This window comes from Dysosmobacter sp., from assembly GCF_052306735.1.
Classification (GTDB): Bacteria; Bacillota; Clostridia; order Oscillospirales; family Oscillospiraceae; genus Oscillibacter.
The window spans coordinates 1-56,308 of the sequence record NZ_DAWBAJ010000004.1 but is presented as its reverse complement, the minus strand read 5'-3'; the positions used below and the strand labels follow the sequence as shown (position 1 = coordinate 56,308).

Annotated in this window: 54 protein-coding genes (1 of these 54 cut by a window edge); 30 read left to right on the top strand and 24 right to left on the bottom strand. The window is 59.5% G+C overall.

The genetic code is table 11. The features are described from left to right. Positions 1-369: the start of an NAD(P)-dependent malic enzyme gene (locus ACT67G_RS02110; protein ID WP_443662814.1), read on the bottom strand. It extends 807 nt beyond the left edge of the window; 369 of the gene's 1,176 nt are visible here — the first part of the coding sequence; it begins with the start codon at positions 367-369; its stop codon lies beyond the left edge, outside the window. A gap of 158 nt (positions 370-527) precedes the next feature. On the opposite strand from ACT67G_RS02110, the gene ACT67G_RS02105 reads away from it, so the two are divergent. Next, positions 528-950, top strand: a complete 423-nt coding sequence (locus ACT67G_RS02105; protein ID WP_325246252.1) for an RrF2 family transcriptional regulator — start codon at positions 528-530, stop codon at positions 948-950. A gap of 235 nt (positions 951-1,185) precedes the next feature. Here ACT67G_RS02105 and ACT67G_RS02100 read toward each other — a convergent pair whose 3' ends face one another. Next, on the bottom strand, positions 1,186-1,380 hold the full coding sequence (locus ACT67G_RS02100; protein WP_325247137.1) for an alpha/beta-type small acid-soluble spore protein: 195 nt from the start codon (positions 1,378-1,380) through the stop codon (positions 1,186-1,188). 183 nt (positions 1,381-1,563) lie between these two features. After that, complete coding sequence (locus ACT67G_RS02095; RefSeq protein ID WP_443662813.1) at positions 1,564-2,589, bottom strand: threonine aldolase family protein; 1,026 nt, start codon at positions 2,587-2,589, stop codon at positions 1,564-1,566. Positions 2,590-2,802: 213 nt separating this feature from the next. Here ACT67G_RS02095 and ACT67G_RS02090 point away from each other — a divergent pair, with 213 nt between their 5' ends. The 3 genes from ACT67G_RS02090 to ACT67G_RS02080 all read left to right on the top strand — a co-directional run bounded on the left by ACT67G_RS02090 (position 2,803) and on the right by ACT67G_RS02080 (position 5,965). Continuing rightward, entirely contained in the window at positions 2,803-3,324 is a 522-nt protein-coding gene (locus ACT67G_RS02090; RefSeq protein WP_326215100.1) for a DUF4358 domain-containing protein, read from the top strand. A 111-nt stretch (positions 3,325-3,435) separates the two neighbouring features. Beyond that, positions 3,436-4,830, top strand: coding sequence for an MBOAT family O-acyltransferase (locus ACT67G_RS02085; RefSeq protein ID WP_325247134.1), 1,395 nt, complete (start codon positions 3,436-3,438; stop codon positions 4,828-4,830). A 13-nt stretch (positions 4,831-4,843) separates the two neighbouring features. Beyond that, the gene (locus ACT67G_RS02080) at positions 4,844-5,965 is read left to right on the top strand and encodes a DHHW family protein (RefSeq protein ID WP_443662812.1); all 1,122 of its coding nucleotides are present in this window, start codon (positions 4,844-4,846) and stop codon (positions 5,963-5,965) included. A gap of 47 nt (positions 5,966-6,012) precedes the next feature. Here the strand turns inward: ACT67G_RS02080 and ACT67G_RS02075 are convergent, their stop codons facing one another. The 4 genes from ACT67G_RS02075 to ACT67G_RS02060 all read right to left on the bottom strand — a co-directional run bounded on the left by ACT67G_RS02075 (position 6,013) and on the right by ACT67G_RS02060 (position 11,838). Then, positions 6,013-6,438 (bottom strand): rhodanese-like domain-containing protein, encoded by a 426-nt coding sequence (locus ACT67G_RS02075; protein WP_325247132.1) that lies wholly within the window; start codon positions 6,436-6,438, stop codon positions 6,013-6,015. 66 nt (positions 6,439-6,504) lie between these two features. Next, positions 6,505-10,458 carry a M56 family metallopeptidase gene (locus tag ACT67G_RS02070; RefSeq protein ID WP_443662811.1) on the bottom strand — a complete coding sequence of 1,318 codons (3,954 nt, stop codon included), beginning with the start codon at positions 10,456-10,458 and terminating at the stop codon, positions 6,505-6,507. Beyond that, the gene (locus ACT67G_RS02065) at positions 10,455-10,832 is read right to left on the bottom strand and encodes a BlaI/MecI/CopY family transcriptional regulator (protein WP_325247054.1); all 378 of its coding nucleotides are present in this window, start codon (positions 10,830-10,832) and stop codon (positions 10,455-10,457) included. The genes ACT67G_RS02070 and ACT67G_RS02065 overlap by 4 nt, the downstream gene beginning before the upstream one ends. Before the next feature lie 127 nt (positions 10,833-10,959). After that, entirely contained in the window at positions 10,960-11,838 is an 879-nt protein-coding gene (locus ACT67G_RS02060) for an MBL fold metallo-hydrolase (RefSeq protein WP_443662810.1), read from the bottom strand. Between the two features lie 129 nt (positions 11,839-11,967). Between ACT67G_RS02060 and ACT67G_RS02055 the strand changes: the two genes are divergently transcribed. Next, positions 11,968-14,493, top strand: coding sequence for an ATP-dependent helicase (locus tag ACT67G_RS02055; RefSeq protein ID WP_443662809.1), 2,526 nt, complete (start codon positions 11,968-11,970; stop codon positions 14,491-14,493). Positions 14,494-14,583: 90 nt separating this feature from the next. On the opposite strand, the gene ACT67G_RS02050 is transcribed toward ACT67G_RS02055, so the two are convergent. The 6 genes from ACT67G_RS02050 to ACT67G_RS02025 form a co-directional block, all read right to left on the bottom strand. Next, positions 14,584-15,477 (bottom strand): C40 family peptidase, encoded by an 894-nt coding sequence (locus ACT67G_RS02050; RefSeq protein ID WP_325247051.1) that lies wholly within the window; start codon positions 15,475-15,477, stop codon positions 14,584-14,586. 48 nt (positions 15,478-15,525) lie between these two features. Continuing rightward, complete coding sequence (locus ACT67G_RS02045; RefSeq protein ID WP_325247050.1) at positions 15,526-15,834, bottom strand: hypothetical protein; 309 nt, start codon at positions 15,832-15,834, stop codon at positions 15,526-15,528. Between the two features lie 197 nt (positions 15,835-16,031). Continuing rightward, positions 16,032-16,277, bottom strand: coding sequence for an IreB family regulatory phosphoprotein (locus tag ACT67G_RS02040; RefSeq protein WP_325247049.1), 246 nt, complete (start codon positions 16,275-16,277; stop codon positions 16,032-16,034). Positions 16,278-16,403: 126 nt separating this feature from the next. Beyond that, positions 16,404-19,100, bottom strand: a complete 2,697-nt coding sequence (pheT, locus tag ACT67G_RS02035; RefSeq protein ID WP_443662808.1) for a phenylalanine--tRNA ligase subunit beta — start codon at positions 19,098-19,100, stop codon at positions 16,404-16,406. Positions 19,101-19,368: 268 nt separating this feature from the next. Next, positions 19,369-20,394: a phenylalanine--tRNA ligase subunit alpha gene (pheS, locus tag ACT67G_RS02030; protein WP_325247047.1), complete on the bottom strand. Its 1,026-nt coding sequence runs from the start codon at positions 20,392-20,394 to the stop codon at positions 19,369-19,371. 369 nt (positions 20,395-20,763) lie between these two features. Continuing rightward, positions 20,764-21,657 carry a helix-turn-helix domain-containing protein gene (locus ACT67G_RS02025; RefSeq protein WP_443662807.1) on the bottom strand — a complete coding sequence of 298 codons (894 nt, stop codon included), beginning with the start codon at positions 21,655-21,657 and terminating at the stop codon, positions 20,764-20,766. Positions 21,658-21,866: 209 nt separating this feature from the next. On the opposite strand from ACT67G_RS02025, the gene ACT67G_RS02020 reads away from it, so the two are divergent. From ACT67G_RS02020 to nrdR, 7 genes are all read left to right on the top strand, one after another. Further along, positions 21,867-23,414 (top strand): NAD(P)H-hydrate dehydratase, encoded by a 1,548-nt coding sequence (locus ACT67G_RS02020; RefSeq protein ID WP_443662806.1) that lies wholly within the window; start codon positions 21,867-21,869, stop codon positions 23,412-23,414. A gap of 15 nt (positions 23,415-23,429) precedes the next feature. Then, entirely contained in the window at positions 23,430-24,041 is a 612-nt protein-coding gene (locus ACT67G_RS02015) for a hypothetical protein (protein WP_443662805.1), read from the top strand. Between the two features lie 38 nt (positions 24,042-24,079). After that, the gene (gene alr, locus ACT67G_RS02010) at positions 24,080-25,249 is read left to right on the top strand and encodes an alanine racemase (protein ID WP_443662804.1); all 1,170 of its coding nucleotides are present in this window, start codon (positions 24,080-24,082) and stop codon (positions 25,247-25,249) included. 182 nt (positions 25,250-25,431) lie between these two features. Continuing rightward, positions 25,432-25,800, top strand: a complete 369-nt coding sequence (locus tag ACT67G_RS02005) for a type II toxin-antitoxin system PemK/MazF family toxin (RefSeq protein WP_325244371.1) — start codon at positions 25,432-25,434, stop codon at positions 25,798-25,800. Positions 25,801-25,972: 172 nt separating this feature from the next. Next, complete coding sequence (locus ACT67G_RS02000; protein WP_325244373.1) at positions 25,973-26,482, top strand: hypothetical protein; 510 nt, start codon at positions 25,973-25,975, stop codon at positions 26,480-26,482. A gap of 87 nt (positions 26,483-26,569) precedes the next feature. Next, complete coding sequence (locus ACT67G_RS01995; protein ID WP_325244375.1) at positions 26,570-27,097, top strand: hypothetical protein; 528 nt, start codon at positions 26,570-26,572, stop codon at positions 27,095-27,097. Between the two features lie 207 nt (positions 27,098-27,304). After that, positions 27,305-27,763 carry a transcriptional regulator NrdR gene (gene nrdR / locus ACT67G_RS01990; RefSeq protein ID WP_325244378.1) on the top strand — a complete coding sequence of 153 codons (459 nt, stop codon included), beginning with the start codon at positions 27,305-27,307 and terminating at the stop codon, positions 27,761-27,763. A 105-nt stretch (positions 27,764-27,868) separates the two neighbouring features. On the opposite strand, the gene ACT67G_RS01985 is transcribed toward nrdR, so the two are convergent. Beyond that, a complete protein-coding gene (locus ACT67G_RS01985) occupies positions 27,869-28,249 on the bottom strand; it encodes a DUF4363 family protein (RefSeq protein ID WP_443662803.1) in 381 nt (126 codons plus the stop codon). Beyond that, positions 28,246-28,929 (bottom strand): DUF421 domain-containing protein, encoded by a 684-nt coding sequence (locus ACT67G_RS01980; RefSeq protein ID WP_443662802.1) that lies wholly within the window; start codon positions 28,927-28,929, stop codon positions 28,246-28,248. Before ACT67G_RS01980 ends, ACT67G_RS01985 begins: the two co-directional genes overlap by 4 nt. Before the next feature lie 389 nt (positions 28,930-29,318). On the opposite strand from ACT67G_RS01980, the gene glmS reads away from it, so the two are divergent. From glmS to ACT67G_RS01960, 4 genes are all read left to right on the top strand, one after another. Beyond that, positions 29,319-31,157 carry a glutamine--fructose-6-phosphate transaminase (isomerizing) gene (glmS, locus tag ACT67G_RS01975; protein ID WP_325244384.1) on the top strand — a complete coding sequence of 613 codons (1,839 nt, stop codon included), beginning with the start codon at positions 29,319-29,321 and terminating at the stop codon, positions 31,155-31,157. Between the two features lie 134 nt (positions 31,158-31,291). Continuing rightward, positions 31,292-31,639, top strand: a complete 348-nt coding sequence (locus tag ACT67G_RS01970; protein ID WP_443662801.1) for a PadR family transcriptional regulator — start codon at positions 31,292-31,294, stop codon at positions 31,637-31,639. Next, positions 31,626-32,966 carry a permease prefix domain 1-containing protein gene (locus ACT67G_RS01965; RefSeq protein ID WP_443662800.1) on the top strand — a complete coding sequence of 447 codons (1,341 nt, stop codon included), beginning with the start codon at positions 31,626-31,628 and terminating at the stop codon, positions 32,964-32,966. The genes ACT67G_RS01970 and ACT67G_RS01965 overlap by 14 nt, the downstream gene beginning before the upstream one ends. Before the next feature lie 159 nt (positions 32,967-33,125). Next, complete coding sequence (locus ACT67G_RS01960) at positions 33,126-34,778, top strand: GH25 family lysozyme (RefSeq protein WP_443662799.1); 1,653 nt, start codon at positions 33,126-33,128, stop codon at positions 34,776-34,778. A 70-nt stretch (positions 34,779-34,848) separates the two neighbouring features. Here the strand turns inward: ACT67G_RS01960 and ACT67G_RS01955 are convergent, their stop codons facing one another. From ACT67G_RS01955 to ACT67G_RS01940, 4 genes are all read right to left on the bottom strand, one after another. Continuing rightward, entirely contained in the window at positions 34,849-36,570 is a 1,722-nt protein-coding gene (locus ACT67G_RS01955) for a hypothetical protein (RefSeq protein WP_443662798.1), read from the bottom strand. Continuing rightward, positions 36,570-37,490 (bottom strand): MoxR family ATPase, encoded by a 921-nt coding sequence (locus ACT67G_RS01950; RefSeq protein WP_325244396.1) that lies wholly within the window; start codon positions 37,488-37,490, stop codon positions 36,570-36,572. The genes ACT67G_RS01955 and ACT67G_RS01950 overlap by 1 nt, the downstream gene beginning before the upstream one ends. Positions 37,491-37,595: 105 nt before the next feature. After that, positions 37,596-38,648: a hypothetical protein gene (locus tag ACT67G_RS01945; RefSeq protein ID WP_443662797.1), complete on the bottom strand. Its 1,053-nt coding sequence runs from the start codon at positions 38,646-38,648 to the stop codon at positions 37,596-37,598. Beyond that, a complete protein-coding gene (locus ACT67G_RS01940; protein ID WP_325244400.1) occupies positions 38,645-39,103 on the bottom strand; it encodes an RNA polymerase sigma factor in 459 nt (152 codons plus the stop codon). The genes ACT67G_RS01945 and ACT67G_RS01940 overlap by 4 nt, the downstream gene beginning before the upstream one ends. Before the next feature lie 173 nt (positions 39,104-39,276). Between ACT67G_RS01940 and ACT67G_RS01935 the strand changes: the two genes are divergently transcribed. Continuing rightward, positions 39,277-40,167: a helix-turn-helix domain-containing protein gene (locus tag ACT67G_RS01935; protein ID WP_443662796.1), complete on the top strand. Its 891-nt coding sequence runs from the start codon at positions 39,277-39,279 to the stop codon at positions 40,165-40,167. Positions 40,168-40,296: 129 nt separating this feature from the next. After that, positions 40,297-41,064 carry a helix-turn-helix domain-containing protein gene (locus ACT67G_RS01930; protein ID WP_443662795.1) on the top strand — a complete coding sequence of 256 codons (768 nt, stop codon included), beginning with the start codon at positions 40,297-40,299 and terminating at the stop codon, positions 41,062-41,064. A 39-nt stretch (positions 41,065-41,103) separates the two neighbouring features. Here the strand turns inward: ACT67G_RS01930 and ACT67G_RS01925 are convergent, their stop codons facing one another. Continuing rightward, complete coding sequence (locus tag ACT67G_RS01925) at positions 41,104-41,496, bottom strand: hypothetical protein (RefSeq protein WP_443662794.1); 393 nt, start codon at positions 41,494-41,496, stop codon at positions 41,104-41,106. Between the two features lie 6 nt (positions 41,497-41,502). Further along, positions 41,503-42,033: a DUF5662 family protein gene (locus tag ACT67G_RS01920; RefSeq protein ID WP_443662793.1), complete on the bottom strand. Its 531-nt coding sequence runs from the start codon at positions 42,031-42,033 to the stop codon at positions 41,503-41,505. A 115-nt stretch (positions 42,034-42,148) separates the two neighbouring features. Between ACT67G_RS01920 and ACT67G_RS01915 the strand changes: the two genes are divergently transcribed. The 6 genes from ACT67G_RS01915 (at position 42,149) to ACT67G_RS01890 (ending at position 47,352) form a co-directional block, all read left to right on the top strand. After that, a complete protein-coding gene (locus ACT67G_RS01915; protein WP_326216678.1) occupies positions 42,149-42,583 on the top strand; it encodes a hypothetical protein in 435 nt (144 codons plus the stop codon). Between the two features lie 25 nt (positions 42,584-42,608). Continuing rightward, on the top strand, positions 42,609-42,791 hold the full coding sequence (locus tag ACT67G_RS01910; RefSeq protein ID WP_325244411.1) for a hypothetical protein: 183 nt from the start codon (positions 42,609-42,611) through the stop codon (positions 42,789-42,791). A 335-nt stretch (positions 42,792-43,126) separates the two neighbouring features. Further along, entirely contained in the window at positions 43,127-45,766 is a 2,640-nt protein-coding gene (gene alaS / locus ACT67G_RS01905) for an alanine--tRNA ligase (RefSeq protein WP_443662792.1), read from the top strand. After that, positions 45,763-46,311 carry a hypothetical protein gene (locus ACT67G_RS01900; protein ID WP_326216676.1) on the top strand — a complete coding sequence of 183 codons (549 nt, stop codon included), beginning with the start codon at positions 45,763-45,765 and terminating at the stop codon, positions 46,309-46,311. The genes alaS and ACT67G_RS01900 overlap by 4 nt, the downstream gene beginning before the upstream one ends. A 149-nt stretch (positions 46,312-46,460) precedes the next feature. Beyond that, on the top strand, positions 46,461-46,799 hold the full coding sequence (locus ACT67G_RS01895; RefSeq protein ID WP_325246822.1) for a histidine triad nucleotide-binding protein: 339 nt from the start codon (positions 46,461-46,463) through the stop codon (positions 46,797-46,799). Between the two features lie 31 nt (positions 46,800-46,830). Beyond that, complete coding sequence (locus tag ACT67G_RS01890; RefSeq protein ID WP_325246820.1) at positions 46,831-47,352, top strand: hypothetical protein; 522 nt, start codon at positions 46,831-46,833, stop codon at positions 47,350-47,352. 86 nt (positions 47,353-47,438) lie between these two features. On the opposite strand, the gene ACT67G_RS01885 is transcribed toward ACT67G_RS01890, so the two are convergent. Next, positions 47,439-47,996, bottom strand: a complete 558-nt coding sequence (locus tag ACT67G_RS01885) for an O-acetyl-ADP-ribose deacetylase (protein WP_325246818.1) — start codon at positions 47,994-47,996, stop codon at positions 47,439-47,441. Positions 47,997-48,123: 127 nt separating this feature from the next. Between ACT67G_RS01885 and ACT67G_RS01880 the strand changes: the two genes are divergently transcribed. The 4 genes from ACT67G_RS01880 to sdaAA all read left to right on the top strand — a co-directional run bounded on the left by ACT67G_RS01880 (position 48,124) and on the right by sdaAA (position 50,887). Then, positions 48,124-48,789, top strand: coding sequence for a hydrolase (locus ACT67G_RS01880; protein WP_326216672.1), 666 nt, complete (start codon positions 48,124-48,126; stop codon positions 48,787-48,789). An 18-nt stretch (positions 48,790-48,807) separates the two neighbouring features. Beyond that, positions 48,808-49,257, top strand: a complete 450-nt coding sequence (locus ACT67G_RS01875; protein WP_443662791.1) for a low molecular weight protein-tyrosine-phosphatase — start codon at positions 48,808-48,810, stop codon at positions 49,255-49,257. 87 nt (positions 49,258-49,344) lie between these two features. Next, entirely contained in the window at positions 49,345-50,013 is a 669-nt protein-coding gene (gene sdaAB, locus ACT67G_RS01870; RefSeq protein WP_443662790.1) for an L-serine ammonia-lyase, iron-sulfur-dependent subunit beta, read from the top strand. A 1-nt stretch (position 50,014) separates the two neighbouring features. Continuing rightward, complete coding sequence (sdaAA, locus tag ACT67G_RS01865; protein ID WP_443662789.1) at positions 50,015-50,887, top strand: L-serine ammonia-lyase, iron-sulfur-dependent, subunit alpha; 873 nt, start codon at positions 50,015-50,017, stop codon at positions 50,885-50,887. 434 nt (positions 50,888-51,321) lie between these two features. Here sdaAA and ACT67G_RS01860 read toward each other — a convergent pair whose 3' ends face one another. Then, entirely contained in the window at positions 51,322-52,620 is a 1,299-nt protein-coding gene (locus ACT67G_RS01860; RefSeq protein WP_443662788.1) for a dicarboxylate/amino acid:cation symporter, read from the bottom strand. Positions 52,621-52,670: 50 nt separating this feature from the next. Continuing rightward, positions 52,671-53,519: a diaminopimelate epimerase gene (gene dapF / locus ACT67G_RS01855; RefSeq protein ID WP_443662787.1), complete on the bottom strand. Its 849-nt coding sequence runs from the start codon at positions 53,517-53,519 to the stop codon at positions 52,671-52,673. Between the two features lie 220 nt (positions 53,520-53,739). Here dapF and ACT67G_RS01850 point away from each other — a divergent pair, with 220 nt between their 5' ends. Together ACT67G_RS01850 and putP are read left to right on the top strand one after the other, a co-directional pair. Then, positions 53,740-54,336: a TetR/AcrR family transcriptional regulator gene (locus ACT67G_RS01850; RefSeq protein WP_325247213.1), complete on the top strand. Its 597-nt coding sequence runs from the start codon at positions 53,740-53,742 to the stop codon at positions 54,334-54,336. 175 nt (positions 54,337-54,511) lie between these two features. Then, positions 54,512-56,035: a sodium/proline symporter PutP gene (gene putP / locus ACT67G_RS01845; RefSeq protein WP_443662786.1), complete on the top strand. Its 1,524-nt coding sequence runs from the start codon at positions 54,512-54,514 to the stop codon at positions 56,033-56,035. Positions 56,036-56,308 lie beyond the last annotated feature (273 nt).

Genomic DNA, 56,308 nt, shown 5'->3' with positions numbered 1-56,308 from the left:
CAGCAGCGCCACGGTGTTGACAATGTCATCCACATCATGGCTGCGGACGCAAAGGGGAATGGCATCCACGCCTCCGAAAGCCTTGAAGAGGACGCACTTACCCTCCATCACCGGCATACCGGCCTCGGGGCCGATGTCTCCCAGGCCCAGCACGGCGCTGCCGTCGGTGACCACCGCCACGGTGTTCCACCGCCGGGTGAGCTCGTAGCTCTTGGCGATATCCTTTTGAATCTCCAGGCAGGGCTGGGCAACGCCCGGCGTATAGGCCAGGGACAGTGCCTCCTTGGAGTTCACCTCTGCCCGGGGGGTGACCTCCAGCTTGCCCTTCCATTCATAGTGCAGGCGCAGTGATTCCTTTGCGTAGTCCATACTTCCGGCTCCTTTCGTGTGTAGGCGTTCAAACCGTGTTTATTGTACGAAAAAACCGCCGAACTGTCAATTCCACAGGGGAGACAGCCGTCAAGTTTTACTTGAAATCCTACTAACTCCATGGCAAAATGGGGAAAAGGGAAGGAGGCTGCCGGTTCATGAAGATTTCCACCAAGGGGCGCTATGCCCTGCGACTGATGATCGATATTGCCGTGAATGGGGAGGATGGATTCGTCTCCCTCAAGGATGTGGCCCAGCGCCAGCAGATCTCCATGAAGTATCTGGAGCAGATCGCCGGGCTCTTGAGCAAGGCGGGGCTGCTGCGCAGCGGCCGGGGAGCCCAGGGGGGATACCGCCTGACCCGCAGACCGGAAGAGTACACCGTGGGCAGTATCCTCCGTCTGACGGAGGGGAACCTTGCCCCGGTGGCCTGCCTGGAGGGGGAAGAGAATCTGTGCGAGCGGTGCGACCGGTGCGCTACATTGGATTTCTGGACGGGGCTTTACGCCACCATCAATGCGTATATCGACCGCTTTACCTTGGCGGATCTTGCCCGGGCAGAGCGGGAGAAGAACCTTTGAATAGAAAAAGGGACCCGGCGGCTGCCGGGTCCCTGAGATTTTCAATCTATGGAATTGCCCTGGACTACGGGAAGGAAGATAGTTACGAAAGAAACCCAGGAGGGGTGTCTTTCGTTTTTAATGAGAAGATTTCAGAACTTTTTTCAGTTCTGAAATCTTGGGCAGCCTGTCAAAAACTTTTTGACAGGCTAAGGGACCCGGCGGCTGCCGGGTCCCTTGCTGCGTTCAGTGGAAGTTACAGGTTCTTCTCGTAGGACTCGATCATCTTCTTGACCATCTGGCCGCCCACGGAACCGGCCTGACGGGAGGTGAGGTCGCCGTTATAGCCTTCCTTCAGGTTCACACCAACCTCGGCGGCAGCCTCCATCTTGAACTTATCCATAGCGGCACGGGCCTCGGGAACGTTGATCTTGTTGTTGTTGCTAGACATATGGGTTTCTCCTTTTCATCTGAATCATAGTGAATGTTGGGTCACTGGGTATCGCAAGCCTAGTTTGACTCGAAAGGCAACGAATATTCCGCTTTTTTGCCGGAAAAATCTGCAAGTGAAAAGCGTGCCGGTAAAACAGTGATTGTTGAGAGAAAGGAGAGAACCGGCGAATACCTGGGAAGATTACAGGATGCCTTTGAGATCCCGCAAGAAGTCTTCCACCGCCTGATCCGGCGTTGCCCAGCTGGTTACCAGGCGGATGCAGGTGTGGGCGGGATCCACTTCGTGATCTGTTTCAAATTCGTAGCCCAGCTCCTGCAGACGGGCAACGGTCTCATTTTGCAAAATGACGAACAGTTGGTTGGAGACAGGCGGCGTGGAGAAGGGAATGCCCAGTGCCTCCATTCCCTCCGCCAGGCGTTGGGCCTGGGCATTGGCATGGCGGGCGATGTCGAAGAAGAGGCCGTCTTGCAGCAGGGCCCGGAACTGCACGCCCAGCAGCCGGCCCTTGGCCAGCACTGCACCCCGCTGCTTCATGTGCCAGCGGAAGTGGGGGTGAGGCTTGGACAGAACCAGTGCCTCACCGAAGAGAATGCCGTTTTTGGTGCCGCCGATGTAGAATGCGTCGGTAAGGGCCGCCACATCCGCCAGTGTCAGGTCGTTGGAGGGTGCGGTAAGAGCGCTGCCCAAGCGGGCACCGTCCAGATATAGGAGGAGATCGTGCTGGTCACAGCAGCGCCGCAGGGCGGTGAGCTCCGCCTTGGTATAAACAGTGCCCATCTCCGTGGTATCGGAGATGTAGACCATGCGGGGCAGAACCATGTGCTCCGTGCCGTTGTGCTGGGCCAGTACGGATTCCACCAATTCCGGCGTCAGCTTGCCGTCGGGAGCAAACACGTCGCAGACCTTGTGGCCGGTGGCCTCAATGGCGCCGGTTTCGTGGGTGTTGACGTGAGCTGCGTGGGTGCTGATCACTGCCTCATACGGCGCCAGCAGAGCGGCTACCACCACCTGATTGGTCTGGGTGCCGCCGACCAAAAAGTGCACGTCCGCCTGGGGAGCTTTGCATAATGTCCGGATCAGGTCTGCCGTCTCCCGGCAGATGGGATCCGTACCGTAGCCGCAGGTCTGAAGGAGGTTCGTCTTGGTAAGGGCCTCCAGCACCCTGGGATGTGCCCCTTCACTATAGTCATTGCGGAAGCTGTACATAAAAAACGCCTGCTTTCTATTTCAATTTGTTACGGGTTTGTTGTCAAATTGTCGTTGCAATCATACCGCGAAACAGGGATAATTGCAAGCAGGCCCTGGGGCCTGGATAATTTGCGGGAAAATGCAGATGATTTTTAAAGAGGCGGGAACTTTTTTTATCGGTGTGCCGTCTATCAGACGGAAAAAATACAATGGGATGAAAAGGAGACAATCATGATGATGCGCAAACTGGCTATGACCATGACACTTTTGCTGGCGCTGGGCCTGCTGACGGCCTGCGGCAGTTCTTCCACAGAGGAAACAGAGACCAAGGAGGTTTCCCTGAGTGATTTTTATACCCAGCTTTGTGAGGAGTACCACTGGACGGAGGATGCCCAGAACAGCCAGGAGGGTGATCTGCTGATGACCACCATCGAGGGCGATATGCTGGAGAGCTACTACCCCGGTATGGGAGATGTAGCTGCCAAGCAGCTGCTGGTAAAGGCCCCGCTGATGAGCTCTGTGGTCAATGAACTGGTACTTGTGGAGTGCGAAACGGCAGAAGATACCCAGAAAGCTGTGGAGATCCTGCAGGACCGGGTGGACGCCCAGGCCGAGGGCGGTGCCTGGTACCCGGAGTCCATGGAGGCCTGGGGCAAGGCCAAGGTGGTTCAGAACGGAAACTATGTGGCTATGGTCGCCTCCGCAGAGCATCAGGATGAGATCGTGGAGCAGTTCAACGATCTTTTTGCCTGATCCGTGTTTTTGATCCTCGCAGCCGTAGCTTAGCCTGCGGCTGCAAATCTGTCTGAGCGCCGTTATCCCTCTGCGTGACGGCGTGCTTTTACCGAGAGAGGAGGAGACTGCTTGGTTTTCAGCAGCCTGACATTTCTGTTCGCCTACCTGCCGCTGACGCTGCTGGTGTATTTCCTGGCACCCCTGAAGTGGCGCAACTGGGTGCTTCTGGTGGTGAGCCTGATCTTCTATGGGTGGGATACCCCCGCTTATATCCTGATTATGATTCTCTCCACCCTCATCGATTTCACCCACGGACTGCTGGTGGAAAAATACCGGGCCGACGACAAAAAGGCCCGGTGGTTCGTGGCCCAGAGCGCGATCTTCAATCTGCTCCTTTTGGGCTTTTTCAAATACTGGGACTTCCTGGCGGCCAACCTCTCCCTGATCCCGGGGATCAGCGTGCCCCAGCTGGGAATCCCGCTGCCCATCGGCATCTCCTTCTTTACCTTCCAAACCATGAGCTATACCATCGACGTCTACCGCAAGGATGCCCCGGTGCAGCGGAATCTGGTGGACTTCGGTACCTTTGTTACTATGTTCCCCCAGCTGATTGCCGGGCCTGTGGTGCAGTACAAGACGGTGGCGGCGGCTCTGAAGAACCGGATCAACACCAGCGAGGATTTTGCCCTGGGAGCCCGGCGGTTCTGTGTGGGCCTTGCCAAAAAGGTGCTGCTGGCCAACTCCATCGGTGCCCTGTGGGATACCTGCCTGGCAGCCCGGTCCGCCGGGACGCTGACAGTGCTGGGAGGTTGGATGGGCCTCTTTGCCTATGGGTTCCAGATCTATTTTGATTTCTCCGGTTATTCCGATATGGCCATCGGTCTGGGGCAGATCTTCGGGTTCCGCTTCAACGAGAACTTCAACTATCCCTACACCTCCGCCTCTGTGACGGAGTTCTGGCGCCGCTGGCACATGTCCCTGACAGCCTGGTTCCGGGAGTATTTGTATATTCCCCTGGGGGGCAACCGCCACGGTACCGCCAAGACGCTGCGCAATATCCTCATCGTGTGGTTCTGCACCGGCTTCTGGCACGGCGCCAGCTGGAATTTCATTTTGTGGGGACTGTATTTTGCCGCCTGGCTGATCCTGGAGAAGTACGTCCTGCGGGATGTGCTCACCCGGACGCCGGGGTGGATCAAGCACACCTACACCATCATCGTGGTATTTGTGGGCTGGGGCATCTTCGCCATGGAGGACCTGGGGGTATGTGGCCGGTATCTGGCCGCCTGCTTCGGTGCCGACGGACTGTGGAACAGCGCGGACCTCTTTTGGCTGCGCAGCTATGCCCTGACGTTCCTGGCGCTGATCGTGGGTTCCACCACGCTGCTGCGGCGCCTGTGGCAGCGCCTTCCCCGGCGGGCGGAGCAGGTGCTCACCCCCATTTTGATGCTGGCGAGCCTGGCTGTTTGCACTGCCTATCTGGTGGACGGCAGCTATAATCCGTTTCTGTATTTCCGGTTCTGAGGAGGGAGACACCATGACAAAAGGATATGCCCGCTTTATAACGGTTCTCTTCTGCCTCTTCCTGGGCGGACTGATGGTCTGGCAGGCCATCCTGCCGGATCGGGAGCGCTCTGATGTGGAGAACCGCACCCTGGCCCAGATGCCGGAGCTGACGGTCTCCGGCGTGCTGGACGGCACGTATATGGAGGCCCTGGAGGAGTATGTTCAGGATCAGTTTCCCCTGCGGGACGGCTGGACCGGCATGAAAGCCCGGGCGGAGCAGCTTTTGGGCAAACAGCTTTTCAACAATGTCTATCTCTGCGGAGATACTCTGATTTCCAAGGTGGACGCGCCTGAGGACGATCTGGATCAAAAGAACCTCTCCTATGTGGGCAAGCTCTCGGAAAATGCCGGGATCCCAGTCTATCTGGGCCTCATCCCCTCGGCAGCGGAGATCTGGGCGGACAAGCTCCCGGCAGGTGCCCAGAACTGGGATCAGGTCTCGTTTTTGCAGCAGGCGGCGGGCCTGGGGGTCCCTATGGTGGACTTTGCCGGTGTCCTGACGGAGCATGCCGGGGAGGAGATCTTCTACCGCACGGATCACCACTGGACTTCCCTGGGGGCCTATTACGGCTACACGGCCCTCATGGAGGCCCTGGGCCGGGCGGATGACATTATCCCCCTGGATGCCTTTGACCCAGAGACCGTCACCACGGACTTCAACGGTACCCTCTACTCCCAGTCGGGAATCCATTGGCTGACACCGGACACCATGGAGTTTTACGTGCCGGAGGAGGGGCTTTCCGTTACCTCCTGGCGTACCGGAGAAGCGGAGGCGGCTTCCCTCTACGACCGCAGCTATCTTGCAAAAAAAGACAAGTATTCCGCTTTCCTGGGGGGCAATCAGCCTCTTTGCGTCATCCGTAATGAAAATGCGGCGGGGCAGGGAAACGTGCTGGTGATCCGGGATTCCTACTCGGACTCCCTGGCACCCTTCCTCTCCCAGAGCTTTGAAGAAGTTCACCTGATGGATACCCGGTATTATCACATGTCCCTCGCTCAGTACGCGGCGGAAAACGGTATTGATGAGATCGTGGTGCTCTTCAGCATCCCCAATTTCATTACGGAAAAGAGCCTGGTGTTCCTGGGACAGTAATAAAAAAGAGCGCGCATCCACACTGGATGCGCGCTCTTTTTGCCGTCTTATTCCCGGGTAGTTCCGTAGGGCCAGTCCAGAATGCCTCCGAAGTCCGTCACAGCGGTGTAGCCCAGATCCGTCAGCAGCTTGGCGGCCTGGGCACTGCGCCGCCCTGAGCGGCAGTAGACAAAGATTTCCGCATTTTTATCCGGCAGCAGTGTAGTGAGATCTCCATCGCCGAAGGTCTCCACCGGCAGGCAGACAGCCCCCGGGATATGGCCGCCGTCGTATTCCTCCTGGGTTCGTACGTCCAGCAGGATGATGCCTGCGTCCTCGTCCAGATGTTTCTTGGCCTCCCGGGCTGTCAGGGTGATCCAAGGAGTGGCCTGGGATTCCGGCTGGGGCTGGGTATGTGTCAGGATCCGGCGGGCCAGGCGCAGCACCGCCGCGCCGAATAGGATCACCAGCACCAGCAGCAGTAAGTCCTTCATAACATACAATTCCTCCTGTCTCGGATAGCAACAGCATACCAGAGACGGGAGGAATTGAAAAGGGGTTTAGGGATTTGTGACGGTCAGAGAGACAGTCTTGGCTGCCAGATCCACGGTGTAGCGGTAGGTGCCAGCCAGATGGAGCAGGGTTTGACTGTCATAGAATACAAAGTCCTCGGGGAAATTGATGGTGTAAACGAAAGTTCCGCCGCTAAACGCCATGGTGTCCGGCGGGGCGACATTTACTGGGTTGGACGAAGGCAAAGGAAGGTTAGCCAGGGTGCCGTCGGGAAGGCGGAGAAGTAGGTTATATTGATCCGTATGGGGGGTGCCCACCCACTGACCCAGAATGGCCAAACAGCCCGCTTCTTCACGGTATGTTCCGGTTGAAATGAGATCGACGGTTTCCGGAAGCGCGGTGTCCTGCGCCCACGCCAGACGCTCTTCATAGGTCATGGAGTCTGCGGATCCATCCAAAGGCTGATTGGAAAACTCCACGTCCGCAGCGGTAAAAGCTGCGGCTTCCGGCTCCTGGGGCGCGGCGGCCTGCAGAGCGGCAAACTGTTCCTGTGCCCGCTGCTCCCGCCGCCGCTCCAGGCCGGAGCGTGTTTCAGCACTGGGAGAGAGAGCCGCTTGTGCCGCTTCCTCCGGGAATACCCTGCGGAGATCCGCGGCATACCGGTTGCCTCCGGTAGGCGTCCAGTACTCTGTCAGCTGATAGAGGCCGTTGATGGTGGCGAAGGTCAGGGCGGCAGGCTCGATGCCGCCGGTTTCCAGGGTGTAGCTGCTGCCGTCGTCTGACGGGTCGTAGGAGCCAAAGCAGGTGAGGAGATACTCCGTCCGGGTGTTGCCGGACTGGACGGAGTCCAGGGTGGTATAGGAGGCGGCGTAGAAGTCGTCCTGATGGCCGGAGGCGCTGGCGCGGTGATCCAGAATGGCGTTTAAAATGGCGTCGTCCAACCGGTCATAGGAGTCACCGATGCCGTTGGGTTGGATGCCGGTGCGAGAGAGCAGTGCCCGCCAGACAGCTGCACCGCCCTCCGACAGGCTGCCCTGAGACCAGGCAATATTCTGCATGGTGTGGCGCAGATTGCCCTCTTCTTCCAAGAGCCCCTGGTTGTGGAAGGAGGCCAGGGCCTCGATTGCCGCCGCCTGTTCCGTCTCCGGGAGATTCGACAGGCTATCGAGGAAGGCAAAGCTGTTGACGCAGAAGAGGTTCAAAATCGTCTCCGGATCCATCCGGGAGGGGAGAAGCAGCCCGTTGTCCATGGTAATCTGGGCTATGGCTGCCTGGAAGGCGGGGATGGCCATGTCTGCGCCCACGTCGCCGGGAATATCGGCGTTCAGCAGCACGGAGGTGCCGTTGGATTGGCGTAGGAATACCAGATAGGGAGAGCTGTTCATGCCGCCCACCCAGCCATCCTCCAGGACGTATATGCCCCCTGCCAGGATCACGTGTTCCGGCGCGGCAGCGTGGAGCTCATAGCCAAAGGAGTAGACCTCCAGACCCAGGGAGGTGTAGGGTTCTCCCAGATCCACGGAGGAGAGGCCGGTGATGCGCCAGTCGTCCCAGCCTGCTGTGCTGTCAGATCGGGCCTGCCACCCGGCCAGGTCCGCAAGTACCCGGTCCCGGGCTGCCGTCAGGGCGTAGTCCGGGGCGTCAATGCTGTCGGACACATGGTCGGTGTAGGTGGTGGTATCATCGTAGAAGAGCAGGTTTTCCCCATCAAAGTAGCAGTAGCGGACAAAATTGAACTGGGTCTCAGAGTCCGCCAGGGCATTGGTTTCCCGGGCAAAGCCGGAGATGGTAAGGCAGCGGCGGCTGGTGTCGATCAAGCTGTAGTCCCACCAGGTCATCTCCGGCCAGTTGGCCTCCAAAAGTGCGGTGATATCCGCCGCATAGAGGCTTCCCTCCCGCTGGAAGAAAAGCTGGTTTTGGTCCGTGAGGAGCTCGTTTTCCCCGTTACCGTCCAGGTCCACCATGGCTGTTTCCCCGCGGGCCCGGGCCAGCAGGCAGGGGACGCCGTCCTCATCCAGATACCAGAAATCCGTGATGAGGCTGGAGGTGTATTCACCCAGCTGTCCGTGGTAGGAGAAGGCCATGCCGTCGTGGCCCAAGAGATCGTAGAAACTCGTGACCGAGACATCGGAGAACGCCGTCCCGGCCGGGAAGGTGAAGAAACACCCCACATCCCAGGTCACGATGCCGCTTTCGTCAGAGACGATTTCATTTTCCACGGCGGCGTAGAGATTGCCGTCGGTGGAGCGATAGAGGACAAGACTGTCGTCATAAACGCCTGTCAGCAAGTATTCCTCCGTCCGGTCGTCCGTATGCCGGACTGCCTGGGGCATTTCCGGCTCATAGGGGGAGAGGCCTGTCAGGGAAATGGTCAGCCAGGGGTCTCCCTCCGGGTAGACTGTGGGGATCGCCGCTGGTTCTGAGAAGAGATAGGAAACGAACCAATAGCTTCCGTCAGGCTGCACCGCCAGCGTCAGGCAGTTGGTGCCTCCGGGATTGCCGAACCGGCTGTCGGGGCAATAGAGGCGGATTCGGTCTCCCTCCTGCTCTCCGGCGGAGAAGACCACGGTGCCGGGGTAATTGGTATCCCCGTGGAAGGTGTAGTAGGCGTCGTATTCCGGGAGGTAGGTAAAGGCGTCTAAATCCACCCGCTGGGTTTCCGACAAGGTCAGGCCGGTATTGGCCTCCAGAATGGCGTCGGCATTGGCGGCAGAGATCTTGATGAGATCCGTGCCGGGATCGCTGCCGCCGTAACGGGCGTTTGCCACTGCCTGACGCTCCACGTCGGTGATTTCCTCCGGAAGACCGGTGCCATCGTAAAAGAGGGAGAAAAGATTGATTTCCTCCGGACTTGTGTACAGGGAGGAGAGGAACTGATTGCGGATGTTGAAATCATCACCGTTGAAGTATTCCTCATTGAAGTATGCCAGCTCCTCGCCAGTGAGGGGGCGGGGCTCCTCCGTTTGAGGCGAGGTTTTTCCGTTGGTAAAAGTGACGGCACAGACGCCAGCCGTCAGGGCGATGACAGCAAAGAGGGCTGCGGTGACAGTCCGGCGGTTCTGGGCGATCCGCAGAATGCGGTCTTTCAGCTGCCGTTTTCCGGCTGTCATGGAGGTGGAGAGCAGCGGCGTAGGTGCGCGGCCTCCCACCGGGATCAACGCCAGAAGTGTCCGACCATAGGGAAGGCGTTCTGCATCCCCCAGCCGCTTCAGGGCGGCTTCGTCGCAGGCCAGCTCTCCGTCCGCCTTGGAGGCTGCTGCCGCCGCCCACACCAGGGGATTGAACCAGTACACCGCCAGGCACACGCTCCGCACCAGTGCCCACAGGTGGTCCAGGTGCCGAGCATGGGCGTTTTCGTGGGCAATGACGTGGCGCAGCCGCTCCGGGGTCTCCACGGCGGCGGGGGTCAGATAGATGGCGGGAGACACCAGGCCAAAGAGGCAGGGGGAAGAGAGCCCTTCCTTTACCAGATACACCGGGTACAGGCAATCCTGCATCTCATAGGGGACCCGCTTCCGACGGAGCATCTGCCAGAAGCGCAGGTTGGAAACCAGCATCCAGAACAGCATCACCGCGATACCCGCGTACCAGGCGGGAGCCAGAATATCCGTCAAGTGGATCTGCCGGGCATATTCCACGGTGTGGGTTACGTTTTTCTCGTCAGTGAATACCCGTGTATTATCCTTCGTGGCGCCGCCGATGGCCACCTGACTGTAGTCTGAGGGCGTTTTGTCCAGAGCCGGGAGATCTGCCGGACCCTCCACGTCTTCCTGAACTGGCTCCATGTACAGGGATGGCGCAGTAATCTGCCGGGATACCGGCTCCGCCGCCGTCAGCACGGAGAAATCCGCCGCCGGAAGGCTCACCGGGACCAGCAGCCGCACTGCCACCAGCAGCCACAGGGCATACTGTACCCGACGGGCAATCACCCGGCGAAACAGCAGCCGCAGGATCAAAAGTGCCCCAATCAGTACGGAGGATGTCAGCAGGACGTCTTTCATGACTCCTCACCTCCCGCCCTTTCCAGAATCGCGGAGAGCTCCGCAATGTCTGTTTCCGTCAGGCCCCGGCACTCCACCAGGTTGGAGACCATCAGCCCCAGGCTGCCGCCGTAGACCTTGGAGAGGAAGCTCTCCGTCTCCGCCAGGGCAGCTTCCTCCCGGGCTACCACCGGGAAGTACCGCTTGGCCCGCAGTCCCTCTTCATGCCGGACGGCGCCCTTGGCCTCCAGCCGGGCAAGCATGGTGATAACGGTGTTTTTGGACCAGCCGGTTTCCCCTTTCACCGCCGCCGTCAGTTCTGTGATGGTGCGGGGGGACTGCTCCCACAGGTGGTTCATCAGCTTCCACTCGCTGTCGGAGAGATTGATGGACATGTTCTCACCTCCGAAGGTATACGAATGTCTACCTTTTTCTGAGGCTACCGTATCATAGAGGTAGACAGTTGTCAACCTCAATTTGGTGACAAACTGGAAACGGAGCGGCTATGCCGCTCCGTTTTCGTCAGATTGTCCGCCACAGCAGGCGATTGTCTGTGAATTCCGCCGATACACGCCCCTGATCCAGCAGATAAGAAAGGTACGAACGGATTGTGCTGCCCACCAGCACATATTGGTTGAAGTCCATGGTCAGCTGGTAGTGGGCGAAGAGCTGCTGCAGGATGTCCGCAAAGCCCCGGGGCTCCCGGCAGAAATCCGTAATCACGCCGATGATCTCCAGGACCTTGGCCCGGTTCAGTTCCGCCAGAGGGCGGATATCCTCTGTGGGTTCGGCGTGGGCGGGGATGAAGAGCTTGCCCTCCAGGGCGCAGATCTTGTCCAGAGTCTCCAGATAGCCCGCCACGTCGTAAATGAAATTCACGTGGTACTTTTCCACGATGTTGGCCCCGGAGAGGCAGTCTGCCAAAAACCACACACCGTCCGCCGTCCGGTATCCGCACATCTCAAAGAAGTGGCCCGGCAGGGGCTCCATGGTGATGCCCTCCGGCAGGGTGTCCTCCGTCAGGGGATGGCAGTCGCTTTTCTGTGCCAGGAGGAATTTGTTGCGCAGGGGCTTGGGGGGATAGCCGCCATAGAGAAAGGCGGGTTCCAGAATGGGGTGGGAGGTAATGGCTGCCTCGATCCCCGGGGCGTAGGCGGGGGCTCCCAGCCGCTGCTGGAGCAGGGCATTGCCGCCGTTGTGATCGGCGTTGGCGTGGGTGTTGAGGATGCAGGCAAGATGCCAGCCCTGGGCGTCCAGGATTTTCTGCACCTTGCGTCCGGCGTCCTTGTCGTTGCCGCTGTCGATGAGAACCACATCCGTGTCCGTCAGGCGCCAAAGGCCCATCTTGGCGGGGCACTGGATATAGTAGGTTCGGGGAGCGGCCTGGATCAGTTCATACATGGGGAGCACCTCCTTTTTCAACAGCATACTACAAGCCGGGACAAAGCGCAATTCCCACCTTTGGCGGTTGACCCGGTTTGGTTTTTGCCGTAAAATAGTCTGCGAGATTTTAGGGAGACTGGTGAACATATGACTGATTTCAACCAACGATACATTGACGCCCGCCGGGCCGTCATCGCCCGGGACTTTCAGCGTCTGAACTCCATGCAGCGCCAGGCAGCCATGACCACCGAGGGGCCGTTGCTGCTGCTGGCGGGAGCCGGCAGCGGCAAGACCACCGTGCTGATCCAGCGGGTGTATAACCTTTTGACCTATGGCCGGGGCAGCGACACCAACGAGGTGCCCCAAGAGGCCACAGAGGAAGATCTGGCGTTTTTGGAGCAGTTCCCGAACCAGCCCACGCCGGAGGAGAAGCGTCGGGCCATCCGGCTTTGTGCGGTGGATGTTCCCCGTCCCTGGGAAATCATCGCCATCACCTTTACCAATAAAGCGGCAGGGGAGCTGAAGGACCGTCTGGCAGCACGGCTGGGCTCCGCCGCCAACGACATCTGGGCCTCCACCTTCCACTCCGCCTGCGTACGGATCCTGCGGCGGGACATCGACCGCATCGGCTTTGACAAGGACTTCACCATTTATGATACCGACGACGCCAAGCGGGTGATCCGGGACATCCTGAAAGAGCAGAATCTGGATGAAAAGACCTTCCAGCCCCGCAGTGTCCTCTCCGTCATCAGCTCCGCCAAGGACCGCTATGAGGGGCCGGAGGCATTTGCAAAAAAGAGTGAGCACGCCAACGACTGGAAGATGACCCGTATCGCCAAGATCTACGCAGCCTATGAAAAGAAGCTGCGCTCCGCCAACGCCCTGGATTTTGACGACATCATCTACCACACGGTGACCCTCCTGCAGCAGGAGCCGGAGGTTCTGCAATACTATCAGGATAAGTTCCGCTATGTGCTGGTGGACGAGTATCAGGATACCAACCATCTGCAGTATCTGCTCACCAGCCTTCTGGCAGGGGGGCGGAAAAACCTCTGCGTGGTAGGCGACGACGACCAGTCCATTTACCGGTTCCGGGGTGCCAATATCGAGAATATCCTGAACTTTGAAAATCAGTACAAAAACGCCCGGACTATCCGCCTGGAGCAGAACTACCGCTCCACCCAGAACATTCTGGACGCGGCCAACGCCGTTATCAAAAACAACACCGGCCGTAAGGGCAAGACCCTCTGGACGGACAACGGTGCCGGAGAAACCGTTACCATCAAGACCAACTTCAACGAAAGCGATGAGGCCAACTACGTGGTGGGAGACATCCTCATGGGGGTGAACCGGGGCCGTAACTTCCGGGATACCGCTGTGCTCTACCGGATGAACGCCCAGTCCAACGCCTTGGAATATGCCATGAAGCGCAACGGCGTACCCTACAAGGTAGTGGGCGGCATGAAGTTCTTCGACCGGGCGGAGGTCAAGGACATGCTGGCCTATCTGTGCGTCCTCAACAATCCCATGGACGATCTGCGGCTGCGCCGGATCATCAACAATCCCCCCCGGGGCATCGGCGCCACCACTGTGGACAAGGTCACCACGTTGGCGGAGGCCCAGGGGGCGTCCATGTATGAGATCCTCCGCAATGCGGATCTCTTCCCGGAGCTCAAGAGCGCTTCCGCCAAGCTGCTGAAGTTTGCGGACCTCATTGATTCCCTCCGCCGGGCGGGAGGAACGCTGGCTCTGCCGGAGTTCTATGATGCCGTGTGCGAACAGTCCGGCTACGTGAAAGCCCTGGAGGAAAAGAACGACATGGAGAGCCGGGGCCGCATTGAGAACGTCCAGGAACTCAAGTCCAACATCCTGGGCTTTTTGGAGCAGGAACCGGAGGACGCCACTCTGGCAGGTTTCCTCAACGAGATCGCCCTGTACACAGATCTGGACAGTGTGGAGGCAGACGACAACTGCGTGACTCTCATGACCATCCACTCCGCCAAGGGCCTGGAATTCCCCACGGTCTATGTGGTGGGGATGGAGGAGGGGATCTTCCCCGGGTCCTCCGCCCAGTATGACGAGGAGGAGCTTGAAGAGGAGCGGCGCCTTTGCTACGTGGCCATGACCCGGGCCAAGGAGAAGCTGACCCTCACCAATGCCCGGCAGCGGATGCTCTACGGCCGTACCAGCACCAACCGGCCATCCCGGTTTCTGGAGGAGATCCCGGAGGAGAACATGCACTGGATCAGCCGGCCGGAACCGGGATTTGGCGGACGGCAGAGTGCTGGAGACTCCTGGGGAGACAGCTCCTTTGGCGATTACAGTATCTCCGGCGAAAGCTTTGGAAGCCAGCGGAGCGCAGGCGCCGGAGGGCGGAATCCCTCCCGGATGTCCTCCTGGAGCAGCGGCGGCGTCCACAGCTATCGGGACACCGGTGCCAAGGCCCCTCAGCGCCCGCTGGAATCTGTACGCCGCAGTGGAGCTTCCTCTGCTGGCGCGCCCATGCTGCAGCTGCAAAAGGGCGACATGGTGGAGCACACCGCCTTTGGACAGGGCATGGTGCTCTCCATGCGTCCCATGGGCGGAGATGCCCTGGTGGAGGTGGCCTTCGACAAGGTGGGCACCAAGAAGCTGATGCTCAAATCCGCCGGCAGGCATATGAAAAAACTGTAAAGCAAAAGGAGCCATCCCTGCGGGGATGGCTCCTTTTGCATAAAAAACCATCGGGCTGCTTTTGCAGCCCGATGGATAAATCCTATGTAATCAGACGTGGATTCCGCCCACGAAATAGTTGTTGTAGTAACCGCTGGTGAGATCACTGATGATCACGCCGCCGCTGGAGGAAGAGGAGGAGTGGATGAACTGTCCGTTTCCAATGTAGATGCCGGCGTGAGAGCAGGCCTTGCCGTTGGACCGGCTGGGATCGCAGAAGAACACCAGGTCACCGGCCTGCAGGGCATTGATGCCCCAGATCTTGGTGCCCAGACCGCTCTGCCACTGGCTGGTGGCGGAGTGAGGCAGAGAGTAGCCGAACTTTCCGTAGATGTACATGGTGAAGCCGGAGCAGTCAAAGCCGCTGGGAGAGGAACCGCCGTACACATAACGGGTACCCAGGTACTGCTTGGCGGCTGCGACGATATCGCTGGAGGAGGAGCTGGAATCGTTGGCGGTGAGATCCAAGAAGTCACTGCGGATGTAGCCCTCGGTGCCGTATTCACAGGTGACGTCATACCAACCGTTTTCAAAACCGTTGACGGTGACGATGGTGCCCTTGTCCACGGTGGCCAGCACGCTACCGTCAGTGGAGGCGGAGGAGCGGACGTTGACGCCGTCGCCATTCACGCTGCCGTAGGAGGTAAAGATATTGTCCTGATCGATGGACACGTAATCTGCGGAAACATAGCCCACAGTGCCGCCGTAATTGATCTTGTACCAGCCGGAAATGGAATCATCCAGCACGGCTACGGCCACGCCCTTATCCAGCGTGGAGAGGATGGAGGCATCAGTGGAGGCATCGGAGCGAACCCGCAGAGAGGAACCGGTAGTGGCGGCCACAGAAATGGCCTGGTCAGCAGCCAACGCGGTGGCGGCCAGCATCAGTGCGGTGCAGACGGAGAGAACGAAGATCTTGGCGGCTTTTCCTGCAAAGTATGTCATTGGTGTGGGTTCCTTTCTTTTGTAAGTTGATAGGGGGGCGAACGCCAATTATTTCTCTTTGCCGGCCAAAGCCCGGTCAAGCCAGATGGCTGCAATATCCATGGCGGCGTAAAGGCTGTCTTTCTCACTCTTTTTGACCACGCGATCCCGGGACTTGAGATCCGGATCCGTTAACTGCAACTGAATGGACACCTTGGTGGCCAGGTCCAAATCCTGCTCCTTCTTGGTGTCCAGAATCTGCATCATGATAATATATTTCTCAGCCATCGTGCCGTAGTAGATGAGGTTATCTACCCGGCGGAGGGGATGGCCCTTATACATAAGTCCTTCTTTCTTGGGGGCTTTGCTCTCAGCCATGGAAACACTCCTTTGAAAAGATTGTAACCGAATTGTAACAGATTTTTTCCGTTTTGTCAACGACCGCGCGGGGGGAAATTGCCAGAAATCAGAATCAATTTTTTCCAATCTTCACAAAAAGCAAAAAAATAAGAGAAGATGCAGAGACTTTTTCTGCATCTTCTCGTTAGATCAGGCGATATTTTTGTTACAGCTTGTTACTGCCCCAGATATTTGCGCACCAACACCTGCAGCAGCTCATCCCGGTCGATTTTGCGGATCAGGGTACGGGCGTTGTTGTGGTTGGTAATATAGGTGGGATCCTCCGAGAGGATGTATCCCACGATCTGGTTGATGGGGTTGTAGCCTTTTTCCTCAAGAGCCTGATAGACGGTGGAGAGGATCTGATGGATCTCCTCGTCCTTCTCCATGGCAAGGCTGAACTTCCGGGTAAAATCGTCCATACAGACACCACCTTTCTATCTGTTGCGGCTGCTCGAAATATAGAATCAGTATACTCGATTTTTTCCCGCATGTAAAGCGTTTCCCCGGGAAATTCCAAAAGAAATTTCCCGGGGAGGGGCTTTTCCTTAGCGAAGCACGGCACCCAGATCGGATTTGAGTGCGTCCAGGATGCTCTTGACGTCCGCATCCGCTTCCTCAGCGGTGAGGCTGCGGTCGTCTGCCCGGAGCACCAGGTTGAAGGCGACGGATTTCTTCCCCGCAGGGATCCCGGCGCCGGTATAGATGTCAAAGAGGGAGACGTCCTTCAAAAGGCCCTTGGCACCCTTGCGGATGCAGTCTTCCAAAGCACCCACGGTGACGGCATTGTCGCAGACTACGGCGATGTCCCGGGTGACGGCGGGGAACTTGGGCAGGGGGACATACTCCGGATCAGGTCCCTTCACCTGGGCCAGGGCATCCAGGCTCAGTTCAGCGCAGTAGAAAGCGCCGTCCACGCCGTAGTTCTGGGCTGTCAGAGGATGGATCTCGCCGAAGCAGCCCACACAGGTGTCACAGCTCCAGACAGTGGCGTAGCGGCCGGGGTGATAGGAATTCTCCGTGGGCTCGCCGGTTCCGGTGCGGAAGGAGATATCCGTGGCCCGCAGATCCTTCAAGACTGCCTCAATGACGCCCTTCATGGCATAGAAGTCCATATCGGAGCCGTAGGCGCCCAGGGTGAGGACCTTCTTTTCGATAGCCAGGCCGCGATCCCCGCCGGGCGTGTAGGTACGGCCCACCTCATAGAGCTTCACGTTCTGGTTGCGGTAGTTATAGTTGCGGGTGAGGATCTCCAGCATGGAGGGCAGGGTGGTGGTGCGCATAATGGAGGTGTCCTCCCCCAGGGGGTTGAGGATCTTCAGGGACTCCCGGCGGCTGTAATCCTTGGGCCAGCGGATTTTGTCATACTGGGTGGGAGAGATGAAAGAGTAGGTGATGATCTCGTCATAGCCCATGCTGCGGCACACGGCGCCCACCTGGCGCTCCAGCTGCTCCTCGGTACCGTAGCCGCCCAGGGTGGTCTGGCCCCGCATGAGAGTGGTGGGGATGTTGTTGTAGCCGTGGAAGCGGGCCACTTCTTCGGCCAGATCCGCCATGCCCTCCACATCGCCGCGCCAGGAAGGAACGGTCACTTGATCGCCCTCCACGGTGAAGTCCAGCTTGCGGAGGATGAGGATCATCTCATCCTTTTCGATATCGGTGCCCAGCAGGGCGTTGATCTTCTCCGGCTCCAGCGGCAGCACACGGGGCTGGGGCACGAAGTTCAAAACATCGATGATGCCGTCCACTACTTCACCGGCGCCCAGCATTTCCACCAGTTCGCATGCCCGGTTGACGGCGGGCAGGGTGTTCAGGGGATCCAGGCCCTTTTCAAATTTGGCAGAGGCCTCCGTCCGCATGCCCAGAGACAGGGCACCCTTGCGGATGCAGGTACCGTCGAAGCAGGCAGACTCAAAGACCACGTCGGCGGTGTCCGCCACGATTTCGCTGTTCTCGCCGCCCATGATGCCCGCCAGGCCCACAGCCCGGGTCTCATCGGCGATCACCAGGTGGTTGGCGGTCAGCTTACGGACATTGCCGTCCAGGGTGGTGAGGGTCTCGCCCTCCTCTGCCCGGCGGACGATGATCTTGCCGCCCTTGACATAGCGGTAATCAAAGGCGTGCATAGGCTGGCCATATTCCAGCATCACGTAGTTGGTGATATCCACGATGTTGTTGATGGGGCGCACGCCCATGCTCCGCAGGCGCTCCCGCATCCACTTGGGGGAGGGGGCGATCTTCACGTTGCGCACCATCCGGGCGGTGTACCGGGGGCACAGGTCTGCTGCAGGGGTCTCCACGTCCAGAAGATCCGACAGGGCACCTTCTGCACCGCCCTTGACTACCGGCTCATGGAGACGCAGCTCCGTGTGGAAGGTGGCGGCGGCTTCCCGGGCAAGGCCGATGACGCTCAGGCAGTCAGGACGGTTGGGGGTGATTTCAAACTCCACTACGTGGTCGTCGGCGTTGATGATGGGTTTGATGTCATCGCCGGGCTTGCAATCCTCGTTGAGGACGAAGATGCCGTCGGTGATGCAGTGGGGGAACTCTGCCTGCTGGGCGTGGAGGTCTTCCAGCGTGCAGATGGTGCCGGCCTTGGTATTGTAGGCCACCATGTCCCCTTCATGCATGTTCTGGCAGGGAGAGTCCACCTCAGCGGCGGCACCGCCCAGATCCAGCTGGGTGTGATAGAGTCCGTAAGACACGGTGGTGCAGGAGAGAACCTTGGCAGCCACCACGGGCCCGTAGATCTTATGGCCGGGCTGGATATCCGCAGGGATGGAGGGCTTTTCCTTGTCCAGGGGATGGTAATCATTCAACAGAGCGGCGGGAGTAATGACACCGTAGGGAAAATCCCGCTCGTCCAGAGCCAGCTCCTTCAGCGAGCACATCATGCCGTTGGAGAGGATGCCCCGCAGCTTGCCTTTTTCGATCTTCTTGCCGCCGGGAAGGGTGGATTTGTGGAGCGCTACAGGCACCAGATCCCCGGTGTGGATATTCCAGGCGCCGGTGACGATCTGGACGGGCTCTGCCTGCCCGACATCCAGCTGGCAGACCCACATATGATCGGAGTCGGGATGGCGCTCCATGGAGGTGATGCGGCCCACCACCACATTGGAGATCTCAGCGCCCAGATCCTCGGTGACTTCCACCTTGGATCCGGAGAGGGTCATGGCCTCGGAAAAGTCTTTATCATTGGCATCAACGGTGACAAACTCGCTGAGCCACTTTCTGCTTAATAACATATTGAAACTCCTTCCATTGGGATGGATATGTTCAGATAAATAGAGAGCGCAGATGCTCCGCCCTCCTTCGCGCCCCGCGCGAAAGAATTTGGATCATGTTCGCCGCGGGCCCCTCCAGAGGGGTTCCTCTTGCCCTAAAGGGGCAATTTATCTTCTGTACGCGGCGAAAACAACCCGACTTGTGCGCCCTTGGGCGCGTGCACCAGAGACCGATGTCACTGGCGTTGGGGGGGTCCCGCAAGGGAAAGTCGGTTCCCCCCTTGACCACTCAGAACTGCTCCAGGAACCGTACGTCGTTTTCAAAAATCAGCCGCAGATCGGCAATCTTGAACCGGCGCATGGCGGTACGCTCCAGGCCGATGCCGAAGGCCCAGCCGGAGTAGACCTCCGGGTCAATGCCGGACATCTTCAAAACCTTGGGGTGGATCATACCGGCGCCCAGCAGCTCGATCCAGCCCTCACCCTTACAGGTGGGGCAGCCCACGCCGCCGCACTTGTGGCACTGAACGTCCATCTCACAGGAGGGCTCGGTGAAGGGGAAGTGATGGGGGCGGAAACGGGTCTTGGTGCCCTTGCCGTAGAGCTTTTCCACCACGGTGTTGAGGGTGCCCTTTAGATCCGCCATGGTGACGCCCTTGTCGATGACCATGCCCTCCACCTGGTGGAACATGGGAGAGTGGGTGGCGTCCACTTCGTCCTTGCGGTACACCCGGCCAGGGGCGATGATGCGGATGGGCAGTTCCATGGAGTCCATGGCCCGCACCTGCATGGGGCTGGTCTGGGAGCGGAGCATCACACGGCTGTCCTCGTCAAAGTAGAAGGTGTCGGACCAGTCACGGGAGGGGTGTCCCTCCTCGGCGTTGAGCCGGTCGAAGTTGTACTCTGCCAGCTCCACCTCGGGGCCGTCCAGCACGGTGAAGCCCATGGAGATGAAGATTTCCTTGATTTCGTCCAGGGCCTGGTACATGGGATGGCGGCGGCCCAGCTTCACGCTCTTGCCGGGAATGGTGACGTCCAGGGCCTCATCCTTGAGGCGCTGCTCCAGGGCCAGGGCGTCCAGTTCCTTGCCCCGCTGCTCCAGGGCCTGCTCCAGGTCGGCCCGGACGGCATTGGCCAGCTGGCCCATGACCGGCCGCTCTTCGGCGGAGAGCTTGCCCATCTGCTTGAGGAGGGCCGTCAATTCACCCTTTTTGCCCAGATACTGCACCCGCAGAGCGTCCAGCCCTGCGGTGTCGCCGGCGGCGGAAAAGGCATCCAGCGCCTGCTTGCGAATGGCTTCCAGTTGTTCTTTCATCGTGCTGACTCCTTTTTATAATTAGGAAGTAATAAACTTGGGAAACGGACAGCAAAAAAGCCCTCCGTCCCACTCTTGGGACGAAAGGCTTGCCTTCCGCGGTACCACCCGGATTCGCGCCTAGGGGCGCGCACTCATTGCCCCGGTAACGGAGGGCATTCCGGCCGTGTCTCCACGGCGGCTCCCGGGCGAACCAGGCCGGACGTTCCGCAGGTCGGCTTGCAGCCGGTGACCGACCCTCTCTTGGCGGCGTTTCACGGTCATTTTCCCGTTCATCGCTGATATCAAATACCACTTATAACACAGAAAAATCGAAAATGCAAGAGAAAAATCCCCATCCCGCCGCATTTTGACGGGATAGGGATTTCCTCAATCGTCATCCTTGTAGGGATTCAGTGCCACGTTCACCACCGCACAGAGGACGCCGCCGACAGGGAATACCCACCAGGCGGAGCTCCAGGAGTCCCGGGTAAAGCCCAGCATCAGAAAAGCGGCAGTAGCCAGCAGCATGATGACGCCGCAGAGTGTGCCGATGAGTTGAAGACGGCGCTTGGCTTCCGGGTCAGGATTATTGTCCCGGTTGTACTTCCAGATCTTGTACTTCTCATCCTGGATCCCACCATAGACCATGGCAGAAACAGCCCCCGCCAGCAGAAGCAGGAACACGGTGGCAGCCCAGGACTCATAGGGTTCCCGCTCGGGGAAGACGGAGAAAAAGAGCATCAGCAGCACCACGCCGAATAGGATGGCGCCCACGCCGCCGGAAATGAGCCAGACGAATTTTTGATGAAAGGTGTCCTTTTCCTCCGGAGAATAGATGTCGGCGATGACAGGGTTCTTTTTGCAGAAGTTCTCGTATTCGATGCCGCTGGCCACTAGTACCACCACCGCAACGGTGACGGCCAGTAGAATGATCGCACTACTCAACAGTTCCGGGATCAGCGTGCTGAGAAACACGCCCAGGGCCACGCCTGCCAGAATCCCGCCGATGGCCAGGGCCACCCGCCGGGAAAAGCTGTTCATGAAGGCGTCGTACCGGGCGGAGTCACTGACCCGGCTCTCCGCCACGCTGCCCCGCAGCAGCGTGTCCAGGTTCACATCGTACAGGTCGCAGATCCGCAGCAAAGTCTCCATTTCCGGAAAGCTCAGACCGCTCTCCCACTTGCTGACAGACTGGCGGGAAACCCCCAGCTGCTCCGCCAGCTGTTCCTGGGTGACGCCCGCCTGGGTCCGGATGAATTGCAGATTTTCAGAAAACGCCATGGAAAAACCTCCTCAAATTCTATAGCAACAGCGTACCGGAGCGGGGGCGGCCATGCCAGCGATTTCCTGTTGCGTTTGAAGAAACGGATGTCGCGTTTGGGTTGCACCCCTGATTCTAGCAGGTTTTCCCGGTGGGGGAAAGGAAAATCGTTGCAAAATAATGGGGGGATTTCTATAATGAAGAAAATCAAAACAAAGGGGCAATCACCATGAAACTCACCACAGCGGCACAGATGCGGGAATTGGACCGGCAGGCGATTGAAGAGAGGAAAATCTCATCCCTGGAGCTCATGGACCGGGCGGCGGAGGGTGTGGCGGAGGCGGTGCTCCATCTGCTGCGGCCGGGAGTCCGGGGCAGCCGGGCGGCGGTGCTGTGCGGATCCGGCAACAACGGCGGCGACGGGATCGCCGCCGCGCGGCTGCTCTTTTTGTCCGGCGTTCGGGTGCGGGTGTTCTTGGCGGGCAGCTATGAAAAGCTGACGCCGGACGCCCTGGCCCAGACTGGCCGCCTCAGCGAGTGCGGTGTGACACTGGAGGCCTTTGACCCCGAGGATGCGGATCAGAGAAACTGGGTGCTGGGGAGCCAGGTGTGCGTGGATGCCTTGCTGGGCGTGGGGCTCTCCCGTCCGGTGGATCCGGCCTCTCCCATTGGCCGGGCCATCGCCCTCCTCAATGAGACCCCGGCACTAGTGGTGGCGGCAGATGTGCCCAGCGGCATCTCGGCGGATACCGGAGCGGTGCTGGGGTGCGCCGTTCGGGCCCGCACCACCGTCACCTTTACCTATCCCAAGATCGGCCTTGCGGTGGGAGCAGGAGCTGTGTACGCCGGAGAGGTCATCGTCCGGGATATCGGTATACCGGCGGATCTTGCCAGCGGGCTCATCTGTCCGGCCCAGACGGTGGAGGGGGACTTCCTGCGCCAGGCGCTGCCGCCCCGGCAGCCGGACGGGCACAAAGGGACGTTCGGAAAGCTGCTGATCGTGGGGGGCGCCGTAGGCTATACCGGGGCACCCTATCTGACTGCCCTGGCGGCGGAGCGCACCGGCTGCGGCCTAGTGTCCCTGGGCGTTCCAGAGGCCATCTGGCCGGTGGAGGCCGCCAAGTGCGTGGGGGCCATGCCCTTCCCCCTGGCAGATCAAAAGGGAATGCTGCACACCGATGCCCTGAAAAAGCTTCGAAAGAAACTGGCAGAGTGCGATGTGCTGGCTCTGGGGCCGGGACTGGGCCGGTCGGAGCAGGTGTCGGAGCTGGTGTGTACGCTGCTGCGGGAGGCCAAGCAGCCGGTGGTGCTGGACGCCGACGGCATAAACGCCCTGGAAGGGCATATAGATAGTTTGGATGTCCGGCGAGACCGGGTGACGGTGCTGACGCCCCACGACGGGGAATTCGCCCGGCTGGCGCCCGGTGCCCTGGACGGCGGAGACCGGGTGGAGGCCGCCCGGACTTTTGCCCGGGATCATGGCTGTGTATTGGTGCTCAAGGGGCACCGGACCGTCACGGCCACCCCCTGGGGCAACGTGCTGGTGAATACCTGCGGATGCTCGGCGCTGTCCAAGGGCGGCAGCGGCGATGTGCTCACCGGGGTCATCGCGTCTCTCCTGGCCCAGGGGGCTGCCCCGGTCCGGGCGGCGGCGCTGGGGGTATGGCTCCACGGCCGGGCCGGGGAGCTGGCGGCCAAGACCTGGACGGAGTACGGCGCCACGCCGGAGGATGTGGCAGGCTGCCTGCCGGAGGCCATCCGGGAGATTCTGGAGTAACGGAGGTTTTGCAGGGTGCGCAGATGGTGGTGCGTACCAATGATGACCCTGTGCCTGATTCTGAGCGCCTGCGGCGCAGGCGGGGCCGGGGAGACGGAGTCCGGCGCGGAGGCGGTTCGGGAGGCCTATCAGACCATGACCGGCTGTGAGATGACGGCGGAAGTCGCCTGGGACCAGGCGGGGAGCCTCTGGGAGACATCGGTGCAGTGTACCTATGTGCCGGACGGTGAAACCACGGTGGAGGTGCTGGCGCCGGAGAGCATTGCCGGGATCCGGGCGGTGTTCTCCGGGGAGGATACCCGGCTGGAGTATGAGGATCTGTGCCTGGGAGCCGGAACGCTGAGTGGCCAGGATATCAGCCCTATGGCCTGCCTGCCCCGGCTCATGAGCGCCCTGCGGGAGGGGTGGCTGCTGGAGGAAAATGAGGAGAGCTGGGACGATATCCCCTGTCTGCGGCTGACGGTGGATCAAACCGGGGAGGACGGGGAGAAGATCCTTTCCACACTCTGGCTGCGCCAGGACGGCGGGGCCCCGGTGCGGGGAGAGATCGCCGTGGATAGTGAAATAATTTTGACGGCGGAGTTTACGAGTTTTGCCTTTTATGATATAATGAGCGACCAGGAGTAAACTCCGATTGTACAATGGCGAAAGGTGAATGGTTTGCCATGGATGATACCGTTTTGAGAAGAACCTGGGCGGAGATCGACCTGGACGCCCTGGCCCACAATTACCATCAAGCCCGTCTGCGTACCGGCCCCAACGTCAAATATCTGGGTGTGGTGAAAGCAGACGCTTACGGCCACGGCGCCGTGCAGGTGGCCAGAAAGCTGGAACAGCTGGGGGCGGAATACCTGGCGGTTTCCAGCCTGGACGAGGCCCGGGAGCTGCGCCATGCGGGGGTGGAGGCACCCATTTTGATCCTGGGACATACGCCGCCCTCCATGGTGCCCCAGCTCATAGAATACCGCATCACCCAGGCGGTCTCCGCTCAGGCCAAGGCGGAGGAATACAGCGCCGCAGCCGTTGCCTGCGGCGGGACTCTGAAAGTCCACATCAAGGTGGATACCGGCATGTCCCGCCTGGGCTTTCTGGTGCGGGGAGACCACTTCCAGGGGGGCGTGGAGGCCATCGCCAAATCCTGCGACCTGCCCAATCTGGATCCGGAGGGCATCTTCACCCACTTTGCCGTTGCCGATGAGGACGGCGGGGAGAACGAGGCCTACACCCGGGAGCAGTTCGATTTATTTATGCGGGTGTTGGACGCGCTTGCACAGCGGGGCAGAACCTTTGCCATCCGCCACTGCGCCAACAGTGGTGCCCTGGCCCGTTATCCGGAGATGTATCTGGACATGGTACGTCCCGGTATCGCCCTCTACGGGCTGGGCGGAGATGCCCGGGCTCTGGACCTGCGGCCGGTGATGACCCTCAAATCCTGCGTATCCACCATCAAGGTCTTTGATCCGGACACCGATATCAGCTACGGCCGCACATTCCACACCGAGAAAAGAACCCGGGTGGGCGTGCTGCCCATCGGCTACGCCGACGGTTTGTTCCGGGGCTTTTCCAACCGGCTGTCGGTGGTGACAGAGCAGGGACCCGCTCCCGTGCGGGGCCGGATCTGCATGGACATGACCATGGTGGATCTGACGGATCTGCCGGATGTCCACGTAGGGGATCCGGTGGAGATCTTCGGAACACGGCAGCGGGCGGACGATCTGGCCGCCATGCTGGGGACCATCCCCTATGAGCTGGTCTGCGCCGTCAGCAAGCGGGTTCCCAGGCTCTATCTGGAGCATGGAGACGTGGTGGAGCGGAGCCTGCGGCTTTTGGTGTGAGACCTCAGCAGAAAAAACAAGACACTCCGGCCCTGCCCCGGGCATAGAATGTCAGGGGGCGGAGAAGCGGGAATTTTGCACGGCGGCTGCCGTATAAATTCCCCGGCTGCGTGGGAGAATGAAAGTGGCCCCGCTGGTATTGATCCGGCGGCGGGTACTTCTTTCGGCGGAGTGTGAACTTTGTGGATACAAGTGTCAAGCGCGGCGATATTTACTATGCCGATCTCTCCCCGGTGGTGGGCAGCGAGCAGGGCGGCGTCCGGCCGGTTCTGATCATCCAGAACGACACCGGAAACCGTTACAGCCCCACTGTGATTGCGGCAGCCATTACCTCCCAGACGGGAAAAGCACGGCTGCCCACACATATCGATCTCCCTGTGACCCAGAGCCGCGGCCTGAGCCGGGATTCCGTAGTCCTGCTGGAGCAGGTGCGAACCCTGGATAAAAAGCGGCTGCGGGAGAAAATGGGCCATGTGGAGGAGTCGGTGATGGAGAAGGTCGATCTGGCCATCGCAGTGAGCTTCGGGCTGCCCCACGACCAGCTGGTTTGAATGCTGGTTCCCCTGAAAAGATCCTTTTCAGGGGAACCACTCCAGATTCCGGCGGTACATCATTTCACCGTTTCTTGGGACAGGTCCGGCGTAAGCCGCGTCCCGGAACGGAAAAGCAAAACAAAAGAGACCCCGCAGGCGGCAAAGAGGCCCGGCGGGATGGGAGGTACATATGAAGAAGAACAGATGGGTGCTGCGGCTGGTGTCTTTGCTGGCCATTTCCTGCGTGCTGAGCACCACCGTGTCCCTGGCAGCGGAAGCCGGTTCCACCGGTGACCCCCTGGTGACCCTCAGCTATCTCAACGAGACGTTCCTGGGGAATATCCTGTCCGCAGTGGATCAGAAGATCGCCGCCCGCAACAGCCAGATCGTCCAGCAGCTGGGAGGATCCGTCTCCACCGGCGGCACATCCACCGCGTCCACGTTTACGGTGGTGACGCTTTCCAATGGGCAGACCCTCACCGGCCAGATCGGCTGCGAGGTGATGCTGCGGGTGGGCTCCGCCGTGTGTGTATCTTCCTCTGCGCCCGGTCTCATTGACGAGACAGCCGCTTCCACCCTCAATAACGGAGGCGGTCTGGTACAAAACCATCTCTACATGATGACCATTGAGAATCGGGGCGTGAAAGCCACCGCCGCCACCACCAAGCTGCTGGTGCGGGGCAGTTATACCATTGCCTGAGAAAATGGACATATTCCGGGGCCGCCTGTGCATAGATTGGCACAGGCGGCCCTTTTGCCGCCGCCATGCGGGAGAGGAGGCGGAGCCGTGGACAAGTTTCCGCTGTATCTGGGGGAGAAGAGCACCGGAGAACTAACGGTGGAACCGGAGGCGCTGTATACCTGGTTCACAGCCCGCTGCCGTCTGCCGGATCAGGAATTATGGTGCGCCTGGGCGGTAGGGGACGCCGGGGAGCTGCGTTTGGGGATCCTGGAGCCCTCCGGGGAAGAGGGCGTCATCCGAAGGCGTTTTTCCCGGCAGCTGACTGCGCCTCTGGGTAAATTGGTGCGGGGAGAGGTTCGCCCGGCGGTTTCCGCAGCCGGCGGAGACTGGGAAGAGCTTCCCCACCCGGAAGGGGAATTCCATTCCCCCTGGCTGCGGCGGTGCCTGCATGGCCAGGCGTGTTTCCTGCACCGGGCCGGAGAGTTTCGGCTGGTGGCGCTGCCCTGGGATCCGGGAAAACCCTTTGCCCTGATCCCGGTTTTCTGTTTTGCCACGCTGCGCCGGGTTCGGGGACGGGAGGCGGCAGTGGTTGCCTTCGACACGGAGGAGAAGCCGGTATTTTTTGACGGGTAAAGGAACCATTAAAAAAACAGAATTTTTTCCGAAAGGTGAAAAATAGAGATACCATATTTTGTGGCGCTGTGTTATAATGACCCCAAGGCAGCCATGCCCCTTGGGGGTTGACTGGAATTCTCTCCGGTAGGGGAGCGTTTCTTCCCCGGAGTTGGAGCCACAGATGAGAAATCGCCGGCCCCGCCGGTGTCATTCGGGAGGTTCACTATGAAGTGTCCCTATTGCGGCTACAGTGAGAGCAAGGTCATCGATTCCCGCCCCGCAGACGAGGGCAGCAGCATCCGGCGCAGGCGGGAGTGCTTGTCCTGCGGAAAGCGCTTTACCACCTACGAGACGGTGGAAAGCCTTCCCATGGTGGTGGTGAAAAAGGACGGCAGCCGTCAGAGCTTTGACCGGCGTAAGGTTCTGGGGGGTATGATCCGGGCTTGTGAGAAACGACCGGTTCCTCTGGCGGAGCTGGAGCGCATCGCGGCGGAGATCGAGCAGGATCTGCAAAACTCCATGGAACGGGAGGTCAGCACCGAGAAGATCGGCGAGCGGGTCATGGAACGGCTGCGGGATGTGGATCAGGTGGCTTACGTGCGCTTTGCGTCGGTGTACCGGCAGTTCAAAGATATCGACACCTTTATGGAAGAGCTCAATAAGCTCCTGGCTGATAACAAATAATCACCAAAAAAGCGGGGTCCCGGGCGCCGTGGCGTCCGGGATCCGTTTATATCGGAAATGGTACGCTTGCACCGCCATGGGACGTATGCTATAATATGCCCCATGCTAGAGGACATTTTTAATGCTCAGCTGTTCCATCTCTGAGAGAAGCCGCAGCTGATGGCGTAAGTCCGACAGCTCACCCAGCAGGCTGCTCTCCTCCTGGAGGCAGATAAAGACAGCGGCCCGGCGGTACATGGCCTCTGCCTCATCCAGCACATCATGATGACTGACGATGTGGAGATAGGCCTGGCTGGAAGACCAGTCGCCGTAGCTCTCCTCCAGGGCTTGATAGGCATCTTCCCAGGCCCCGTCCGTTGCCAGCGCTTCCACCTGGTCCAGCTGGCCCTGCCAGCGCTGGGTGCGCCCGGCCATGGAGGCGCTGTTCCAAAGAGCCAGGGATAAAACCGCCAGCAGTGTCAGGACAGAGAGAAAATAGGCTTTCATGCTTTGCGCTCCTTCCGAATGCAAAGAACGCTGCCTTTTTGATCCAGCGTCAGCAAAAAGACCTCCCGGGGGGAGGTGAGGTGGCGGGAGCGGAGCTGCTTTGCAAGCCACTCTTCGTCCCGGCCGCACAGCGCCAGGTTCCGGCTGAGCACCCGGCCATCGTTAATGAGAACAACCGGCAGTGTCACCTCGTCAGGCCCTTTGAGTTTCAGCTGCTGGGCTGTGGGAGGCTGACAGCGGCCCCAGGGCAGCACGGAGAGCTCTCCGGAGTTTTCCAGGACTGCGTATTTCACATCCTGGATGTCGGCAATTCCCTGTTCCCGCAGCTCCTCCATGAGCTCGTCCAGGGTGAAGCGGTTTTTCCGCATGGCGTCCTGCTGTACCTGCCCCTCCCAAATGAGGATGGTGGGCTTTCCGCACATCAGTGCCCGGAAGCGCAGGTTGTTGAGGCAGATCTGGCTCAGCAGCAGGGAGACAGCCAGCAGTGTGGCAATGGGGATCAGCCCGGTCAGCAGCGGGATTCCAAAATCCTGCATGGGAACGGTGGCCAGATCTGAGATCATCATGGTCATCACCAGCTCGCTGGGTTCCAGTTCGCCGATCTGGCGTTTGCCGGTCAGGCGCAGCCCCAGCATGATGAAAAAGTAGAGGATCAGCGTGCGAAAAAACGCGGTGATCATAGCGCGTCCCTCCTTTTTACGTAGTATTTGCAGGGACGTAAGCTTTATCCCGGATATCGCGCCCCATGGGGAGCGTTATCATATACAGCATCCAATTCGCAGAGGTGAAAGGAGATCATGGGCCAGAGCCCATCACAGCGCCAGCGCCCGCCCTGTTTCGGGGCGGGACGACGAGGAGAAGGGAGCAAACGGGGCCGGTGTGCCCTGTGATCGAAGGTTTCGGCGGGTGCCCTTCCGTGTCCACGGGCGCGTAACACAGTTGGCAAATACGCAGGCGACTGCGGAACAAAGGGACTGTGACCGTGGGGAAAAGCGGCAAATATCTGCGTGTTTGTCCTTTTGAACGCATATACTTTTGTGGAATACATTCAGGAGGATATTAGCTATATATGTGTGGAATTATTGGCTTTGTGGGAGCGGTGAGCGCTGCTCCTATCTTGTTGGACGGACTGGAGCGCATGGAATACCGGGGTTATGACTCCGCCGGCGTAGCCGTCCGGGCCGACGACGGCACGCTTCAGGTGCGCAAGACCAAGGGCCGGTTGAAGGTCCTCTCGGATCTCATTCACGGAGGCGCGGATCTGAAGGGGTGCCAGGGTATCGGACACACCCGTTGGGCTACTCACGGGGAACCCAGCGACGTCAATGCCCATCCCCATGTCAGTGCAGATGGATCCATTGCCCTGGTGCACAACGGCATCATCGAAAACTACCAGGAGATCAAGGAACACCTGCTGCAAAAGGGCGTGACATTCACCTCGGATACGGACTCTGAGGTTGTGGCGCAGTTACTGGAGGTCTACTATCGGGAAAACGGCAACATGCTGGACGCGGTTTCCCGTACCCTGCACCGGATCGAGGGCTCCTACGCCTTCGGCATTTTGTGCAGCGATTATCCCAATGCCATCATTGCCGCCCGCAAGGACAGCCCCTTGATCCTGGGGTATGGCAAGGAGGGAAATTTCCTGGCCTCCGACGTCACCGCCATCCTGCGCTATACCCGGGATGTGAGCTATATGGACGACGGAGAGATCGCCGTCATCACCCGGGACAGCATCGATGTGTTCAACAGCGAGCTGGTGCCGGTGGATAAGGCCCGTGTGACGGTGGACTGGGACGTCTCTGCGGCGGAGAAGGGCGGCTACGCCCACTTTATGGTCAAGGAGATCTTTGAACAGCCCGAGGCTATCCGCAAGACCATCTCTCCCCGCATCCGGGACGGCCGGGTGGTGCTGGACGATTTGGATATGCCGGCGGATTATATCAAAAACGTGGATCGCATCTTCATCATTGCCTGCGGCTCTTCCTACCATGTGGGAATGGTCAGCAAGTACATCTGGGAGAAGCTGCTGCGCCGCCCGGTGGAGGTGATGCTGGCCTCGGAGTTCCGCTACTGCGATCCGCTGGTGGACGAAAAGTCCCTGGTCATCGTCATTAGCCAGTCCGGTGAAACCCTGGATACCATGGCGGCGATGCGGGAGGCCAAGCGCCGGGGCGGCCGGACACTGGCCATCGTCAACGTGGTGGGATCTTCCATTGCACGGGAGGCCGACGACGTGCTCTATACCTGGGCGGGGCCTGAGATCGCTGTGGCTACCACCAAGGCCTACTCCACCCAGCTGGTGCTGATGGATCTGGTGGGTCTGTACCTGGCGGACGAACTGGGATCTCTGGATCCGGCGGAGTACAGCGCCATCATGTCTGAGATGCAGCGTCTGCCGGAGAAAATGGAGGCGTTTCTGGCCCATACCGAGGATATCCAGTATTACGCCTCCCGGTATTTCAACCACAACTCCGTGTTCTTTATCGGCCGCAATCTGGACTATGCCATGGGACTGGAGGGTTCGCTGAAGCTCAAGGAGATCAGCTACATCCACTCCGAGGCCTACGCCTCCGGCGAACTCAAGCACGGCACCATCTCCCTGATCGAGCCCGGTACGCTGGTAGTGGCCCTGGGAACCTATGCGCCGCTTTTCGACAAAGCCATGAGCAACGTGGTTGAGGTGAAGGCCCGGGGAGCCGAAGTCCTGGCCATTACCGGTGAGGACTTCCGGGAACGGATGGAAAAAACCGCCGATGCCGTCATCACCGTGCCGGAGACCCATCCGGTGCTTCAGCCCTCGTTGGGAATTGTTCCCATGCAGCTGTTCGCCTACTATGTGGCCCTGCAAAGAGGCTGCGACATCGATAAGCCCCGGAACCTGGCAAAATCCGTGACGGTGGAGTGAGCCGCTGTCCCTGCATCCAATTTGTCTCCCCGCGTCTTATGACGCGGGGAGTTTTTTGCCTTGACATATATAGGGAACCGATATATACTGGCAGCAGTGATATATAGGAAACCGATATAATGGGGGGTGTGGGAATGGAACTGGACAAGGGCTTGGTAAGCGGCAGCATGGCACTGCTGGTACTGAAATTGCTGGAGGACGGGGATCAGTACGGCTATGAGATGATCGAATCCCTGCGGCTGCGCAGCGATGATACCTTTCACTTAAAGGCGGGGACACTGTATCCCCTGCTCCACGGCCTGGAAGAGCAGGGACTGGTAACCGCCTACGAAGGGGCGGCGGCAGCCGGGAAGCCCCGGCGGTATTATCATCTGACGGATCAGGGCCGGGCAGCCCTGCATGAAAAAGAGATCGCCTGGAATGCCTATGCCGCGGCGGTGCACCGGGTTTTGGAGGGAGGGGCCTGCTGTGGGGAAGCCTGAGACCATGGAGGCGTATCTGGCAGCAGCCGGGGAGCAGCTCCGCTGGCGGCGGGCCCGTCCCCTGGTACTGCGGGAGCTGGGGCGGCATCTGGAGGATCAGCGGGATGCTTTTGTGCAGAAAGGGCATAGCCCGGAGGAGGCGGAGCGCCTGGCGGTGGAAGAGATGGGAGATCCGGAGATTGTGGGAGCAGAGCTGGATGCCCTCCACCGGCCCCGGCCCCAGTGGGGGCCTCTGACCATGATTGTACTTTTGGCGTTGCTGGGGGGCTTTTTGCGGGTGTGGCTGACAGCTGCCGGTGCGCCCTATTACGACGATATCGACCCGGTGCGGACAGCTTTGGCGGTGTTGTTGGGGACAGGCGGTCTCATTGGGATGTATTTCCTGGACTGCGCTGTGCTGGTTCGCCGGGCCGGGGCTGTTTATCTGCTGGCTCTGGCAGCAGGGATTTTCAGCCTGATCCATTCGCCCAATATCAGCAATGTTTCCTACTACACCCGCTATGTGGTGCTGTGCTACCCGGTGGTGTATGTCCTGTGGGTGTGCCGCTGCCGGGGCGGTGGAGCGGGAAGGCTGCTTCTGGCACTGGCAGGTGGAGTTCCTCTGGCCGTGGTTTGCATACTGGCACCCTCTGTTACGGGATTGCTGTTGTTGCTTTTAACGGGTTTCATCGTATTGCTGATGGCCATCCGCATGGGCTGGTTCCATGTTTCCCGGGGAAAGGCTACGGTCCTGATTTGTGGGTTGGCTGCCGTGATGGCAGGCGGCACCCTGTCTGTGATTACCTCCGTTGGCAGATTCATGTTCTTCTTACATCCTGAGACGGATCCCAGTGGCAGAGGATATCAGGCCCTGGCGATTCGACAAGCGGTGGCTGCTGCCCGATGGGTAGGAGAGGGAAGCGGCGAGGCGTTGGAACCCTTTACACCTTACGAGCGGATGGTGCCGGGGTGGAGCCGGGATCTCCTTTTGACCACGGTGCTATACAAACTGGGCTGGCTGGCGTGTCTGGTACTGGTGGCGGCCCTGGCGGGGCTGCTGGTGTGGCTGCTTGTGCGCTGCCGCCGTCAGCGGAGCCAGTGGGGGCGGCTTCTGGCCCTGGCAGTCCTGATTCCCTTCGGACTGCAGCTTTTTGGCAGTGTTGTACTGAACCTGGGGTTTGTGCTCACCAGTGTCCATGTACCGCTGCTGGTGGGGAACTTACATACCGTGATGGATCTGACGTTCCTGGGTCTGACCCTGTCGGTTTTGCGGGGTGACGCGGCGGGCAGGATGGAGGATGCCGCGGTGACGGAGAAGCCGCTGCGGATCCCGCTGTTTGTCCGGTAAATCCCCATTTTTTCCTGTGGCGGAACGTTGACACCGCAGGGAGCGTTATGATAATATGTAAACCAGATTTGCTGGTTCCCGCCGTTTCGATGGGACGGCGGGAACTTTTTCGCGGCGCGGGGCGTCGAATCTTGTCAGATCATTGAAGGGAGAGCAGCCATGAAGAGAAAGCGTTTGTTGGCGGGGGCCTTGGCTCTGGCTATGACAGTGGGAATGGCCGTGACGCCGGCCGGTGCCGTGTTTACCGATACTGCCGGACATTGGGCTTCCGGCGCCATCGACAAGTGGAGCCAGGAGTACGGCATTATTCAGGGATATGAGGACGGCACGTTCCGGCCGGACAATTCCATCACCCGGGGTGCCTTCGCAGGGATTCTGGACCGCTTTATGAAGTACCAGGCCATTTCTTCTGCCGCCACCTTTACGGACACGGCGGGAACCTACTGGGAGCAGCCGATCCTGAAGCTCCACGCCGCCGGCGTGTATCTGGGCAACAACGGCCAGGCTCTCTCTACCGATACCATTACCCGCCAGCAGGCTGTGGCCATGATTGCCCGTGCCTTTGGCATCACCGGGCAGAGCACGGCTCTTACCTATCTGGACGAGGCCCAGATCGCGGACTATGCCCGCCCCTATGTGGTGGAGATGACGGCCCGTGGATACATCAACGATTCCGCCAATGGGTATTTCCGGCCCACTGATGCCATTACCCGGGCGGAGATCGTCAACATCCTCAACAATATGGTGGATGTGCTGATCCAGGAGCAGGGCACCTATTCCGATATGGTGGAGGGCTCGCTGATGATCAATGCCTCCGAAGGTGCCGAGCTGCTGGATATGAGCATCGGCGGGAACCTGATCATTGCTCCCGGCGTAACAGGGACGGTGACACTGACCAATGTGGCCATTGGCGGAGATATCCTGAATTTCGGCAGCGCCGAGTTGAAAGTTCTGGAGCCTGAAGAGGAAAAGCCGGATACACCAGATAAGGATGAAAAGCCGGAGGAGCCTGCGGAGCCGTCCAAGTATCCCTGGGTGGCGGCAGATGGTTATGTGAACTACGATAATTATAATGTTCCCATCTACAGCGGCGTGGAGACCAGCAAGGTGGCTCAGCCGGATTTCGTTTGGGATGACGAAGACACAGACCGCCTGGTGTATGTGGGCAGGGAATATGATACCCGCTTTGGTATTGATGTTTCTGCCTATCAGAACCAGGCTACCGCCGGGAAGACCATCGACTGGGAGGCCGTGGCCAACGACGGCGTGGAGTTTGTCATGGTGCGGGCCGGCTTCCGCGGCTACGGCACGGGCTCCCTGAACCGGGATGCCTACTGCCTGCAGAATGTGGACGGCGCCATGGATGCCGGACTGGAGACAGGGGTGTATTTCTTCTCTCAGGCCATCACCGTGGAGGAGGCTATTGAAGAGGCGGATTATGTGCTCTCCATTCTGGATGGCCGCAAGATCACAGGCCCCATCGCCTATGACTGGGAGATGCACGACTCCACCTACCGGGTTTACGGCACTACGCCGGAGGTAGCCACTGCCTGCGCCCTGGCATTCTGCCAGCAGATCGAGGAGGCGGGCTATGAGCCCATGGTGTACATGAGCAAGTATGTGGGCTATAACAAGTTCAACCTGCCCCAGCTGGCCAAGTACCCCATCTGGTTCCCGGAGTATAAGAGCGCCAGCTCGGAACGGCTTTATCCCGCGTTCTACTACCAGATGGATATCTGGCAGTTCTCCAGCAGCTGCTCCATCGACGGGATCGGTGGCCGGGTGGACGCCAATATCCAGTTCCTCCGTTAAACTCAAGCGCCCAAACAAAAACGCACGCCCCGTCCGGTAGGACGGGGCGTGCGTTTCGTTTGAATTGGGCTTACAGGTTGCGGATCTGGGTCTGGATCAGGGTGCCTACCGTATCGGCAAACTGGTCCAGGGAGCGGATCCGGGCAAAATTCCGGCCGTAAATGGTGTGGGCGGCGGGAACATCCTCGTCATCGCCGGTGAAGACGCATACCACGGCGATATCCCGGTGCATCAGGGAACGGACTTCTGCGGCAGTGTTGTTGATGCCGGGGTCCTGGGAGTAATCCAGGGACTCATTGGGCAGCACCAGCTTTTTGATGTCGTGGGGCTTGGCGTCTGAGAGGAGGATCACCATACGGTGCTCACAGGGGGAATCCTCCATCTCTTTTCCCAGGGCACGGATGGCTAGGCCGTCCCGGTTGCAGCCTGTGGTGAAGTAACGGAAGATGTGGTCGTTCTTATCCGTTTCCTGGTAGTCCCGGTAACGGGTGAGGACCGTGTATCCGCTTAGGGAGCAGAAGGCCGACACCCGGACGGGAATGCCGCAGCGGGTGAGGCTCTCGGCGATCATGTAGCCCTGGGATGCCACAGTTTCCTGCCGATCCAGCTGGGAGGTGGAGGCATCCAGCAGAATGTCCACGCTGAGCCCGCCGGGATCCGTCTTGAGCACCTTGGTGAAGACCTTGTCATCATCCAGATACAGCCCCCGCCAGATGCGCCCGGCGTCCAGCGTACCGCTGGAGGAGCGTACTTCCGTGGGCTCCAGGTGGGTGAGAAGGGCGTTGCGGATGCGGGCGGTGAGGCGGTTGACGCTGTTGCGGTTGCGGGTGAGATCCGCCTGGTAGAAGGCCCGGTTTTTCTCCATCTGCTTGAGGGCTGCCCGCCGCTGCTGGCCCACATACCCCTTGACGGAGGGATCCAAAGCGGTGCTGCCTTTGGCGTAATAGAGGTGGCATTCCTTGTGCTCATCCACGCACAGGCTGGCTTCCAGCTTGCTGGTCTTGGCCTGGTCGTAGAGAGGCTGGCCGAAGTAGTTTTGAATGTAGGTGCGGATGGTGCTGTCATCCTTCACCGCAAGTCCCGACCAGTTGAGGGAGGAGTGGAATTCCTCCACCTGCCGGCCGCCGTCCTCCGACAGATGCTCGGCGTAGCCGTAGCCAAAGGCCCGTACGGCAGGCAGTTCTCCCTTGCCCTCTTTGCGGCCGAAGAGTTTAAAGCGGCGCAGACGTTTTTTCTTCTTGTTATCTTTTGACTGGTTGTCACCGGGGACAAAGCCGAAAGAGGTTTCCAGCAGAGTTCGGGCCCGATCTTCCAGGGCGGCGCCGTCCAGGTCGCCTGGAAATTCCAAAGTGTCCAGGATTTCCCGCTCCTGGGGAGACAGGTTGTCTGCCTCTCCCAACACCCGGCGGTAGTGGGCCTGCTGCAGCCGGCCCAGAAGCGGGTCTGTATCTTCCGGCACAGGCAGTGCCAATACCGCCCGGGCGTAATGGCGCCGCAGGGAGGGGAGTGCCGGCCGCTTGGGGGCTTCCCGCAGATAGGCGGCATTCTCCAGCCCCAGCCATACCACCTGTTCATAGGTGGCTTGCCTGGGGTCTCCGTCAAAACTCTGGAAGAGGTCTGCAAAGGCATCCGGGCCAAAATCTTTTCGGACGGTGCCGATGATGCTGTTCCAGTACCGGTCTGCCCGGCCGTCCTGATCGTAGGCCTTGAAGTCCGGTTCGAAGGTATAGTCCTCCGCCGCGTTCCAGATGAGGTTCCGCGCCCGGCGCTTTTCGTTGTCCAGGATCTCCATCAGGCGAACACATCCCCAGCAGAGAGATCCTCCGGCAGACGGGTGAGGATCACATCCTGAACCAGCTGACGCTCAAAGTCGTCAAAGGACTTGTTTACAAGGCCCAGCTCCAGCGCCCGGCCGCCGGCAAGGCCCGCCTTCATCAAACGCACGGAGGCCATCAGGCCCCGCAGATCCAGAGGCTTGGTGGAAAGCTCGCCGCCGTCGCACTTTTTCTGGATATCCCGGAACAGCCCTGCAAACTGCGCGGCATACTCCGGCTTCAGATCCGGGAATTCCCGGGTCAGCAGCTTCTGCAGGCCCTCCTCGGAGATGGCGGGCATATCGATGACCACGAACCGGGAGGTGAGGGCCTCGTTGAGCTCCCGGGTGCCGGCGTAGCCATAGTTCATGGTGGCGATAAAGCGGGTGGCATCGTGGAGGCTGATGCGGTCATAGCCCGGCATGTCGATGGCCCGGCGGAAGTCCAATGTGGCATGGAGCACCGCCAAGGATTCGTTCTTGGCCATGTTGATCTCGTCCAGAATGCCGAAACCGCCCTTTTCCGCGCACTGATAGATAGGGCCCTTGCGCAGCGTTACCTTGCCGTTATCGAACGTGTCGGTGCCCAGCAGGGTGGCGGCATCGGTGTTGATGTAAAAGGACACATCCCAGCTGGGACGCCCGAAAGCGGCAGCCAGGTTTTCCGAGAGAACATTTTTGCCGGTGGCCTTGGGGCCCACCAGCAGCAGGTTCTCCCCGCACAGCAGAGCCGTCAGGGCCTCTTCCCAGATCTCCTTGCCGTAATAGAGATAGCGGGGCTCCGGAACCCGGCGGCGCAGGCCCTCTTCCGTGGGGAAGCGGCCCCGGAAAGCTTCTACTTCCTTTATAATTGCGGGATTGATTCCTTCCTCCCGCAGATAGTCCAGCATGTCCAGCATTGTGGTACCCTCCGTTAGATTCTTACTGCCCCCATCATACCACCTTTCCGGAAAATGGCAAGCACCCGGAGAAAACCTCCGGGCACTTTTTTGATCGGTTTTTTGTTAAGGCGTTTCCACAAGCGGGAACGTCACCTGCCAGAGACCCTCCGTGAGATGGGAAGCGGTATAGAAGTCTCCGTGAAGGGTATAGCGGGAGAGGGCCTCCGGCGCCACATCAAAGAGAAATTCCGTGTAGTCGGCGCGGCTGCCGTCATCCTGTATCCTGCAAAAACCGATGCTGCCCAGAGAGAGGCACTTTGTTCCCTCCGGGCCTTCCAGCCACAGCCGGGCATGGTTGTCCGTCTGCGTGGCATCACCCCTGCAGATTTGAATGTGGAAATAGCCGCCTGCATAGCCTGCTGCCGCGATGGAGATGCCCTCTGCAGGTTCTGCCAGCGTTTCTCCCGGCAGCAGTACGGGGGTGGATTCCAGCAGAGATTCATCTCCACTGCCTCCGGTACAGGAGAAGTTCCCGTCACCGCCCTCCCCGAGAGCCGCTGCGGACGTCTCGCGGGTACAATCTGACAGATCCAGCTCCACTGCCGCGTTCTCCAGAGCTTCTTTCCCCGTCAGCAGCTGGCGCACCGAGAAGGTCATCTTGCCGCCGGTGGGGATGGGAGAACCGTCCAGCGTCTGCGTGGTACACAAAAACGTGACCGTTCCCGTCTCCTCGTCCCAGTCCACCCGCTCACAGCGCCCGTTTTGATCAAAGGGCAGATGGAAAGACCAGCTGTCAAAGAGATCTGTGGTCTCATCCACGGCTCCGCCGGACAGGGTGATATAGGCCTGAGCCGTGTCTCCTTCCACCCGCACGGCGGAGACGGCCATGGAGATGTCCTGGTGGGTGCAGCTCTCCCGCACCGGCTGGAAGAACTGGGCAGCAGATGGAGCGATTCGGTAAAAGACCTGATAGGCCGGGTCCCATACGGCGGCGGCTGCGGGAACCGCGCACAGGCAGGCGGCGGCTATCACCCCTGCCAGGGCGGCCCGGCGGGGGAAAGAATGGCGGGAACGGGCGGCATGGCCGGAGACGGCTCGTTCCAATGTGGAGCGAATCAAGCCCTCTCCGGGAAGGAGACGTTGGTTCATCATGCGGTAAGTATCCTGAAACATCATAGTTCCTCCTTCAAGATTTTCCGGAGCTTTTGCCGGGCCCGGGTGAGCCGGGAGCGTACCGAGGCAGGACGCAGACCTGTGATCCCGGCGATCTCTTCCGTCCCATACCCCTCAAAATAGAAGAGGTGAATGATGGCGCGATCCCTGGAAGAGAGGGCCTGGAGAGCGTCCGCTACAGCGGATTCCTCCGGTGTCTGGCAGGCATACACATCCTCCAGGGGAACAGTGTGCCGCCGCCAGGGAGCGGACAGGTGGGTGCGGCAGCAGTTGACAGTGACCCGCAGCAGCCAGGCCTTTTCGTGGGCCTTGCTTTCAAACTCCGGGGCAAACCGGTGGTAGCGTAAGAATACCTCCTGAAATACGTCGTCAGCATCGGCGGGGGCGTGTACCTGTGCGCAGGCCAGACGATAGACGGCGCTGCCCCATTGGGCCACCGCGGCGGCGGTATCGGGCATGTGATCACATCCTTTTGTGGAGAATACTCCGGAGAACGCCAAATTGCTGCGGCCTGCGGGAAATTTATAAAAAATATGAGATGTTGCGTTTGGTTGCGGCCTTGTCCGGGGGGCGCGGTGGACTTTCCCGGCATCCTCTGTTATGATTGAGAAGCAAAAAAGGAGGAACTGCCATGACATTTTCCGAGAAGCTGGTCCGGCTGCGGCGGCGGGAGGGGCTCAGCCAGGAGGCCCTGGCGGAAGCCCTGGGCGTCAGCCGACAGGCTATAAGCCGCTGGGAGCAGGGGACTGCCCTGCCGGACGGGGCAAAGCTTCTGCCCTGTGCCCGGTACTTTGGCGTCCGGGTGGACTGGCTGCTGGACGAGCAGCAGGAGTGGGAGGACCAGGCGGAGAAGACCGCACCCCCACCTGTGCAAAGGACTGCCGGCCGGGGATGGATGATCGCTGGTGCCGTGGTGCTGGCAGTGTCGCTGGTGGGCCTGCTGGCCATGGGGATCTGCAGCTCCGTCTTTCCCGCAGTGGTGACGGAGGCCCCGGCAGGCGTGGAATGGGTCCATGTCTATACGGGCCTGGCGGCATTTTTGATGGTCCACCACCTGGATTGGCTCTTTGCCCTGTGTTTGCTGACGGCGGCAGCGGGCGTCTGGATGCTGCTGCGTCCCCAGCTGCAAAAGGCGGTGGAAAAGAACCCGGTTTTGCAGAGCAATCTCACGCTGCTGCCCATCGCCGCCCAGGCGGGGCTGGTGTACAGCGCGGCTCAGAGCCTGTGGTGGATACGCCAGGGACGGGAGGACTACCGGGGCGCCCTCTGGTTTTCTTTGGTGCCGCTGGCCCTGGCCTCTATCTGGATGGTCCGGAACCTGATGCAGGAAAAGGACCCGGCCCGGCGGCGGAAAAACAGCCTCATCGAGCTGGGCTACTGCGTGGGGCAGCTGTGCATCGGATTGCTGACGGCGGACGGGGGCATCGGCCTGGTGGGAGCGGCCCTGAACCTGATCCTGTGCCTTTTTTACGTCCAGTGGGTAAATCCCCGGTACATGGGCCGCTGCTTTTCCAAGCGGTAACGAGGCTTCCGGCGCCCCAAAAACCGGGGGGCAACCTGGGGTTGACAAACTTCCACCCGCCGCGTTCTTGCCGGAATGAGGCGGGTAGGGTACCATGTGGGCATCCAAGAGGAAAGCGAGTGTCATGATATGCAGTTTTGTGAAAAGCTGATCAGCCTGCGGCGGAAGGCGGGGCTCAGCCAGGAGCAGCTGGCGGATGCGCTGGGAGTCACCCGGCAGTCTGTCAGCAAGTGGGAATCCGGTGCCGCTATGCCGGAACTGGGAAAGCTCATCGCATTGTCGGAGCGGTTTGAAGTCAGTATAGACTATCTGGTAAAGGATTATTTGGAAGAGGAGTCGATTCCGGAGCGGGAGGATCACAGCGCCCGGCTGGAAGCCAAGGTGGATTCCCTGGCCCGGGATTACCGGCGCAGCTTCGGCCCGGTGTTTGCATATACCAGCGGGGCGCGTTTGCTGGGCCTTCCCCTGGTGAGTGTCCGCTTTGGCCATGACCGCCATCCCACATCCAACAATACCGCCATTGGTATCGTGGCGGTGGGGAACTTTTCTGTCGGGGTCATCAGTGTAGGCCTGATTGCCGCGGGGGTGTTCCCTATCGGGATGATTTCCCTGGGCCTGCTGGCTTTGGGGCTGGTAGCCGTGGGAGGCGTGGCCATCGGCGTCAGCGCCGTGGGCGTTGTGGCGGCGGGAGTGGCTGCCATGGGCTGGAAGGTAGCGGTAGGCGTCTCCGTCCGGGCTGCCGTGGCCATCGGCCAGGAGGCGGTGGGAGAGCACGTGCTGTTGTGGGGCGATGGGCTGCCCGCCGGACAGGTGGAGTCCTTTTTGCACACCCACTGTCCGGGGCTGTGGGGCCCGTTAGCCAGGCTGATGGCGTTTTTCGGCTCACATATCAAGTAAAAAGCACGGCGGGCATCTTTTGATGCTCCACCGTGTTTTTTATGGTTCCGGATGGGTTTGGAGATATTCCTCCAGGCGGCGGATGTCCGACTGGTCTTTCTCCCGGTTCAGAAACCGCTTCAATGCCAGCACACCGGCAGGGGAGACCACCGGGATGCCCTGTATCTGCTGTACCGGGCCCAGCCCGAAGTCCTCGGAGATATCCACTTCGCCAGGGAGATGAAACCGCCGCCGGCCGTCTGCCTCGCGTCGCATATCGTAGCCTCGGACCTCCAGCTGGTCGGCCAATACGCGGTCGCAGCCCAGGTCGATGTCGGCGGTAGTTTCCCGCAGTCCGTAAAAGAGCAAAGCGGCCCCGGCGGTGACCCAGTAGTGGCCTGGATTCAGATCCAGAGCCCCCAGACGGGCTATGACGTCTTCTTTGGTCAGCATACGCCCTCACTTTCCCAGGATGTCATGGCGGATGTAATCAAAAGCCGCGTCCTCCCCCTCATCCCGGAGCTTGATGAGCATGGACTCCAGAAGCCGGGAGGTCTCCGGGTGGAGCAGCAGCCGCTTCTTCTGTCCACGCAGGAAGAAACGGTAGGGATCTGCGGGGTCGAAGGCAGCGCCCCGATAGACCTTGCTGGCGGCCAGACGGTCACAGAACATCTCCGCCACGTATTTCTTGGGCATTTCCACGCCGGTGATGCCCTCGCCGGTGAGGCTGTAATCCGTCCAATACTCAAAGTGGTGGCGGTTGCGGCCCTTGTGGTGCAGCCAGGAGGCACTGTATCCGTCCGCCTGGCGCTGAGCGTCGTTGGGACTGTGGTCTCCCTGGAAGTACCGGGCGCCCGCCCAGAACTCCGTGGGAGAGAATTTGGAGAGGTCGTGGGTCAGCCCCTGCCAGTATAGGCCAAGACGGAAGCAGTATTTCTGCACCAGCGCCCGGTGCCGGCAGACGGTTTTGAAATGGCCCCAGATGTGCACGATCCTCACCTCGGAAAAATCTTTCCAACCAGTATAGCACAGCCACCTGAAAAATACGAGGGATTTTTTCGCATGGAACGGCGCTGTCGGTGCAAACTACCCGGGAGGTGTTTTGATGGAGGGTGCAATCATCGGCGGCCCGGCATGCTGGAGCGGCTGGCTGCCGCCGGGGATCCTGCGGGTGGATACGGCGGAGGCCCTGGCGGGACAGAAGCTGGAGATTTTGGCCCTGGCGGAGGAGAGCAGGGGATTTCGGGGAGTGATGTGCCGGGTGGCCCTGGTGCCGGGAAACGGCGGCGGGGATCTCTCCGGGCTCCGGGCGGAGACGGTGGTCACCTGGGGGCTTTCTCCCCGGGACAGCCTGACCCTCTCCAGTTTGTCGGAGCCGGTACTGTGCGTACAGCGGGCGCTGCTGCGGCCTGACGGCGGCGTGGTGGAGCCCCAGGAGCTGCCGCTGCCCCGCCTGCCCGCCCCGGCAGAGCAGATGCTGCCGCTGCTGGGACTCTGGCTGTTGCGGATGCCACTGACAAAGCTGGTGTTTCCATGGTAGGCTCCGAGAAAAAGGGGGCGGCAGTATGTGGTATCAATGGCTGATTCTGGGGCTGATCCTGGCGGGAACCTGCGCTGTGTGCTGGATCCTCTACGGCAACAAGGGCGGCACTACCCGCTGCATCGGCTGCGGCAAGTGTTTGGCGGATGGTCAGTGCATCCTGCAAAAGCGGGGGAAAAAGGAAAAAACAACGGGAATTCCCCGTTGACAATCTACCCAAAAAGGATATAATATCTTTGTTCAAATGGAAAACCGCTGTGAGGAAGTCAGCTTTACGAAACAGGCCAAGCGAGAGGGGAGACGGTGGGAGCCCCTTGTCAATGCCGTGAAGCAGCCGCTTCGGAGCACGTCCGCGAGGAGCGGAACGGTTCATCTCCGTTACCGGATGGCTAAGATGCCCCGCAAGGGGATAATTAGGGTGGTACCGTGAAGCAAGCCTTCGCCCCTAAACCGGGGCGGAGGCTTTTTTGTTTCTTCCGGCGGCGGTTTCCCGGAGATGGTGTTTTCACAAAAATGATTTCATATACCAGGAGGAAGATTACCATGGCACATCCCTATCACGGGCTCAACGAACTGCGTGAGATGTTCCTGAGCTACTTTGAGAGCAAGGGCCATCTGCGCCTGCCCAGCTTTTCCCTGATCCCCCAGAACGACGCCAGCTTGCTGCTGATCAACTCCGGCATGGCGCCCATGAAGCCCTGGTTCACCGGGGAGGAAGTCCCGCCCCGCCGCCGGGTCACCACCTGCCAGAAGTGCATCCGCACCGGCGACATCGAAAACATCGGCAAGACCGACCGCCACGGCACCTATTTTGAGATGCTGGGCAACTTCTCCTTCGGCGACTACTTTAAGAAGGAGGCCATTCCCTTCTGCTGGGAGTTTTTGACCAAGGTGGTGGGCCTGGAGGAAGACCGCCTGTACCCCTCCATCTACCTGGACGATGACGAGGCCTTTGAGATCTGGAACAAGGACATCGGCATTCCCGCCGAGCGGATCTTCCGCTTCGGCAAGGAGGACAACTTCTGGGAGCACGGCTCCGGCCCCTGCGGCCCCTGCTCCGAGGTGTATTATGACCGCGGCCCCGAGCACGGCTGCGGCAAGCCCGGCTGCACCGTGGGCTGCGACTGTGACCGCTATATCGAGGTTTGGAACAATGTCTTCTCCCAGTTCAACAACGACGGCCAGGGCAACTACACCGAGCTCAAGCAGAAGAACATCGACACCGGCATGGGCCTGGAGCGTCTGGCCTGCGTGTGCCAGAACGTGAACTCCCTCTTCGACGTGGACACCGTCATGAACATCACCAACAAGGTCAGCGAGATCACCGGTGCCCACTACGGGGAGAGCCACAAGACGGACGTGTCCCTGCGGGTCATCACCGACCATATCCGCTCCGCCACCATGATGATCTGCGACGGCGTGCTGCCCTCCAACGAGGGCCGGGGCTATGTGCTGCGCCGCCTGCTGCGCCGCGCTGCCCGTCACGGCAAGCTCCTGGGCGTCAACCACGCGTTCCTCTACGAGGTAGTGGATACCGTCATCCACGAAAACGAGTGTGCTTATCCCGACCTGCGGGAGAAGCAGGCCTATATCACCAAGGTCATCCGCACCGAGGAGGAGAACTTCGCCAAGACCATTGACGGCGGCATGAAGATCTTCCAGGAGCTGCTCTCCGCCCACAAGGAAAAGGGCGAGACCGTGTTCTCCGGTGCCGACGCCTTCAAGCTCTACGATACCTTCGGCTTCCCCATCGACCTCACCGCCGAGATGGTGGAGGAAGAGGGCATGGAAGTGGACCGCAAGGGCTTCGACGAGATGATGGAGGAGCAGCGCGTCCGCGCCCGGAAGGCCCGGGAGGCTCTGGGCGATCTGGGCTGGGCCGGCATCGAGTTCGGCTCCGATATGCCTGCCACGGAGTTCGTGGGCTATGACCGCACTCGGGACGAGGGCAAGGTTTTGGCCATCGTGGTGGAAGGTGAGATGCAGGAGGCTATCGTCTCCGGTGCGGAGGCCACCGTGGTGCTGGACAAGACCCCCTTCTATGCGGAGATGGGCGGCCAGGTAGGCGACCACGGTACCCTCACCTGCGGCCAGAGCGTCTTTGAAGTGCGTGACGTCCAGAAGAACAAGGGCGGCAAGTTCCTGCACGTGGGCGTATTGAAGTCCGGTGAGCTGAAGGTGGGCGACACGGTTACCGCAGCCATCGATGTTGAGCGCCGCAAGGCCATCATGCGTGCTCACAGCGCCACCCACCTGCTGGACGCTGCCCTGCGCAAGGTGCTGGGCGACCACGTCCATCAGGCAGGCTCCCTGGTGGAGCCGGACCGTCTGCGCTTCGACTTTACCCACTTCGAGGGTATCACCCCGGAGCAGCTGACGAAGATCGACCATCTGGTCAATGACGCCATCCTGGAGGGCATCCCCGTGGTGACGGAGGAGCTGCCCATTGAAGAGGCCAAGAAGAAGGGCGCTGTAGCCATGTTCGGTGAGAAGTACGGCGACATCGTCCGCGTCGTGGAGATGGGCGACTTCTCCATGGAGTTCTGCGGCGGCACTCACCTGGACAACACCGCCAAGGCCGGTACCTTCCGCATCAAGTCCGAGGGTTCCGTTGCCTCCGGCGTCCGCCGGATTGAGGCCACTGTGGGCAAGCTGAGCCTGGAGACCATGAACCGTAACCAGGAGCTGCTGTTCCGGGCGGCCCAGATCTTCAAGACCACGCCCGGTGAGCTGGCCAGCAAGGCCGAGCAGCAGGTGGCGGAGCTCAAGTCCGCTCGTCAGGCCCTGGAGCACTTCAAGGCGGAGGCTTCCCTGGGTGAGGCCCGTCAGTTCCTCATGTCCGCCAAGGACGTGGGCGGGATGAAGGTGGTTACCGCCAACAAGGACGGCCTGAATGCCAATGAACTGCGGCAGATGGGCGACTTCCTGCGGGATAAGTCCGCCGACGTGGTGGCGGTGCTCTCCTCCGTCAATAACGGTAAGGTCACTTTCCTGGCTGTCTGCGGCAAGGAGGCTGTGGCCAAGGGCATCAAGGCCGGCGACCTGGTCAAGCATGTGTGTGCCATCTGCGGCGGCAAGGGCGGCGGCAAGCCCGACAGCGCCATGGGCGGCGGTACCGACCTTCTGAAGCTGGACGACGCGCTGGCCTCTGTGGACGATTTTGTGGCGGAGAAGCTGGGATGACCCGGGAAGATCTTCAGCGCCTTCTGGCCCTGCAGGCAGATCTGAGTACCATTGGATTGGAGCAGTCTGAAAACACACCCTATTTCTGCACCCCGGAGGGGGCGGAGTACGTGGGGTGGATCGGCTGTGACGGCGTCCATTTTATTCTGCTGCCGGGGGATGAGCGGATCTACTGTGTAGACCCGTCCATGGGCGGCGAAGGAACCTTTGTGCTGCCGGTAGCGGAGAATTTGCGGGAGTTTCTCTCTTTCGTCCTTTTCTGCCGGGATGCCAATCCCATTTCTCAGATTTACTGGTTGGAAGAAGAACGTTTCCGCAGTATGCTGCAGGAGGATGCTGCGGCCTGTTGGGAAGGCTGTGAGGACTTCAAAGCTCAGAAAGCAGCCACGCTTACAGCCATCGCCGACGCCTTCGCCCTGGAGCCCAGGGATCCCTATGAAGCGGTGAAGACCATGCAGGCGGCTTTTGATCCGTCGGCACTGGTGTTTTCTGATGAGTACTACGACGTCCTGGGACTGACGAATCCCCGTCACCCGGAGGAGTAGGGGAGAATCGATGATTGCGGGATGCCGGCGCCGTGCGGGCCCTTTCCCCGCAGGAAAGACAAGGAGCCATGACGCTTGCGGGTCTGGACGGCCGGGGCAAACCGGTGTATAATCAGTTCATATGAAACCGCTACAAAGGAGGGAAAAATATGTCAGATTGCTTGTTCTGCAAAATTGCGGCGGGGGAGATCCCGTCCAACAAGGTTTATGAGGATGATCTGTGCTATGCCTTTTACGACATCGCACCTCAGGCACCTACCCACTTTCTGGTGATTCCCAAGGAGCATATTGGCTCTGTCTCTCAGGTGACGGCGGACAACAGTGCCGTGGTGGCCCATATCTTTGAGGTCATTGCCAAGCTGACGAAGGAACTGGGGCTGGAGAGCTACCGTGTAGTTTCCAACATCGGCGAGCAGGCGGGACAGAGCGTGTTCCACCTGCACTTCCACGTGCTCAGCGGACGGGACATGACCTGGCCTCCGGGCTGATGCGGGATCCCAGCGGGAATGGAGTGCTAACTTGGAAACATATTTTGAAAACCGGCATATTCATGATCTTGCATATTTAAAGGAATACTACCTGCACACCATCAAGACCGTTCCCAAGGGCTTGATTTTGTGGCTGGTACTGGCTGCCGGCTGCCTGGTTTTCCTGGTGGTGGATTTGATGGCAGGCAATTTCATCATGTCCATTGTCTATGTGGCCCTGGCGGCCCTGTGCCTGCTGCGGGGATTCCTGGGAGAGTGGCTGCAGCTGCGCCAGAGCTATCTGAAAGCAGCTTCCAAGTACGAAAAGGCCTCCTGGGAGACGGTGGTCACCTTAGGGGAGGATATCTGCCTGACGGATGACGGCCGCCAGTCCATGCACATTGACTGGCGCAACTGTCAGCAGCTGCGCCAAAGCGGAGGCTGGATCCATCTGCGTATGCGGGATCGGATGGGAGAACTGCGGATCCGCAAGTCCGACTTTACCGTGGGAACGGCGGAGGCATTCTGCCAGTGGCTGGCGCAGACGCATCCTGAGATCCGGCAGCGGGGATGAATGCTGCCGCAGGCGAAAAACATGGAAGGCACGGATACCGATCAGGTACCCGTGCCTTTTTCGTGGGAGATCCTGGATAGAAGGAATTACCTCTTCTGGTGAGAAACATCCAAACGGCCGTCGTGGGATTCGGCGAACCAGAGGTTCCAGACCTGCCGATAGACATCCGCAGCGGCTTCTGTATGACAGACCATGCGAACCTGCTGGGGGAGATCGTGGCTTGAGAGAAAGTCCATAATGGCCCGAAGGGCCACTGTGGCGGCTTGGTGGATGGGATAGCCGTACACGCCGGTGGAGATAGAGGGGAAGTCCACGCTGCGAATACCCTTTTGAGCCGCCAGAGACAGGCAGGAGCGGTAGCAGGAGGCCAGAAGAGCCGCCTCGCCATGGCCGCCGCCCTGCCAGATCGGGCCCGGAGTGTGCAGGACATATTTGGCCGGGAGGTTGTATCCTGCCGTGATCTTTGCTTGCCCGGTTTCACATCCCCCCAGGGTTCGACATTCCTCCAGAAGCCGGGGCCCTGCGGCGGCATGGATGGCTCCGTCTACACCGCTGCCGCCCAAGAGCGTGGTATTGGCGGCGTTGACGATGGCCTCGGCATTTGACTTTGTGATGTCTCCCACAATAATGGAAAAGCGCTGCATATACTCACCCCTTTTTGTAAAGTATACAGCGGCCGGGGAAAAAAGCAAGGGCAAAGGGGCTTGTGCGGAAGCCTTGCGGATGGTATGATGTTCAGACAACATTATGCTTTGATGAAAGGAGCCGCTCATGGCAAAAAAAGTACCTTCCTATACAGGAACTCTGCGCAGTCACTCTTTGATGCTCCCGCCCTGCATCAGTGAATGCAGCGGTATCCGGATATTTGGACGGCGTATCAAGTCCCTGGCATTTTCCACAGATGTGGCCATTATTAAAAACATCAATGCCGATGCCATTATTGCTGTCTATCCCTTTACACCTCAGCCGGTCATTGCTCAGGCGATCATATCTGTCAGTGATGTGCCGGTGTTCGTGGGCGTAGGAGGGGGCATCACCACGGGACAGCGCTCTGTGCGCCTGGCGGTTCAGGCGGAACACCAGGGCGCGTATGGAGTGGTTCTCAATGCCCCGGTGCCCAATGAGGTGATCCGGCAGATCAAGCAAGAAGTGGACATCCCAGTGGTGGCCACTGTGGTCTCCGGACATACGGATATCCGTGGCCGCCTGGAAGCGGGGACGGATTTTCTGAATGTTTCCGGTGCGGCGGCTACGCCGGAGATCGTGGCGGAGATCCGGAGGGATTTCCCGGATGTGCCCATTATTGCCACCGGAGGCCCTACGGAGGAGACAATTTTGGCTACCATTCGGGCGGGGGCCAATGCGGTGACCTACACGCCGCCCACCAACGGTGCGCTGTTTGCCTCCATCATGGAGCAGCACCGCAAAAGTTTTTGAAAATTGGGAGGATGTAGGATGGAGCGCATCCTGTTCGTTTGCCACGGCAATATCTGCCGCAGCCCTATGGCGGAATTTGTGATGAAGGATCTGGTGCGGAAGGCTGGGGCCGATGAGCGGTTTTTTATTGCCTCGGCAGCTACCAGCACGGAGGAGATCGGAAATCCTGTCTATCCCCCTGCTCGCCGCAAGCTGGCAGAACATGGAATCGGCTGCGCGGGCAAGACCGCACGGCAGATGACAGCGGCAGATTATCGTGAATATGATCTGCTGATCGGGATGGACAGTGCAAATCTCCGGAATATGCGGCGTATCTGCGGCGGAGATCCGGAGGGGAAAATCCGCCTGCTGATGGATTTTACAGATCGGCCGGGCGATGTGGCGGATCCCTGGTATACGGAGGATTTTGAGACCACCTGGCGGGATATATCCGCAGGGTGCCGGGGATTGCTGGAATGGCTTTCCTGAAGGGCTGTGTCTGCGGCTTTTTCTGAATGATCATGCGCCGATGGGGCAGACAATCCCGGGTAAGACCGCGCAGATGGAGGAGACAAGATGCTGGATATTTTTGAGATCCTGGGCCCGGTAATGGTTGGGCCCTCCAGTTCCCATACGGCAGGAGCCGTACGGATCGGGCGGATGGGGCGAACCTTACTGGGCAGCGACCCCGTACAGGCAGATATCGGCCTGTACGGATCCTTTGCCGAGACAGGAAAAGGACACGGTACAGACCGGGCGCTGGTGGCGGGATTGCTGGGAATGCGCACGGATGACCTGCGAATCCCGGCCAGTTTTGACCTGGCAAAGGAGCACAAACTCCATTTTTCTTTCCGAACGGTGCAGTTGCGGGATGCCCATCCCAACACGGCGGTGCTGGACTTGGTGGGAAAGGATGGCCGGACCCTCTCCATGCAGGCTGCCTCTACCGGCGGAGGCCGTATCCGGGTAGACCGGCTGCAGGGCGTGGAAGTGAATTTCACCGGAAATTTCCACACCCTGGTGATCCGCCACCGGGATGTAGCTGGTGAATTGGCGGATGTGACCCGGGAGCTTTCCCGGGCCCGGGTAAATATTGCCAACATGAGCCTTTGCCGCGCCCGGCGGGGCGGTATGGCTCTGACGGTGATCGAGACGGATCAAAAGGTGCCGCCTGTGGTGCGCCAGTTGATCCGGGAACTGCCGGGTGTGGAGAGCCTGACGTATTATCAGAAGGAGGAGGACTGAGATGGCACTGGATTCCATGCAGGAGATCTTTAATAAGTGCGCGGCGGGAAACCGCTCCTTCTGGCAGGTGGTGCAGGATACCGATGTGGAGGAACGACAGGTGAGCCCGGAGGAGTCCTGGCACAAGATGCTGGATACCTGGCGGGCTATGCTGGATTCTGCCGAGAGCTACCGGGGAGAGCGCCGGTCTCTCAGCGGTTTGGTGGGCGGCGACGGCCGGCTGATGCGGGAGTTCGTGCAGGAGGATTCCCCCATCTCCGGAGCTTTTATGGGAGAGGTCATCGCCACGGCCCTGTCCGTGGGAGAGAGCAATGCCTGTATGCGTAAGATCGTGGCAGCTCCCACCGCGGGTTCCTGTGGAGTCTTGCCTGCGGTGCTGGTGCCGCTGTACTGGCACAATGTTTCGGAGCAGGAGATCGTTCGGGCCCTGTATGTGGCGGCGGGGATCGGAGCGGTGATCGGGTACCGGGCATCCATCTCCGGCGCAGCCGGCGGCTGTCAGGCGGAGATCGGAAGCGCCTCCGCCATGGCGGCAGGGGCGCTGGTATCCATTCGCAGCGGGACACCCGCTCAAATCGGCCACGCAGCGGCCATGGCGCTGAAGAATCTCATGGGATTGATCTGCGACCCGGTTGCGGGATTGGTGGAGGTTCCCTGTGTAAAGCGGAATGTCATTGGCGCGGTAAATGCCGTCAGCTGCGCGGACATGGCCCTGGCGGGGATCGAGAGCCGAGTGCCTGTCGATCAGGTCATCGACTGTATGGGAGATGTGGGAGAGCGCCTGCCCCGGGAGTTCCGGGAGACTGCATTGGGCGGTTTGGCGGCTACGCCGTTCGGCAAAGCGGTTAAGGAACAGATGGATCGAAAATCGTGATAAAAAGACCGGAACAGGAAAAATCCTGTCCCGGTCTTTTTCATGACAGCCGGCGCTTCCATCTGCACAGCGGTGCAGCGGGCAGCCGCCAGGCAGCAGAAGAGGAAATTCCCTGCATTGAGAACCACATGGCTGTTGGGAATGGGAGTCGACGGCCATACCGGCTTTAATGGGCCCAATGACCATTTCTTGTTGGGAACTCACAAGAAAACTCTTGCTGAGAGCACCCGGAGCGCTTCTTTGCATCCATCAATGGGGGTCCCACCCACGCCTATACCGTGGGCGTGCGGAACATCATGCAAATCCGGCGCGTTGCAATGATGGTCTCCGGTGCCGAATTTTGCTGGAGCACCCCTCGATCACTGGGGGTGCTTTTGACGGCTGCAAAAAGGGCTCCCATCCGGTCTGGATGGGAGCCCTGCTGTTGTATTGGGTTACTGTGCGGAGCGGGCGGCTTTGACCTTCTGGAACCAATCCTTGCCGTCCACGAACCGGGAGACCAGGAAAGAGACCACATAGTCGCCGGCGGAGTTGATCATGGTAGCGGGGGGATCCACCAGGTTGCCGATGGTAATGGCAATGGGATACGCCACAGCCAGCTGATCCGGGAAGAACACGGAGCACATGATGAACTCGCCAATGTAGCCGCCGCCGGGGACACCGGACATGCCCACGGAAGAGAGAACTGCCACCAGAATGATGAGGATGAAGTCCCCTACGTTGTCAAAGGGCTTGCCGAATACACCAAAGAGGAAGGCGATCTTCAGCACGCAGGAGAAGCAGGAGCCGTCCATGTGCATGGTGGCGCCCAGAGGAAGCACGATCTCGCTGACATCCTTGGAGATACCGGATTCCTCCGCCACTTCCATATTGGTGGGGATGGTGGCAACAGAGGAGCAGGTACCCAGGGAAGTGATGGCGGGACGGGCAATGTGGCGGAACATCTCGCCCACGGCGTCCTTGCCGCCGCCAAACCAGGCGAACAGCGGGAAAGCGGTAAAGATGTAAATGAAGCAGAGGGGATAATACACTGCCAGGGCCCGGACATAGTCTGTGGTGATCTGGGAGCCATATGTTGCAACCAGGTCGGCAAAGAAGCCGAAGAAGGCGATGGGAGCATAGTAGGTGACGATCTGCACCACTTTCATCATGGCGTCGGACAGGCTGGTGAGCAGCTGCGCCACCGGGCTGTCGGGGCCGGGGCCAAGGTTCACGCCGAAGCCGAAGAGAATGGCGAAGACGATCAGAGGCAGCATGGCGCTGCGGCTGAGCAAGGCGGAGAAGTCACCTACGGTGAAGAAGTTGACGATGAGATCCGGAATGGAGATCGGATCATCCACCACGCCCTCCGCCAGGTCGCTCCAGGGCATCAGGACCGGCGGAATCAGCTTCATCAATACGATCATGATGGCGGCGGCAATGGCACCGGTGATGACGAAGGTCAAAATGGTGGTGCCCATGATCTTGCCGGCACGCTTGCGGCTTTTCATGGTGGCAATGGAGCCGGCGATGGACGCAAACACCATGGGAACCACAATGCAGAACATCATGTTGATAAACAGGGTGCCCAGGGGCTTGAGAACGGTGGCGCCGGCTTGGACTACGGTTCCCTCCGCGTCCTTTACCTGGGGGAAGATCCAGCCCACAACAGAGCCCAAAACCATGGAACCCAGCATGACTGCCAGGAACGCGTAGTTGCGGGCAACGGATTTCTTGGTAAGTTTGTTGCTCATACTCTCTCCTCCTAAAATGGTTTGGGGGTTATCTGTATGGCCCAAAGGCCTTACATACCGGGAATCACCAGATCCTCGTCCGTGACCTCACCCTTGCACACAACATTGGTGGGGCCGGTAAGATAGAGGCTGGCAATACGGGAGTGGTCCCTCTGAGCGTCGATGATCAGTTGACCGCCGGTCATATCTACCTTGACGCCGTGGCCGGAGACCTTGCCCTGCAGAGTCAGAACCGTTACCAGAGAGCCGGTTCCGGTGCCGCAGGCGTAGGTAAAATCCTCAACACCCCGTTCAAAAGTCCGCTCAAAGATCCGATCCTCGCCGGTGATCTCGTAGAAATTGACATTGGCTCCCTTGGGGAAGGCGCTGTACCAGCGGATGGCCCGGCCCAGCTCCCGCAGCTCGTTTTCGTCGGCGTTTTTGAGATCATGATAGGGAACCACCGCGTGGGGGATACCGGGGTTTCCAAGCTCCACATAGGAGCAGGCATACTGTACGCCGTCCACCACCACCGGGCAGTCCAGCTTTACGGTGGTGGGATCGTTGAGACGGATCCGGTAGAGCCGCTGATCCATGCGCTGCCCTGTGACGATACCTGCCGTGGTTTCCACCGTCTGCCGCTCTCCTGCCAAGCCGTTTTCATAGCCGTAGCGGCAGATGCAGCGGGCACCGTTGCCGCACATCTCTCCCACGCTGCCGTCAGAGTTAAAGAACAGCATCTTATAATCGCCGCCCTGAGTGGGAGCGTCTACCACCATCAATCCGTCGGCACCGATGGACATGCGCCGCTCGCACAGCGTCCGGGCGATTCCTGGCAGGGCATCCACAGGCAGGTGTTCCTCCAGATTGTTCAGCACCACGAAATCGTTTCCGGCACCGTTCATTTTCCAGAATTTCAAAATACCTTCACCTCACTTACAGCCGCGGCCGCCCTCTGGCTGAGAGTGCAGGCTGCGGTGGGAACAACATAAAAATATATTCTATTATAGCAGGACGGGCCGGGAAAAGACAATGGCGAATGTGCTGAAAACCTTGCAAAACCTGCGGGAGGCAAAAAGGGGCCGGAATGTTTGCGAAAACCTGCAGCATGTGATATGCTGTGGAAAAAGGAGGTGCCGTATGCCGCGGAAAAATACCAGAAATACCAGGGGACGGATCATCTCCGCAGCGTGGAAGCTCTTTTATGAACAGGGCTATGAGGAGACCACTGTGGAGGACATCGTTTTTGAGTCCGAGACCTCCAAGGGGTCGTTCTATCATTATTTTGACGGCAAGGACGCTTTGCTGGGTACCCTTGCCTATGTGTTTGATGAAAAGTATGAGCAGCTTATGGGGGAGATGTCCCCGGAGATGGATGCGGTAGAGAAGCTGATTTACCTAAATCACGAACTCTTTGCCATGATCGATGGCAGCATTTCCTTGGATCTGCTGGCCCGGCTCCTCTCCACACAGTTGCTGGCACGGGGCGAAAAGCACCTGCTGGACCGGAACCGGTACTATTTCAAGCTCCTACGCCAGATCGTGGAGGAGGGGCAGCAGGCGGGCAGTCTTCGCCGGGACTGCACCGTCAACGATATCGTCAAGGCCTATGCCCTGTGGGAGCGTGCACTTTTATACGACTGGTGCCTGTGCGGCGGGGAGTATTCCTTGGTAGCCTATACGGACCGTGTGACCCCAAACTTCCTGGCCGGATACAGCAGCAAGGCGAAAATTTAATTTTAGCATGGAATGATTTCTAAAATTCGTACAGTCATGTCATAATTGAAAATACTATAATTTTTAAAAATAATACAGAACAGTGTATAGAATTGATTCTATACACTGTTCTGTATTTCGTTCTGGTAGGATCTATGCTATGATAAGGAGCACTGAAAGCTAAAGGAGAGAGAGTATGACAACCGCACAACTTTGTATCTGCTTGGCTATTGCCGTTTATCTGCTGGCGATGCTGGGCGTCGGATTCTGGTTCGCCAAGAAGAACAACTCCGTAGATGACTTCTATCTGGGCGGACGCAAGCTGGGGCCCTTTGTCACTGCCATGAGTGCCGAGGCCTCGGATATGAGCAGCTGGCTGCTGATGGGCCTGCCGGGAGTGGCCTATCTTACCGGACTGGCAGAGGCCAGCTGGACGGCCATCGGTCTGGCAGTGGGTACCTATCTCAACTGGCTGATTGTAGCCCGGCGGATCCGCCGATACTCCAACCACTTAGATGCCATCACCGTGCCGCAGTTCTTTTCCAAGCGGTGGGGAGACGACAAAAATCTCCTCTCCGCCATTGCGGCTGTGGTGATTATCATTTTCTTCATTCCCTATTTGGCCTCCGGCTTTTCCGCCTGCGGTAAGCTTTTTGCCAGCTTGTTTGGAGTGGAGTACATCACGGCTATGATCATCAGTGCCGCTGTCATTGTGATCTACACGGTTCTGGGCGGATTCCTGGCTGCCAGCTTCACGGATCTGATTCAGTCCATCATCATGACGGTGGCCCTGGTAGTGGTGCTGGGCTTTGGCGTCGGCACTGCCGGCGGTATGGACGCCGTCATGGACAACGCTCGTTCCCTGACGGGGTATCTGTCCCTGGTGCAGATCCATGATCCCACCACCGGCGGGGCCAATCCTTACAGCCTGCTGACCATCTGCTCCCTGCTGGCTTGGGGCCTGGGCTATTTCGGTATGCCCCACATCCTACTGCGGTTCATGGCCATTGAGGAGGAGAAGAAGCTGACCCTCAGCCGCCGTGTGGCCACCATTTGGGTGGTGATCTCCATGGGCGTGGCCATTTTTATCGGTGTGGTGGGCAACGGCATGACCAAAGCTGGTGCCATGGAGCAGCTGCCGGATGCCGAGACCATTGTGGTGCAGGTCGCGAACCTCATCAGCAACCATGGCATGATTGCCGCTCTCATTGCTGGTGTCATTCTGGCCGGTATTTTGGCTGCCACCATGTCTACCGCAGACTCTCAACTGCTGGCAGCATCTTCCTCGGTGTCTCAGAATCTCTTCGCGGAGTTCTTCAAGGTGAAGTTCAGCGGAAAGCAGGGGATCCTGGTAGCTCGGGGTACCATGATCGTGGTCTCTCTGATAGCAGCGTTCCTGGCCCGGGATCCCAACAGCTCTGTGTTCCGCGTGGTGTCCTTTGCCTGGGCCGGATTTGGCGCTGCCTTTGGCCCGGTAGTCCTGTTTGCGCTGTTTTGGCGTCGGTCTAACCGCTGGGGTGCTCTGGCGGGTATGGTGTCTGGCGGTGTGATGGTGTTTGTGTGGAAATATCTGATTGCTCCCATGGGCGGCGCTTGGGCTATCTATGAACTGCTGCCTGCTTTTGTGGTGGCCTGCATCGCCATTGTTACAGTGAGCCTTGCCACAGAACAGCCGGATGAAAAGATCACTGCGGCATTTGACGCGGTGCGTGGACGCTGATGGAGAAGCTGATCGCCCACATTATAATGCAATAGTAAATAGTAGAATGAAGCGGGGCGCGGATTCGTGTCCCGCTTTTCATTTGCAAAGATGCACGAAGGTAGTACCGAAATAAGGGATACCGATAGTGAATATTAGAAAAAGAGAAAAAGATTGTAAAAAAGCGTTGACAAAAGAGGAAGTCTTTGGTATTCTAACAAAGCTGTCGGCGCGGTGGTGACTGCGCCAGAGAGTGGGAAGAAAAAACCACTTGACAGCGGCCACGAGATGTGG

Coding starts and splice junctions, on each gene's coding strand:
- ACT67G_RS02105 (WP_325246252.1), top strand. CDS start 528: ATGAAGATTTCCACCAAGGGGCGCTATGCCCTGCGACTGATGATCGAT.
- ACT67G_RS02100 (WP_325247137.1), bottom strand. CDS start 1,380: ATGTCTAGCAACAACAACAAGATCAACGTTCCCGAGGCCCGTGCCGCT.
- ACT67G_RS02095 (WP_443662813.1), bottom strand. CDS start 2,589: ATGTACAGCTTCCGCAATGACTATAGTGAAGGGGCACATCCCAGGGTG.
- ACT67G_RS02090 (WP_326215100.1), top strand. CDS start 2,803: ATGATGATGCGCAAACTGGCTATGACCATGACACTTTTGCTGGCGCTG.
- ACT67G_RS02080 (WP_443662812.1), top strand. CDS start 4,844: ATGACAAAAGGATATGCCCGCTTTATAACGGTTCTCTTCTGCCTCTTC.
- ACT67G_RS02075 (WP_325247132.1), bottom strand. CDS start 6,438: ATGAAGGACTTACTGCTGCTGGTGCTGGTGATCCTATTCGGCGCGGCG.
- ACT67G_RS02070 (WP_443662811.1), bottom strand. CDS start 10,458: ATGAAAGACGTCCTGCTGACATCCTCCGTACTGATTGGGGCACTTTTG.
- ACT67G_RS02065 (WP_325247054.1), bottom strand. CDS start 10,832: ATGTCCATCAATCTCTCCGACAGCGAGTGGAAGCTGATGAACCACCTG.
- ACT67G_RS02060 (WP_443662810.1), bottom strand. CDS start 11,838: ATGTATGAACTGATCCAGGCCGCTCCCCGAACCTACTATATCCAGTGC.
- ACT67G_RS02055 (WP_443662809.1), top strand. CDS start 11,968: ATGACTGATTTCAACCAACGATACATTGACGCCCGCCGGGCCGTCATC.
- ACT67G_RS02050 (WP_325247051.1), bottom strand. CDS start 15,477: ATGACATACTTTGCAGGAAAAGCCGCCAAGATCTTCGTTCTCTCCGTC.
- ACT67G_RS02045 (WP_325247050.1), bottom strand. CDS start 15,834: ATGGCTGAGAGCAAAGCCCCCAAGAAAGAAGGACTTATGTATAAGGGC.
- ACT67G_RS02040 (WP_325247049.1), bottom strand. CDS start 16,277: ATGGACGATTTTACCCGGAAGTTCAGCCTTGCCATGGAGAAGGACGAG.
- pheT (WP_443662808.1), bottom strand. CDS start 19,100: ATGTTATTAAGCAGAAAGTGGCTCAGCGAGTTTGTCACCGTTGATGCC.
- pheS (WP_325247047.1), bottom strand. CDS start 20,394: ATGAAAGAACAACTGGAAGCCATTCGCAAGCAGGCGCTGGATGCCTTT.
- ACT67G_RS02025 (WP_443662807.1), bottom strand. CDS start 21,657: ATGGCGTTTTCTGAAAATCTGCAATTCATCCGGACCCAGGCGGGCGTC.
- ACT67G_RS02020 (WP_443662806.1), top strand. CDS start 21,867: ATGAAACTCACCACAGCGGCACAGATGCGGGAATTGGACCGGCAGGCG.
- alr (WP_443662804.1), top strand. CDS start 24,080: ATGGATGATACCGTTTTGAGAAGAACCTGGGCGGAGATCGACCTGGAC.
- ACT67G_RS02000 (WP_325244373.1), top strand. CDS start 25,973: ATGAAGAAGAACAGATGGGTGCTGCGGCTGGTGTCTTTGCTGGCCATT.
- nrdR (WP_325244378.1), top strand. CDS start 27,305: ATGAAGTGTCCCTATTGCGGCTACAGTGAGAGCAAGGTCATCGATTCC.
- ACT67G_RS01985 (WP_443662803.1), bottom strand. CDS start 28,249: ATGAAAGCCTATTTTCTCTCTGTCCTGACACTGCTGGCGGTTTTATCC.
- ACT67G_RS01980 (WP_443662802.1), bottom strand. CDS start 28,929: ATGATCACCGCGTTTTTTCGCACGCTGATCCTCTACTTTTTCATCATG.
- glmS (WP_325244384.1), top strand. CDS start 29,319: ATGTGTGGAATTATTGGCTTTGTGGGAGCGGTGAGCGCTGCTCCTATC.
- ACT67G_RS01970 (WP_443662801.1), top strand. CDS start 31,292: ATGGAACTGGACAAGGGCTTGGTAAGCGGCAGCATGGCACTGCTGGTA.
- ACT67G_RS01960 (WP_443662799.1), top strand. CDS start 33,126: ATGAAGAGAAAGCGTTTGTTGGCGGGGGCCTTGGCTCTGGCTATGACA.
- ACT67G_RS01955 (WP_443662798.1), bottom strand. CDS start 36,570: ATGGAGATCCTGGACAACGAAAAGCGCCGGGCGCGGAACCTCATCTGG.
- ACT67G_RS01950 (WP_325244396.1), bottom strand. CDS start 37,490: ATGCTGGACATGCTGGACTATCTGCGGGAGGAAGGAATCAATCCCGCA.
- ACT67G_RS01945 (WP_443662797.1), bottom strand. CDS start 38,648: ATGATGTTTCAGGATACTTACCGCATGATGAACCAACGTCTCCTTCCC.
- ACT67G_RS01940 (WP_325244400.1), bottom strand. CDS start 39,103: ATGCCCGATACCGCCGCCGCGGTGGCCCAATGGGGCAGCGCCGTCTAT.
- ACT67G_RS01935 (WP_443662796.1), top strand. CDS start 39,277: ATGACATTTTCCGAGAAGCTGGTCCGGCTGCGGCGGCGGGAGGGGCTC.
- ACT67G_RS01930 (WP_443662795.1), top strand. CDS start 40,297: ATGCAGTTTTGTGAAAAGCTGATCAGCCTGCGGCGGAAGGCGGGGCTC.
- ACT67G_RS01925 (WP_443662794.1), bottom strand. CDS start 41,496: ATGCTGACCAAAGAAGACGTCATAGCCCGTCTGGGGGCTCTGGATCTG.
- ACT67G_RS01915 (WP_326216678.1), top strand. CDS start 42,149: ATGGAGGGTGCAATCATCGGCGGCCCGGCATGCTGGAGCGGCTGGCTG.
- ACT67G_RS01910 (WP_325244411.1), top strand. CDS start 42,609: ATGTGGTATCAATGGCTGATTCTGGGGCTGATCCTGGCGGGAACCTGC.
- alaS (WP_443662792.1), top strand. CDS start 43,127: ATGGCACATCCCTATCACGGGCTCAACGAACTGCGTGAGATGTTCCTG.
- ACT67G_RS01900 (WP_326216676.1), top strand. CDS start 45,763: ATGACCCGGGAAGATCTTCAGCGCCTTCTGGCCCTGCAGGCAGATCTG.
- ACT67G_RS01895 (WP_325246822.1), top strand. CDS start 46,461: ATGTCAGATTGCTTGTTCTGCAAAATTGCGGCGGGGGAGATCCCGTCC.
- ACT67G_RS01885 (WP_325246818.1), bottom strand. CDS start 47,996: ATGCAGCGCTTTTCCATTATTGTGGGAGACATCACAAAGTCAAATGCC.
- ACT67G_RS01880 (WP_326216672.1), top strand. CDS start 48,124: ATGGCAAAAAAAGTACCTTCCTATACAGGAACTCTGCGCAGTCACTCT.
- ACT67G_RS01875 (WP_443662791.1), top strand. CDS start 48,808: ATGGAGCGCATCCTGTTCGTTTGCCACGGCAATATCTGCCGCAGCCCT.
- sdaAB (WP_443662790.1), top strand. CDS start 49,345: ATGCTGGATATTTTTGAGATCCTGGGCCCGGTAATGGTTGGGCCCTCC.
- sdaAA (WP_443662789.1), top strand. CDS start 50,015: ATGGCACTGGATTCCATGCAGGAGATCTTTAATAAGTGCGCGGCGGGA.
- ACT67G_RS01860 (WP_443662788.1), bottom strand. CDS start 52,620: ATGAGCAACAAACTTACCAAGAAATCCGTTGCCCGCAACTACGCGTTC.
- ACT67G_RS01850 (WP_325247213.1), top strand. CDS start 53,740: ATGCCGCGGAAAAATACCAGAAATACCAGGGGACGGATCATCTCCGCA.
- putP (WP_443662786.1), top strand. CDS start 54,512: ATGACAACCGCACAACTTTGTATCTGCTTGGCTATTGCCGTTTATCTG.